Below are 42,901 nucleotides of genomic sequence, written 5' to 3'. Positions count from 1 at the left end.
CGTACGGCCCTCCACCGTGCCCCACCCGGTGATCACACCGTCGGTGTACGGCTTCTTCGCCTCCAGGCCGAACCCGGTCGCCCGGTGCCGGCGCAACTGCTCGACCTCACGGAAGGAGCCCGGGTCCAGGAGCAGTTCGATCCGCTCCCGGGCCGTCAGCTTGCCCTTGGCGTGCTGCGCCGCCGTCGCCTTCTCGCTCGGTCCGGCCAGCGCCTGGGCACGGATTCCGTGCAGCTCGGCCACTCGCCCGCGCATGCCGTTCCTCGTCGTCTCACCCGGCTCGTGGGCAGTCGTAGTAGCCATCCGTGGTCCCTTCCTGGGACAAGGCCGAAGAACCGCCCGGCCCATACAGCCTCATCCTAACAAACCGTCTTCGCGGTTTAGCTGCGGAAAGCGGGCCCGTACCACCCCGGTGCCGGACCCCCTCAGCGCCAGCTGCCGGGCGCCGCAAGGCTCCGCCGCGCCGTCCACCAGCTGGGGGGAGTCGTCGGCGGAATGACGCGTTCTCCCTGGCCAGACCGCTCCAACAGGACCAACAGTGCCGCCAGAAGAGCGGCGATCTCCTCTTCGCCGGCCTCTCCGCGCTCCACTCGCAGCAAGGCCCTTCCTTCGCGCTCCACAAGCCGCCCTCCTTTCGGCCGAGGACGCGGAACACGATGCCTCGGGGCACTGGAGGGCCACTCCAGGGCCGCTGGAGGGCGCCTCGGACGGTTTCGGGAGCACGCCCCCCCTGGCCGGAAACAAACCACGCGCGCCCGCACAACTCCACGGCGCGCGAGGGGGAATCGCGTAAAAGAGGCAGCTCAGAGCAGTTGTGCGAGCGACGGAGGGAGAGGCGGCAACGGGGGCGGAGCAGGCCGTTCCGCTCAGCCTTGCTGCCGGAATGACTCCTACCGCTAGAAAGTAAACCGGATGGTATGTATCTTCGCTGATGTTCAGCCGGGACTTCCACGTCTACGCGGTTCAGGGGGACCAACCATGTCTGCCAACACGTTTCGCATCGAGCGCCCGACGTCCGTCGCTCGGCCACACGGAGATCACTCCACAGAGCCGCTCTGCATCGTGGTGCCGCGCTTTCCGGCGTCGTTCACGACGACCGTCCCCAAGGAGTTCGTCCACCGCGCCAGCGTCGCCGAGGTGATGCTCACCGACTGGGAGCGCGTGGACGACACTCACTTCACCCTGTCCGCCCAACTTCCCCGCATGCACGGCTTCTTCACCGCCCTCGACGGCTGCCACGACCCGCTGCTCCTGGCCGAAACGATCCGTCAGGCGGGGATCCTGCTGGCACACGCGGAGTTCGGAGTCCCCCTGGACCAGCAGTTCGTGATGTGGGACCTGGCGATCGACCTGGAGCCCGGGCACCTGCTCGTCCAGAGCGCGCCCGCCTCGCTGGACATCACGGTCACCTGCACGGAGATCAAGCGCCGGGGGACGAACCTGGCGGGGATGCACTACACGACCGTGATCCGCCGCGACGGCGCGGTGGCCGCCACCGGAGGCGCCACCTTCACCTGCACCTCTCCGGCCGTGTACAGGCGCGTACGCGCCGCCCGGGTCGGCGACGACGCGCCCGCGCCGATTCCGCTGACGAGCCCCACGGCACCGCAGACCGTCGGCCGCCTGTCGCCCACCGACGTCGTCCTGTCCCCGGCCTCGCAGCCGGACCACTGGCAGCTGCGGGTGGACACCCACCACCCCGTGCTCTTCGACCACCCCGTGGACCACGTGCCGGGCATGGTGCTGCTGGAGGCCGCTCGCCAGGCCGCGGTCGCCTTCCTGGGCCGGTCCTGCCTGCCGACCGGCATCACCAGCGAGTTCGCCCGCTACGTGGAACTGGACGCTCCGTGCATGATCGAGGTGTGCCGGCTGCCTTCGGAGGCGCACGGCGAGGAGCGCCTGCTGGTGACCGCCCGCCAGGACGGCGCGGTCGTCTTCACCTCCGCGGTGACCGTCGCTTCGGACGGCTCCTGAGCCCAGCCGCTCACCAGCGCCGGCCGGCCGGCGCTGGCCCGGCGCGTGAACGGGCCCGCGCGGTCGGCCGCCGTCCGGCCGGCTGCCCTCATCAGTCCGGCGCGGGGATGCTCCGGCGCCGCCCGGGCGGACGGGGAGCCGCTGTCCGTTCTGTTCCCGGAGCGCTGCCTCTCGCGGTGTGTACGGGGCGGCGGGGGGAGCGCCGCCCGGGTGCGTCCTCGCTCCCGGCCGGCGTCGCCGTCACAGCCGAACCGCCTTCGGCGACTCGGGCGGCTGCGGGCGCGGGATGTCGGCGGGCCGCAGCAGCGTCCCGCCGATCGGACCGTGATGCGGTGACGGACCCCCGGGCGGGGGCGCGACGGGGTCGCCGTGCGTGCCGGCGGAGCCGGTCGAGGGCAGCCCGCGCCGACGCCGACCGGCGGCGGGACGGTACGGGCGTGAACCACCGGCACCGTCCCTTGGTGCACCGACGAACCGTCAGGCCGAGGCCGACGCCAGCCCTCTGACCTCTTGGACCACACGCGCCCCCCGGTCCGGGGCGACGTCCAGGCGCATCAGGACGGCGGGCGAGGCGACGGAGGGCATCAGATGCTGGAGCAGGACCGACACCCTGCGCTCGACGTCCTCCAGTTCGCTCTCCAGCTGTGAGTAGAGCTGGACCCCGTGGAACGCGCTGACCACCATCTCGGCGACCTCACGCGGCACCACGTGCGACAGGGTCTCTCCACGCTGGCGGGCCTGGTTCATGATGCCCGTCATCACGTCGACCCACAGCGGCCAGGCGCTTCCGTAGTGGTTGCGGCCGACGGGGTCCGACGAGAGCCGCGCGCCGGCCCGCAGGACGGGCTCGTGCAGCATCCGGTGCGCCACCGTCATGGCGACGTCCACCAGTTCCTGGAGCTTGATGTCCTGTTCGGGCAGCCGCAGGTCGGCCTGTATCTCCAGGACGCCCTGGGCAAGCGCTTCCTTGGAGTCGAAATGGAAGTAGAGCGCGCCCTTGGTGACGCCTGCGGTCTTCAGGATGTCCGCGACCGTCGCCGCGGTGTAACCGTGCTCCGCGAAGACCGTCGCGGCAGCCTCCAGCACGGTACGACGGGTCTGGACCGCTCGTTCTTGCTGGGCCACTGGATGTTCCCCTCCGCTCAACCGCACTTCGCTGCCGGGCTGGACCAGCGAAGAAAAAACCGTCTAGGAGGTACCTTACAGCGACAACCAAGCCCGATTGAAGGGCTGCGGGCGGTTCCTCCCCTATTCCCCCACAGACGGCCACGGTCCGCTCTCCTCGGCCGTGAAACCCGAACACCGCAGGTGACGCGGGGGCGGAGGGCCACCGGAGCGGCGACACCCCGCCCCGTCCGGCGGAAACGGCGTGGCACGCGAAGAAGTCCGGAACAGTGGTTTCCGCTTGAGTTTCCCGCCATTTCCTCGCGGTCAGGACACCTTCACGTGGCTCTTCGTGGTCAGGACACGCCCACGTGGCTCTTCGTGGTCAGGACGCCTTCTTCGGGTCAGGCCATCGCGGAGACACGCGCGCCGGTGCGCGGAACCGCCCGGGGCCGCGCCCGCCCGCCGGCCGCCTCGGCCTCGACGGTGCCGAGCAGCCGCTCGTCTATCCCGTCGAGGGAGGCGACGATGTGCCGCACCCCGGCCTCGCGCATGAACCTCCGCTGGAAGCTGTGCTCGAAAGCGCTCGGGTGCCCGATGAACGCGGCTCCGAGGCTCTGGGCGACCTCGGCCACGCGCGCCACGTCGTCGATGAAGAGCGCCCGGTCGCAGCCGAGCCCGAAGACGTCCTCGGCGATCTCCCGTACGCCGGGCCGGAACTTGTCGGTGCACACATAGCCGGGACCGTCGAAGTACCCGGCGAACGGCGCCAGATGCCGGTCGAAGTGGGCTCGCCCGAGACCCCCGTAGCAGACCAGTGAGGCGCCCGTGGAACGCAGCCGTTCCAGCAGCCGGCCCGCGCCCTCCTGGAGCCGCACCGGATGCGTCCGGAGGTACTCCTCACGCTCCTCGAAGTACTCCGCGACGACCTCGGCGGCCGTACCCGGCACGCCCAGCGCCGCCGCGGCCCGCAACTGGGTCTGGGACAGCACCGCCCGCTCGATCTCGGCGGTGTAGGCGCCTCCCCGGCGGACCACGAAGCGGTGGATGACCGGACTGAAGGTGTCGTTCAGCAGCACACCGTCGATGTTCACCGCGATCAGACGAACCTGCCGGAAGGGCATGCGAACCGCCTAGTGTGTCGAGTCGCACGGTGATCGCGTGCGGAGACTGAGGGATGACGTACGGCGACAATAAACCGGGCCGACGGTTTTTTCAACGGGCTATCCTGGGCCCACCGCCACCAGCCGTACGGCTGCTGACAGGAAACGGGGAAGCCGATGGGCGCGCTCAAGGACAGAACGGCTCCGGCCACCGGAGCGGATCGGGGCTCGGGCCGGATCACGGCGCGCCCGGAACGGGACTCCGGCCGGGCCGGTGAGCGCCCGCCAAGGGGCGGCTCCGACACCCCTTGCGAATAAAACCGGAGGGTACGTATCTTATTTGTCGCGGACCTGTCGTCCGACGGGTTCGTGATCGCTGCGGGGGGAGCAGTGCATGTCCTGGGTCATCTCGGCCTTGGCCTTCACCGGGGCGGGTCCGACGCTCGCGTGGTGGCGGGATCAGCGACCGAAGCGACCTGACTTCCGGCACGTGCCGGCGTGTGCGCCCCGCGCTCGGCGCCGCTTATGGGGAGCCGAGTCGCTTCGGTCGCTGCCCGCCGTGACCGGGGCACTCGCATGCGGGCACGCATGAGCGGCATACCGGTCACCGCTCCCGGGGCGGCCCCGGCGCAGGGACTGCTCCCCGAGAGCCTGACCGACCGCGGCTCCGCCGAGTTGTTCGTGAAGCTGTACGCCGGCAGCTACCGGCACGTCCCCGGCCTGGGCTGGTACCGCTGGGCGGGCACCCGTTGGCAGCCCGACGAGGACGACACGGTGCTGTGGGCGGCCGGCGACCTGGCGGAGTGCCTCGCCCTGTCGGATCCCCGTGGCCGGTACTCCGACGAGGCACTGCGCCGGCACCGTTGCCGGACCCTGTCGACCACCGGCATCAACGCCATGCTGGCCCAGGCCGGATCGGCCCCGGGCATGGTGCTCAACGCGGCGCGCCTGGACTGCGACCCCTACGCGCTGTGCACCCCGGACGGCATCGTCGACCTGCGCACCGGCGCCCTGCGCGCCCCCGACCCCGAGAAGGACCTCCACTCCCGCTGCACCTCTCTCGCACCGCTGCCGATGGCGACGCCGCGCTGGGACAGGTTCCTCACCGACACCTTCGGCGGCGACGACGCCGGCGCCGAGACGATCGGCTTCCTCCAGCTGCTGCTCGGTTACTCGGTCACCGGCGACGTGGGCGCTCAGGTGCTGCCGTTCCTGTTCGGTCCCGGCAAGAACGGCAAGTCGGTGCTCCTCGACGTCCTGCTCAAGCTCCTCGGGGACTACGCGGACGCCGCGCCCCCCGGGTTCTTGATGGCACGTCCCTACGCGGGGCATCCGACGGATCTCGCGGAGCTGCACGGGCGCCGGGTGATCGTGTGCAGCGAGGTCCGGCCCGGCGACCGGTTCGACGAGGCCCGTCTGAAGCTGCTGACCGGCGGTGACCGTGTCAAGGCCCGCCGGATGCGGCGGGACTTCTTCAGTTTCGCGCCCACGCACAAGCTCTGGCTGCTGGGCAACCACCGCCCGGAGGTCGACACCGGCGGCTTCGCCTTCTGGCGCCGGATGCGTCTGATCCCCTTCGAACGCGTCGTCCGCGACGACAGGAGGATCGACAACCTCGCCGACGTCCTGGTGGGCGAGGAGGGCCCGGGAATCCTCGACTGGCTGATCGTGGGTGCCCGGCGCTATCTGGGCGGTGAGAAGGACCTCACCGGACCGGAGCGGGTGCGGGTCGCCACCGCCGCGTACGCGGAGACCGAGGACCACACCGGGCGCTTCGTCTCGGAGGCGTGCGCCCTCGACCCGGCGCTGCGGGCCGAGCAGACCCGGCTCCACGCGGCGTACCGCGCCTGGTGCCGGGCGGAGGGCGTCCACCCGGTCTCGTCGCGTGCGCTGGCCGCGAGGATCCGCGAGACCGTGGGGCTGGCGTCACCCAAGGCGATGGTTCTCTCCCAACAGCGCAAGTACTACCCGGGCATCGGACTGCTCGCCGCGGGGGAGGCACGACTCAGCTCGTGCCTCCAGGACTGCGACGCCCTGCGGGGGCGCAGGACACCGCTCCCCGAAAGGCAGTCGGGAAACGAGTCCTGACGCTGGGGTGAGACGGTCGATCCGGCCGCCGAAGCACACGGAACACGACGTGGACCGCGTCCGTTTCATCCAGGGGCTGTACGCGGCCGACCTCTCCAGCGGCACCATCGCCGAACTCATGCCGTGCCGCGACACCCCGAGCAAGCACAACTCCGACGCCACCCTGGAGCGCATGGCCCCGCCGCGGACGAACCGGCGGTGACCCCGGACTCCACGCCGCTCTCGGCCGCGGCCACCTCCGGCCGAGCCGACACGACGGCGGTTCCCGGGCCTGTCCGCCTTCACCCCGGCCATCGATCGGTACCGGTGGGAACGTCTCAGCAGTCCTGGGTCGGAGGGCCCGGTGCCAGATGCGTCAGTGCCCGGGCGGCCAGACGGTAGCCGAAGGCTCCGAGGCCGACCACGACACCGCTGGCCAGCGGCGCGATCACCGACTCGTGCCGGAACTGTTCCCGGGCCCACACGTTGCTCAGGTGCACCTCGATCCACGGGGGCGCGTAACTGGCGAGGGCGTCACGGAGACTCCAGCCGGCGATCATCAGAGCGCCTGGGTTGACGATGGCGCCCACGGTGCTGTCGCTGTGCCGGTGAACGGCGCCGACCAGGTCGCCTTCCGAGTCGTGCTGGACGGACAGCACCTTCCAGCCCCGGTCGCTCAGCTCGTCGGCGACCGCCGCCTCGATGTCGGCGAGCGTGTCCGTGCCGTATATCTCCGGCTCCCGGCGCCCGAGAATTCCCAGATTCGGGCCGTTCAAGAGAAGCACGGTACTCAAGGAGGCCACCTCAGTATTCATATTCGCCCGCTGGTCGCGGCCGCAAAGCCCGCATTCCCTCCATGCTGTCGCCGCACCGCGCGGGCGCACCACTCCCAGAGCTGATAGTCCGGCGCCGGGCCGCTCGAGAACAACTCGTGCGCGCGTCGAGGCCGTCTACACGCCGCGTCGGCTCGCGCCGTCGCCGTCGCACCGCCGCCCTACCCTGGTCCGCGCACGGGCCCCCCACTCGGACGGCACGGATCCCACGACTGGAGATGTGATGCTCGATTCTCCGTTTCGCCTGCGGCTGCCCCCCGTTCTCTCCGTCCCACGTGTCTGCCGGAACGGCTCCTGCGGAGCTTCCGGCCTGCCCGAGTCCTCTTTTTCCGCCTGGTCCCGCGGAGACCTGGAGGAAGGTATTCGCTTGGCAAAGGCCGCTGGTCAAGAAGAACCCGATTGCACCGGGAATTGCAAGGCATTGGCAAAAACCTGGCACGCGGCACTGCTGGTCCGGGTGCGCCGTCTGGCGTCCGCGGCGCGGGTTCTGGCCGAAGTGGAGGAGCTGACCGCGGCACGGGAGGAGGCCGGCGGCCCTCTCGTCGTCGCCTCCCTGCTCTGTGCGGCGGACCTCGCGTTCGCCGGAGGGGACGTCGGCACCGCCGTCGATCTCGCCGGCAGGGGCGCCGACCGGGCGCAGCGGGCCGGGCTCCACGGGTTCCTGCCCGACGCGCACACCGTGACAGTGCTCGGCGCCCTCCGGCAGGGCGACATGAGCGTGAGCGCGGAGTTCGCCGACCAGCTGCGGGACTGCGCTCTGCTGGGCCGGACCGCGCACGGGCCGAGCCAGTGCGCCTGGGTCGCGGCCCAGCTCCTCGAAGTGCAGGGCGGCCCGGCGCGGGCGGCCCAGCTGGTCGTGGGCATCGTCACGGACGACCGGTTGCTCCTGGAACTGCTGACGTCGCAGCCCACCGCCGCCGCCTGGCTCGTCAGGGCCACCCGCAAGCTGGACGACGAGGTGCTCGCCCGGCGGGTGGTCTCCAAGTCCCGTGCCCTCGCGGTACGCAACCCCGGGCTGCGTTCCGTGGGCGCCGCCGCGACGCACGCCGCCGGACTGCTGGAAGGCGACGCGCACGAGGTGCTCGCGGCGGCCGCCTCGCATCTGGACCCGTGGGCCGCCGCCTCCGCCGGGGAGGACGCGGGGAAACTCCTCGCCGCGCGGCCCGCCGAACGCCGGTGTGCGGTCGAGGCCTTCGAATCGGCGGCGGACGGCTACGCGAACGCCGCGGCGCCGCGCGATGCCCGCAGGGTCGTGAGCCGGCTGCGCTCGCTCGGGGTGCGGCGGGGCCGCTATCCGCAGTACGCCGGCCAGTACGGCGTGAACACGAGCACACTCACCAACACCGAGGCCGCCGTGGCCGAGCTGGTGAGCCAGGGATTCACCAACTCCCAGGTCGGGGAACGCCTCTTCATCTCCGGTCACACCGTGGCCTTCCACCTGAAGAAGATCTTCCGGAAGATGGACGTGGCCTCGCGCGTGGAACTGACACGGGCGTGGAGCCGGGTACCGAGCGCGGCCGCCGAGGGCGCGAAGGCCTCCTGAGGACCAGGGTCCGCCGGTCACAGGATCCTGCGGGGCCTGCCCGGCGGGCTCTGCCGCCTGCGCCACTCGCGGGGATAGCCCACGGACACCTCCTCGAAGCGGACGCCCTCGTGGTGGGTGGTCCGCGGGATGTGGAGGTGGCCGTAGACCATCGCGGCCGTGCGGAACCTGCGGTGCCAGTCGGTGGTCAGCCGGGTGCCGCACCACATGGCGAACTCGGGGTACCACAGCACCTCCGTCGGGTGCCGGTGCAGCGGATAGTGGTTGACCAGGACGACCGGCGTCCCGTCGAGAAGCCCGGCCAGCCGGCGCTCGGTCTCGGCGACACGGGCCCGGCACCACGCCTCGCGGCTGGGGTAGGGGTCGGGGTGCAGCAGACTCTCGTCGTTGCACAGGACGCCGGTGCCGCGCGCGTAGGCGAGCCCTTCGTCCTTGGTGGCGCAACCGGCGGGCAGGAACGAGTAGTCGTAGAGCAGGAACAGCGGCGCCACGACCACCGGGCCGTCCGGCCCGTGCCAGACCGGGTAGGGGTCCTCGGGGGTGGTGACGCCCAGCTCGCGGCAGAGTTCGACCAGGTGCTCGTAGCGGGCGACGCCGCGCAGGGTGACGGTGTCGCTCGGATGGGTCCACAGCTCGTGGTTGCCGGGCGTCCAGACGACCTTGCGGAAGCGGCCCGCGAGGGTCTTCAGGCACCAGTGGATGTCGGCGACGGTCTCCGCCACGTCGCCGGCCACCAGCAGCCAGTCCTCGTCCGTCTCCGGTGCCATCCGCTCGACCAGGGCGCGGTTGCCGGCGTGGCCGACGTGCAGATCGCTGATGGCCAGCAGTCGTCCGCCGCGGTACGCCGTCGCCGTCACCTCTCGCTCCTCCCCGCCGCTCACACCGCGGCGGACGGCGGGGCCGTCAGGTCGCGTGGTGTGGTGCCGGCCAGGCCCATCTCCGCCTCGGCGTTCTCGTCGATGCGGGCCATGGCGACGCGGAGTACGGGCGGCGCCATCAGCGAGGTGACGATCGCGACGAGGATGATGATGGTGTACGCCTCGGCGCCCAGGACCCCGAGTTGCAGGCCCACCATGGCCACGACGACCTCGATCACCCCGCGGGAGTTCATGCCGGCGCCGAGCGCGATGCCCTCCCAGCGGCCGAGGCCGCTCATCTTCGCGCCGGCGTAGGCGCCGGCGAACTTGCCGAGGATCGCCACGGCGAGCACCGCGCAGGCCGCGGCCAGGACGGTGGGGTCGGCCAGCGCGGACAGGTCCATCCGGATTCCGGCCGTGGCGAAGAAGACCGGTGCCAGGAAGGCGAGGACGGTGGTCCGCAGGGGGGCCAGCTTCTCCCGGTCCAGCTCCCCGCTCGTGCCGACCAGCGCACCGCACACGAACGCGCCGAAGACCGCCTCCAGGTGCAGCGCCTGGGTCGCCGCCCCGCCCAGCAGCACGATCAGCGCCACCGTCGCGACGGTGGGCACCGGCGACGCGGAGCGGCCCGCCGCGCGCAGCGCCGCCTTCACCAGGGGGCGGCCCAGCAGCCAGGCGGCCAGTACGACGCCCATGGGGTGGAGCAGGGACGTGGCGACCGTGCCGGTGCTCAGCCCGGCGGTCGCCATCGCCGAGACGATGGAGAGCAGGAACCAGCCGACGACGTCGTCGATGACACCGGCGGCGAGGGTCAGCTGCCCGATGTCCCGGTGCAGCAGGTTCATGTCCATCAGGGTCTTCGCGATCACGGGGATGGCGGTGACGCACATGGCCACACCGAGGAAGAGCGCGAAGACCGTCGGGCTCTTGTCGTCCGACTGGATCGAGGCGGGCAGCAGGAAGCCGGCACCGACGCCGAGCCCCAGGGGCAGGAGCAGACCGGCGAGGCTCACCCGGACCGCGGTGAGCCGGCGTCGCCTGACGAGGTCGAACTTCAGCTCCATGCCGGTGATGCCGACGAGCAGCACGACGCCCACCTGCCCCACCGCGTCGAGCAGATGCATCTGGCCGGGGTCCTTGGGCAGCAGCCAGTCGGCGAGAGCGGGCCACGCGTGGCTGAGGACCGAGGGCCCGACGATCACTCCGGCGAGCAGCTCACCGACGATCGCGGGCATCTTGAAGCGTGCGGCCAACCGCCCCAGGGCCAGTGCCAGCAGGAGCAGGACGGACAGTTGGAGCAGGAACACCAGGAGCGTGTGGTGGGGGATGGTCGCTACGGGGGCGGAGCTCAAGTCGGTCACCTCAGACGCGGGCTTCGGGACGCGCGCCGACGGTCCGGCGGAGCAGGCGGTCCGCGATGAGACCGGCCAGGCGTGCGTTCTGGTCGAGAAGGAAGAAGTGGCCGCCGGGGAACACCTCGACCTCCGACGGGCCGGTGGTGTGCTCCTCCCAGGCCGTCGCCTCGTCGATCGAGACCCGGGGGTCGCTGTCCCCGGTGAGCACCGTCACGGGGCACCCCAACCGCTGTCCGGACACGCAGCGGTAGTTCTCGACGGCGCGGTAGTCACTGCGGATCGCGGGCATGATCATGTCCCGCACGTCCGGTTCGGCGAGCAGCGCCGCGTGGGGGCCGCCCAGCCGGCGCACCTCGGCCAGGAGCTCCGCGTCCGAGCCCAGATGGAGCCGTTCGTCGCGGTCACGGGACGGTGCCCGGCGGCCGGAGGCGAAGAGCCGCACGGGCGTGGGAAGGCCGGCGTCCCGCATGCGCAGCGCGACCTCGTAGGCGAGGACGGCGCCCATGCTGTGGCCGAACAGCGCCAGGGGCCGGTCGTCGAGGTGGCGTGTCACCTCGAAGATCTGGTCGGCCAGTTCGGGAAGGCTGTCGATGTTCGGTTCGTGGCGCCGGTCCTGCCGTCCCGGGTACTGCACCGCCAGTACGTCCACCGAGGGTGTGAGCGCCTTGGACAGGGCGTAGTAGAAACTCGCGGACCCGCCGGCGTGCGGCAGACACACGAGACGGACGCCGTTCTCCGTCGCCGGGCGGAACCGGCGGACCCATGTTCCGAATTGCTCCGGGGTTCGAGGCACGGCCTTCATTCCCTTCAGGAAATGTGCATATCCAGCCAGAGGATAGGAAGAGATTCACGAGACCGGCATCCCTCGGTCTGATAGGCCGTACCAGGCCGCACTCTTGAATTTTTCCGCGGGCTCGTATTTCCGGGCCGTCCTTGTTTCCGCGCGCTTGAATTCCGCTGGAGCGGTACCGGCGATCGCGCCGTGCGCGAGGGCTGTTTCGCATTCCCTCGGGCATCATGGCCGACGGCCTGCTGTGTTCCACCCCGTAGAAGGCGGTCGCTGTGAAGGTAGTCGCGGACACCGACAGGTGCGTCGGCGCGGGTCAGTGTGTGCGCGTCGCGCCGGAGCTCTTCGACCAGGGCGAGGACGACGGCGTGGTGGTCGTGCTGAACGCCGAGCCCGGGGAGGCCCTCGCACCGGCGGCCTACGAGGCCGTCGACCTGTGTCCGGCCCGGGCGCTCACCGCGGACGGCTGATCCGGCACTCCGGGAGACGCTCGAGCGCGGCTCCGGGGGGAGTCCACGGGCGCGTTGGGAGAATCGGGACAGGCGCGAGTGGCCCGGTGTCCCGCGTTCCCGCAGGCGGCCCGGGACGGGGACGCGCGTGGTGTTCCCCCGACGCCTCTTTCCGCGCCCTCCATGCCCTCGCGCTCACCGACCCCTGCGAGTAGGGACGACGATGCCCACCATGCGCCCGCACGACCAGTACGAGCCCCCCACGGACACGGACGTGGCCGTCGTCGGCAACGGGCCGATCGGTGCGGCCCTGTCGGTGCTGCTCGCCCAGCGCGGCCTGCGCGTGACCGTCCTCGAACGGCGTCCCCGGCCGTACACGCTGCCGCGGGCGACCAGCTTCGACGGGGAGACCGCCCGACTGCTCGCGGCCACCGGGATCGGTGACCGGATCGGCGGGATCACGGAGCCGGCCACCGGCTACCAGTGGCACACCGCGGCGGGGCGGACGCTGCTGGACATCGCCTTCTCCCCCGAAGGCCGTTACGGCTGGCCGGACGCCAACACCATGCACCAGCCCGCGCTGGAGGAACTGCTCGCGGCCCGGGCGGCGTCGCTGCCCGGCATCACGGTGCTGCGCGGTCACCGGGTCGTGGACATCACCGAGCGGGACGAGCGGGTGACGCTGACCGTCGAGACCGACGACGGGGCGGACCGCACGGTCGTCGCGCGCTGGGTCGTGGGCTGTGACGGTGCCAACAGCTTCGTGCGCGAGCACCTCGACGTCCCCATGACCGACCTCGGGTTCTCCTACGAGTGGCTGCTGTGCGACGTCGAACTGCGCGAGCCGCGCGAGTTCACGCCCACCAACGTCCAGATCTGCGACCCGGCGCGGCCCACGACGCTCGTCGGCAGCGGGCCGGGGCACCGCCGCTGGGAGTTCATGCGGCTGCCGGGCGAGAGCAGCGCCGAGCTGAACCGGGAGGAGACGGCCTGGCGCCTGCTCAAGCCGTTCGGCGTCACCCCGGAAACCGCCAGGCTGCTGCGCAGCACCACCTACATCTTCCGGGCCACCTGGGCCGAGGCGTGGCGGTCGGGCCGGGTGCTGCTCGCGGGGGACGCGGCCCATCTGATGCCGCCCTTCGCCGGGCAGGGCATGTGCTCCGGTATCCGGGACGCGGCCAACCTGGCGTGGAAGCTGGATCTGACGCTGCGCGGCCTGGCCGACGCGTCCGTCCTGGACACCTACGCCCAGGAGCGCGGGCAGCACGTGAAGGAGTCGATCCTGTCGTCGGTGCAGCTGGGCAGGGTGATCTGTGTGACGGACCCGGCCGCCGCCGCGGAACGGGACGCCACTGTCCTGGCCGGCCGGCGCGGTCGTACGGGGCCGGGAGCGCCGGATGCGGCGCGCCCCCTGTCGACCGGGCTGCTGCGGACGCCGGGGGGCGGGGCGGGGTCGCCGGCCGGTGCGGTGGTGCCGCAGGCGCGGGTGAGCGCGGGGGGCGGTACGGGACTGTTCGACGAGGTCGTGGGCCGCGGATTCGTTCTGCTCACCACCGCCGATCCGCGCCCCGCGCTCGGGGAGGACCGGTGGTCCTTCCTCGCGGCCCTCGACACCCACGTGGTCCGCCTGTCGCCGCCCGGGGCCACCGGGCCGGCAGCGGACACCGGGGACACCGGGCCGGCAGCGGACACCGGGGACACCGGGACAGGTCTGACGGACGTGATCGACACGGACGGCCGCTACCTGGCCTACCTGGCCGAGTACGACGCGACCGCGTTGCTCGTCCGCCCGGACTACCACGTCTTCGGCGCCGCGAGCGGCCCCGAGGACACCGCCGCCCTCGTCGACGAGCTGCGCGACCGGCTGGCGGCGGCCGTGCCGGCCGGGGCGACGCACCACACGGCCTGAGCACGACGCCCGCGTACGTGGGAGCGGGACCACTGAGGCGGTCCCGCTCCCACGGCACCGCTTCCGCCGGCGCCGCTTCCGCCCGTACCGCACCCCGCGTTCCGGGACGCGTCAGCGCTCAGGCACTCAGGCGGGCCAGTTCCACCGCGCCGCGCAGGGACGACAGCGCGCCCAGCGAGGCGGGGCGGACCGTGAGCGGTGGGTGGCCGGGACGGGTGAGGTCCGCCAGCTGTGCGGCAAGGAGGGTGTCCAGGCCCGGCAGACCGCTCGCGAAACCGCCGCCGAGCAGCAGGAGCCGCGGGTGGAGCAGTTCCTGGACGCTGACCGCGGCGGCGGCCAGGGCCCGGCAGGTGCGGCGCAGGGCGGTGGTCGCCCAGGGGCGTTCGTCGTGCCAGGCCCGCCGCAACGCGTCGTAGGTGACGTCGCCGCCCCGCAGCCGGGCCGCGTGGCGCAGCGTGGCCGGGCCCGACGCCGTCGCCTGGAGGCATCCCCGGCGCCCGCACACGCACGGCGGGCCGTCCAGCTCGACGACCGTGTGCCCGATCTCGAAGGATCCGCGTCCCAGCCCCGGGCAGAGGCCGCCCCGCAGGACGAGGCCACCGCCGACACCCGTACCGACCCCCAGGTAGAGGAGGTCGGCGCAGTCGGCTGCCCGTGCCTCGGCGAGGGCGCCGAGGTCGCCGTCGTCCGCCCAGGCGACGGAGGTGCCCGGCACCAGCGCGCGCAGGGCCGCGCCCAGGTCGGTTCCGGTCCATTCGGGCCGGCTCGGCCAGGCGGTGACCCGCTCGTCGGTTCCGACGGTCGCCGGCATGGCGACGCCCACCGCTCTCAGGGGCGCGGCCAGCCGCCCGCGCATCTCTTCGACGTGTCCGGCCAGTTGCGCGAGGTCGCGGTCGGCACTGTGCCGCGGCTGCCAGGCGAAGACCGTCTCGGCCACGCACCGCGCGCCGGCCTCCACCCGCAACGCGACCTTGGTGCCCCCGATGTCGACACCGAGGTACGGGGCGTCCCCGGTCGCACCGAGGTCCGGCGCGTCCTCAGGCACGGGGCACGAACGGGCACAGGTCCAGCAGGTCGGCGGGGCGGGCCAGGACGACGTCCGGCTGGGCGGCGAGCAGTTCGTCGGTGTCGGACAGCGCCCACAGCGCGCCGGCCGAGGTCACCCCGGCACCGTGCGCACTGGCGATGTCGGTCGGCGCGTCGCCGACCATGACGGCCTGCTCGGGCGAGAAGCCCATCAGGTCCAGGGCGTGCTCCACGATGTCCGGGGCGGGCTTCGGCCTGGCGACCTCGTCCGAGCCGATCACATGGTCGAAGAAGGGCAGCAGGCCCAGCTGGCCGAGCAGGGAACGCGCCCGCTCCCCGCTCTTGCCGGTGGCCACGGCGAGCCTGAGACCGCGTACCCGCAAGGTGGTGATCAGCTCGACTATGCCGTCGAAGACCGGTACCTGGGAGGCCAGCCGGTAGCTCTCCCGGACGAAGGGCCCCTCCATCTCCAGCGGCAGGCCCATGATCCGCATGATGTCCGGGAAGAAGCGCCCCAGGTGCCGCCGGTACTCGTCGAACGGCGCGGGGCCGTCGCCGACGACCTCCTTGTACGCGACGGCGAACGCCTCGTACATCACCGCGAAGCTGTCGACGAGGACACCGTCCAGGTCGAAGACCACGGCACGTCTGACCGGCCTGAGCGTCCCGGTGGCCGTCGCCGGCCGGGCCGTACCCGGAGCGGTGGTCCGTTCCGCGAGCCCGGCGGGTCCTGTCGAAACTGGTGATCTCACGGGCTTCCTCACCTCCTAGTGATGGGCGGGCACGGCGATCTGCTCGTGCGCGCGGCGGGCCGAGGCGTAGAAGTCCTCGATGACGCGGACCGTCGTACGGGCCTCGTGGACGGCCCTGCCGCGCCGGCCCGGGTCGGTCAGGACGTCGGCGAGGACGTCCAGTTGCCGCCGGTACTCGGTGCCGATGGGCTCCCGCGGCACCGGCAGGGATGTCGTGGTGCCCTCACGCGTCAGCGTCAGCTCGGCGTGGGGGTGGCGGTTGGGGCTGAAGCCGAAGGTGCAGCGCAGTTCGGCGGTGGCGGCGCTGCCCGTCACCCGGATCCGGGTGACGTCCCGCGCCTGGTGCGACGCCCAGCCGGCGCGGAGGCCGACGGAGACGCCGTCGTCGCGGACGAGGAAGCCCCACGCGGTGTCCTCCACGTCCCCGGCGGTCCCGGCGGGCGCATCGTCCTGCCGCCAGGCCGCGCTCCAGGCGCCGGTGCCCAGGAAGTCGTTGGAGGTGACGCCGAGGACCTGGGTGAAACGGACCGGGCCGAGCAGCGAGGCGAGCGTGTCGAGCAGGTGCCAGCCGAGGTCGAAGAGGACACCGCCGCCGGCCTTGCTGCGCTGTGTGAACCAGCCGCCGGCCTGGGGGATGCCGCGCGCCCGCACCCACGACAGGTCGACGTGGCGGACGCGGCCCAGCTCCGGCAGGAGGCGCGCCAGGGCATCCACGTCGGCGCGATACGGGGCGGCGCTGCCGGCCAGCAGCGTGGCGCCGCCGTCCCGTTCGGCGGCGGCCAGGGTGTCGGCCTCGCCGGAGGTCAGGCACACGGGCTTCTCCAGGAAGACCGGGACACCCCTGCGGAGCAGCCCGGCCGCGACGTCGGCGTGCAGGTGGTTGGGCACGGCGACGACGGCAAGGTCGACCTCCCTGGCGGTCAGCGCGTCCGGCGTCCGGTGCACGGGGACGCCCGGTGCACCGTCGAGCGCGGTCCGCGCCGTGGCCGCGGGGTCGGCGGCGTGGACCACCTCGAAGCCGGGGTGCTCGGTCAGCCGGGGCAGCCACAGTTCCCGCCCCGCCCAGCCGAGCCCGACGACGGCCGTCCTGACGCTCATACGGCGGCCACGGCGTCCGCGATGACCTCCGCCGTGCGGTGCATGTCCTGCTCGCCGGCGAGCAGGACGCGGTGGTGCAGCCAGACGCAGTCCCGGCTGATGGCCTCCGTGTGCGGGCAGCGCTCGGCGACCTGCTCCGGGGTCTCGTCCGGGGCGCCGATCTCCCAGAAGGCGTCGGTGCGGTAGATCGCGCGGAAGGCGGCGAACGCCGGCACGCCGGCCGCCACGAGCCGGTCGACCAGGGCGTTGCGGTCGTCCTCACTGATGCCGGGCAGGCGGAACATCGCCATGTAGTGCGAGGGGGAGTCGGTGCGGTCGTCACCGCGCTGCGGGACGACGCCGTCGATGGCGTCGAGGAGCGGGGAGAGCACGGCCCAGCGCTGCTGGCGGGTGGCGATCTGCTGTTCCAGGCGGCCGAGCTGGGCGCGCAGCACCGCCGCGGAGAACTCGTTGAGCCGCAGGTTGGTGCCGGCGACCTGGTGCAGGTAGCGGCGGTCGGTGCGGGGACGTCCGCAGCTGTGCCGCAGGAACGCCGCCTCGTAGGTCTCCGTGTCGGGGAAGAGCAGGGCGCCGCCCTCGCCGGCGGTCATCAGCTTGCCGTTCTGGAAGCTGAACGCGGCGACCGTGCCGAGCTCGCCGACGCGCTTTCCCCGCCAGCGGGCGGCGTGGGCGTGCGCGGCGTCCTGGAGGAGCGGGACGCCGGTGTCGGCGGAGAGCTTGGCCAGCGCGTCCATGTCGGCCAGGAAGCCCGCCATGTGGACGGGCATGATGGCCCGGGTGCGGGGCGTGACGGCCGCCGCGGCCGCCGTCACGTCGATGTTGTAGGTGTGCGGGTCCACGTCCACGGGGACCGCGACCGCGCCGAGGCGCTGCGCCGCCTGCGAGGAGGATATGAAGGTGAAGGCCGGGACGACGACCTCGGTGCCCGGGCCCACTCCCATGACCTGGAGGGCCAGTTCCAGGGCGTGGGTTCCGTTGGTGACGGCCAGGGCGTGGGGAGCACCGTGGAGTTCCGCGAACTCCCGCTCGAAGGAGTCGACTTCACTCCCGCCCATACGCCACCACTGGCCCTGCTCGAGTGCGCGGACGAGACCTTCGCGCTCCTTTTCGTCGTACTGCGGCCACTGGGGATATTCCGGCGCCTGTCGCACGTTCATGATTCTCCAAGAAACTGGATGTGGCTCGATGCAAGGCACAGAACAGCTGACGACATTCCCAAAGTAGGTTCATGCCGGGGCCGTTGCATCCCTTGGTCCGGTAGTGATCGGCGGAATTCAGCGAAGGTCGAAGAAGTCCCGGTAGGAATTCAGTTGTCCCTCGAGCATGTGAATTCCGTGATGGACACGGTGTCCGCGTGTGGCGGCCTCGCGCAGCAGCCGGGTCTCGCGGGGCTTCATGATGATGTCGGCCACGACGCAGCCCGGTGGCAGGTGCTCCAGCGGGAAGGGCAGCGGATCGTGGGCGCGCAGCCCGAGCGGGGTGGCGTTGACCGCGATGTCGACGTCCCCCGCCCGCGGCCCGCTCAGCGCGTGCACCCGCCCCGGCCAGTGGGCGTCGAGCCGGGCGACCAGCGCGTCGAGTTTCGCGGCGTCCGTGTCGTACACGTGGAGCCGGTCGGCGCCGGCCGCGAGGAGTGCCGCGGCGATGGCGCTGCCCGCGCCGCCCGTGCCGACGAGCGCCACCCGGCTGCCCTTCGGGTCGTGGCCCGCTCCGACGAGGCCCGCCACGAAACCCGAGCCGTCGAAGTTCTCCGCGAGCCAGCCTCCGTCGGCCTCGCGGCGCAGCACGTTCGCGCTGCCGACGATGTCCACGGTCGTGCCGCACCGGTCCGCGAGGTGCCGGACGGCCGCCTTGTGCGGCACGGTGACGAACATGCCGTCGAGGTTCCGCACGTGTCGCAGGCCGCGCACGACGGTCTCCAGGTGCGGGGGCCGTGCGTGCACCGGGACGACGACCGCGTCGCGGTGCAGTGCGGCGAGGAGGGGGTTGATCAGCGCGGGCGCCTGGACCTGGGCGACGGGGTCTCCCAGGACGGCGTACAGACGGGTGGTGCCCTGGATGGGCACGGCGGGGGGCTGTGCGGTCATCGCGGCCTGTCCTTCCGGTCTGCGGCGCCGTCGGCCACCAGCGCGGCCACGACGTGGGCGAGTTCCCGTGCCTGGTCCCCGTTGAGGCGGGGGTCGCAGGCCGTGCGGTAGCGCTCGGGCAGGTCGGTCTCCGTCGGGCCCCCGGTGCCTCCGACGCATTCGGTGACGTGGTCGCCGGTGAGTTCGAGATGGATGCCGCCGGGGTGGGTGCCGAGCGCGCGGTGCACGTCGAAGAAGCCGGTGATCTCGTCGGCGATCGCGTTCCACTGCCGGGTCTTGTGTCCGCCCGCGGACGTGTAGGTGTTGCCGTGCATCGGGTCGCACTGCCAGATCACCTGGTGGCCACCGGCGGTGACCTTCTCCACGATCGGCGGCAGCACGTCCCGGACCCGGGTGTGCCCCATGCGGCTGATCAGTGTGAGCCGTCCGGGTTCGGCGTGCGGGTCGAGGCGGCGCACGTAGGCGGCGGCCTCTTCGGGGGTGGTGCCCGGGCCGATCTTCAGGCCGAGGGGATTGGACAGGAGTTCCGCGAACGCGATGTGCGCGCCGTCGGGGCGGCGGGTGCGTTCGCCGATCCACAGGAAGTGCCCGAGCCCGCTGGCCAGGCGGGGTTCCGGTCCGCTGGTGTCGGCCCGCAGCGAGGAGCGTTCGTAGTCGAGCAGCAGAGCCTCGTGGCTGACGTAGACGTCGCCGCCCGGCGCGCCGTCACGGCCGAGTCCGCGGACCAGCGCCATCGCGCCGGTGGCCTCGGCGTGGGCGCGCAGCATCCGGCCGGGGTCGGGGGTGCGGGCCGCCCTCGTGGGCTCGGCGGAGTTGACCATGTCCCCGCGGTACGCGGGCAGCCCCTGGTCGTCGACGGCCCGGGAGCGGGGCTTGGCGTACTGGCCGGCCATCCGGGCGACCTTGACGACGGGCAGTCCGGTGCGGTGGGTGAGCACGTAGGCCATCTCCGCCAGCGTGCGCAGGTTGGCCCGCTGGTGGGCCGGCGTGTTCTCGGCGAAGGACTCGGCGCAGTCGCCGCCCTGGAGGAGGAACGCCTCACCCCGTGCGACCGCGGCCAGTTCGTCGCGCAGTCGGGCGGTCTCGGCCGGCGTCACGATCGGCTCGGCGCGGCTCAGCAGCGTCCTGACCTGTCCGGCCTGAACGGGGTCGGGCCAGTGCGGCTGTTGCTCGGCGGGCCGGCCGAGGGCGTCCGCGAGCCTGCCGGCGAGCGTCCGGCCGACCTGACCGGCGACGCCGGCCCGGCCGTCGAGGGGGGTGGGGCCGTCGATGGAGGTGGGGCCGTCGATGGAGGTGGGATCCTCGATCGAGGTGGCGTCGTCGATGGCGGCGTGATCGTCGTTGAGGGAGAGGCCGCGGGTGAGGGTCGGACTGTCAGGGAGTGCCGGGCCGCCGGTGCCGGTCGGCCACTGGGTCGGCTGCCTCATGAGCGTGCCGTGTCCGACGTGGCGGCGACGGGCGCGGCGGCACCGACGAGATCCGCCAGGGGCGCCCGGGGCATCTCGTCGAGGACGCGTGTGACCACCTCGGGCGGTACGTCCTCCACCAGTTCCGCGCCCTTCGGCCCGTCGAGGACGAAGGTGAGTCCGCTGACCGCCTTCTTGTCGTGCCGCATCAGCCGCACGAGGGCCCCGGTCCCGGTCCCGGTCTCGTTCCCGGTCCCGGTCTCGTTCCCGGTCTCGGCGGGCAGCGCGGCGGGCAGCCCGTAGGAGCGGACGACGTCCCGGTGCTCGGCCACCCGTGCCTCGTCGATCCGGCCGAGGGCGCCGGCGAGGCGGCCCGCGAAGACCGTTCCGACGGCCACCGCCTCGCCGTGGCGCAGGGCGAACCCGGTCGCCTTCTCCAGCGCGTGGCCCAGTGTGTGGCCGTAGTTGAGGATGTGCCGCAGGCCGGTGTCCCGCTCGTCGGCCTCCACGATGCGGGCCTTGAGGGCCACGCTCGCCGCGATCTGCTCCGCCGGCGGCAGCGCGCGCAGGTCCGGCGCGCCGATGAAGTGGCAGCGGGCTATCTCGCCGTAGCCGTTGAGCATCTCGCGCGGCGGCAGGGTGGACAGGTAGTCCGTGTCGCACAGGACCGCGCTCGGCTGCCAGTAGGCGCCGACGAGATTCTTCCCCTCGGGCAGGTTCACCGCCGTCTTCCCGCCGACGCTCGCGTCCACCTGGGCCAGCAGTGAGGTGGGCAGGTGCACGACCGCGACACCCCGGTGGTAGAGGGCGGCGGCGAGTCCGACCACGTCGGTGGTCGTTCCGCCGCCGCAGGAGACGACGACGTCGGACCGGGTGAGCCCGAAGCGTACGAACTCGCCGCACAGCCTCTCCACCGTGCCGAGGGTCTTGGCCCGCTCCCCGTCGCGGGCCGGCAGCAGCAGGGTCTCCACGCCGGTGTCGGGCACCCATTCCGGCGGGCGGGCCGACACGACGACCGCCCGTCCGGCGCCCAGCCGCCCGACGACCTCGGCGAGCGATCTACGTACCCCGGGACCGATGTGGATGTCGTACGCGTGGTCTCTCAGGCGCAGCGGAATGGATGCCATGACGTTCCTACCGGCCCGCCGTCACCCGGCGGACGCGGGCCTCGGACCGCTCCTTGCGGTCGAGCTCGTCCAGGTGCGGATAGGACGGGCAGCCGTAGACCCGCTGGAACGGCTCGAACGTGTCCCACTCCTTGCGGCGCCGCATCTCCTGCGCCACCGAGTTGTGCTCGCTCCAGAAGTCGCCCCCGATCAGGCGCATGAGGTACTTCTCCAGGGTGTCGCGGTCGGTGGAGCGGGCGGCGTCGGCGGCCATGGCGACCAGTTCGCCGTCGTAGTAGGCGTGGATGAGCCGGATGTAGGTGTCGTAGCCGGTCTTGAAGTAGTTGGAGTACCGCTCCATCTGACGGTCCTCGGCCGAGGGGTCGGCCAGTACCTCGCCGAGTGTCTCGGCGGCTCGGACGGCGGTGGCCGTCGCCACCAGGACGCCGCCGGAGAACATGGGGTCGCCGAAGCAGCCGGCGTCGCCGACCATGAGCCAGCCGGGGCCGGTGACCGTGTCGGCGTGGTAGCAGTAGTCGGTCTCGACCTTGAGGTCCATGGAGGGGCTGGTGCCGGTCAGGCGCTCGACGATCCTCGGCACCCGGGCCAGGTGCTCCTCGAACCTCTCCTCCGTCGTCGACCCGCGCAGCACGTCGCGCGGCATGACCGTGCCCACGCTGATGGTGTCCTTGGTCAGCGGGATCGCCCAGACCCAGCCGTCGTCGTGGGCGGCGACCTGGATGTCGCCCTCGACACCGGGGTTGTGACGCTCGTCGAGACCGCTGTAGTGGCGGAACACGGCGACCATGCGGAGCTTCTCCAGGGTCTTGCGCAGCCCGAAGCGGTGCGCGATGCGCCCCGAGCGGCCGCTGGCGTCGACGACGTAGGCGGCGCGCACCTCGTGCGTCTCACCGTCGCGCTCGTAACGGGCGCCGACCATCCGGTCACCGTCCATGAGCAGCTCGTTCACGTTCGCGCCGAGCAGGACCCGCGCGCCGGCGGCCTCGGCCTGCTCGGTGAGCATCCGGTCGAACTTGGCGCGCTCCACCTGGAACGCGTTGTCGTGCCGGCCCACACCCTGCTTGGTGAAGTCCGCGCGGAAGACGCCCTCGAAGAACTTCTTCTCGGTCGGGTCGATGAACTCGCCGCCGAACTTGGGCACATACCCCTGGGCCGCGACCGTCTCCCGCAGTCCGATCCGCTCGAACAGGCCCATCATGTACGGCAGCAGGGACTCGCCGATGTGGAACCGGGAGTCGCGCTCCTTCTCCAGGAGCACCACGGAGTGCCCCTGCTTGGCCAGCACGTAGGCGCAGACCGAACCGGCCGGCCCTCCGCCGATCACGACCACATCGGCTGATTCCTTCGCCATCTTCTTCCCTTTCTGGTGCCAACTCGTTTGACCGGAGCGCTGCTGGGTGACAGGAGTGCGGTTCAGCTGAATTCGTCGGACAGCAGGTGGGAGACCAGCCGCTGGTGCTCGTCGTCGTCCGTGATCGTGCGCGTCTCCTCGCGGCCGTCACGGACCGTCAGGTACCGGCGTCCCTTCAGGACGGCCTGACCGTTTCCGAAGGCCCGGCCGCACAGGATCTTCCGGCCGTCCTGAGGTGCGGTGTCCGCGGCGATCTCCCGGGCGAGGAACTCCTCCATTTCCTTCCAGTCGCTCCACTGCCGGGCCTGTAGCGTGAAGGTGTAGACGACGCTCCACCGCGTGATCCTTCCCCTGCGCTGTAGAGCGGTCCTGGAACCACGGTCGACAAGGCGGTACTGGCATCCGTACTGGCTCTGCACCTCGTCGGAGACCAGCAGGGGTTCCACGTAGGAGGGGCCGGGGTAGCCGACGTCCACGAGCCGGTCGGCGCCGTCCAGGGCGACGCGGTTGAACATGTGCTCCACGTCGAGCCCGGACGCCTCCCGTCCCTCGGCGGTGCTGGCCGCCAGCAGCGTGACGTCGTAGCCCAGTTCCGTCAGGAGCCGGGCGAACAGCCGGTTCAGCTGGAAGCAGGTGCCGCCCCGCCCCTGGACGACGCACGTCTCGAACGTGGCGTCCTCGTCGAGTTCGACGAGCCGCACGCCGTCGGCGAAGTCCTGGGTGGCGCCGTTGTACGGGATCGCCATGAGGTGGTTCCTGTGCAGCTTCCGCAGCGTCGCGATGTCCACACCGGTGTCACCGGCACAGCCGATGCGCGCCAGGTACCTGTCCACGTCGAACACTCTCGTCACCTTCTCTCGTGGGGGATCGCCGCTTCACACGGAGACCGCTACGGGGAGCGCCGCCTGTTCGCCGCACATGAGCCCGTGCAGGTGAGCGGCGAGCATTCCTGCCGTCGGGTAGTCGAAGACCAGGTTGGGCGGGAGCTTGCGCTCGGTGAGGTCGCGGAGCCGGTTGCGCAGTTCGATGGAGGTGAGGGAGTCGAAGCCGACCTCGAACAATCCCTGGTCCGCGTCGATCCGGTACGTGGCGCTGTGGCCCAGCACCGCGGCCACCTGGTCCCGGACGAGGTCGAGCAGCACCTGCGCCTGCTCGGCGGCGGGCAGGCCGGCCAGCCGTTCGGACAAGGCCTTCCCCTGCTCACCGGTGCTCGCCGTGTGGGCCGACTGGCGGCCGGCGCGGACCAGGCCGCGCAGCATGTGCGGGACTCCCCCGCCGTCCCCGGCCCGGGTGCGCAGCGACGTCAGGTCCAGCTTCGCGGGCACCAGTTGCGCGTGTCCGGAGCCCAGCGCGGCGTCGAACAGTTCCATGCCCTCGGCCGGTGTGATCGCCTGGAGGCCGCCGCGCCGGTTCATCCGCGCCTTGGTGAGGTCGTCGGTGCCCGCCGCCATGCCGCTGGTCTGCTCCCACAGACCCCAGGCCAGCGACAGCCCCGGCAGGCCCGCCGCCCGGCGGTTGGCCATCAGCCCGTCCAGGTAGGCGTTGGCCGCCGCGTAACTGCCGCTGCCCGCGCCCATGAAGACCGCCGAGACGGACGAGTAGACGACGAAAAGGTCCAGAGCCAGAGGGCGGGTGAGCTCGTCCAGGTGGCGTACGGCGTCCACCTTGGGTGCGAACACCCTCGCCAGCCGCTCCGGGGTCAACGCTGCGATGACCCCGTCGTCGGTCACGCCCGCGGTGTGGACGACCCCGCGCAGCGGATGCTCGTCGGACACCTCGGCCAGGAGGGCCTCGACCTGGGCACGGTCGGACACGTCACAGGCCACGACCTCCACGGTCGCACCCTGCTCGGCCAGCTCGGTGACCAGCTCCGTCGCCCCCTCGGCCTCCGGGCCCCGGCGACTGGCCAGGACCAGACGCCGTACACCGTGCCGCGTGACCAGATGCCGGGCGACCAGGCCGCCCAGCGACCCGGCACCCGAGACCAGAACCGTCCCCTGCCGCCCGAACGCCGTGGACGGGCCCGTGTCCTGGGCACCGGCACGGACGAGCCGGGGCACGGAGAGTGTGGTACCACGCACCGCGACCTGCGGCTCGCCGCCGGCCAGCGCCACACCCAGCGCGGTCACCACCGCTTCGACCGGGTCGGTGCCGGCCGGATCGGTGCCGGCCGGATCGGTGCCGGCCGGATCGGTGCCGGCCGGATCGGTGTCGGCCGGATCGGTGTCGATCAGGACGACGCGGTCGGGGTTCTCGGCCTGCGCGGCGCGCACCAGACCCCACACCGCCGACGCGGCCGGATCGGTCACCGTCTCCACCTCGCCGGCGGGCACCGCGCCCCGGGTCACCACGGCCAGCCGTGTCTCCTCCAGGCCGGGGCCGTCCAGCCAGCACTGCACAACCTCCAGCACTCGGGTGGCCAGCTCCAGCGCCGCGTCGTCGCCCTCACCGCCGTTGGCCTCCAGGACCGCCAGGGCCGGCGCCGGGGCGCCCGATTCCACGTCGTCGGCCAGGGTGGCCACGTCCTCGGCGGTGGTGACCGGCACCCAGGACGGCGCGATCTCCGTTCCCTGGAGTGGCAGCAGTTCGGTCCACTCCACCCGGAACAACGAGTCGGCCCGCGTGATGTCCGCCGCCGAATCCAGCTGCTCGGCGGAGACCACCCGGGACACCAGCGAGTCCATCGTCACGACCAGGGCGCCGGCCTCGTCCGCCGCCGCCAGCGACAACGCGTCCTGCTCGCAGCGCGCGATGCGCACCCGCAGGACCGAGGCGCCGACGGCATGCAGCACCAGGCCGTTCCACGCGAACGGCAGCCGCAACTCCTGCCCGTCCGGCCCGGCCTCGGCTCCGTCGCCGGCCCCGACCGCCCCCGCGATCTGCAGCAGGGGCGAGTGCAGGGCCGCGTCGAGCAGGGCGGGGTGGATGCCGAACCTTCGTGCATCCTCGCGGTGTTCCTCGGGCAGTGCGACCTCGGCGAAGATCTCCTCGCCGCGCCGCCACAGGGCGCGCACACCCTGGAACGCCGGGCCGTAGCCGTATCCCACCTCGGTGAGAAGGCCGTAACCGCCCTCGACGTCCATCGGCTGAGCACCCGGGGGCGGCCAGGTGGCGAAGTCGAACCCTCCCGTACCGGCGGCGCCCGGTTGCGGCACCTCGGCCAGCAAGCCGGTGGCGTGCCGCGTCCACGCGTCCGCGCCGGTCCGCAGGGAGGCGTCCTCGCGCCGCGAGTACACGTCCACGGTGCGCGTCCCGTTCTCGCCCGGTGCGCCGACGGCGACCTGGACCCGCACCCCGCCCTGCTCCGGCACCACCAACGGCGCCTCGATGACCAGCTCCTCCAGCACACCGCAACCGGCCTCGTCACCGGCCCGCACGGCCAGCTCCACCAACCCGGTACCGGGGACGAGCACCACTGTGCCGACCCTGTGGTCGGCCAGCCAGGGCTGCGCCTTCAACGACAGACGGGAGGTGAACACCAGCCCGTCGGAGTGCGGCAGCTCCACCATCGCGCCCAGCAGCGGGTGATCCGTCCCGGCCAGCCCGAGGGACGCAGCGTCGGTGGGGGCGTCGGTCGCCTGGAGCCAGTAGTGCTGGTGGTCGAAGGCGTACGTGGGCAGGTCGAGCTGGGCCGAGGTCGCCCCGGCCGGGAGTATCCCGGCCCAGTCGACGGTGACACCCCGCACGAACAACTCCGCCATCGACGCCAGCAGACGACGCAGCCCCCCGTCCTGACGGCGCAGCGAGCCGGTGACCACGGCGTCCGTGTCCCCGTCGGCGGCGTAGACGGTCTCGGTGATCGGCTGGACCAGCACCGGGTGGGCGCTGACCTCGACGAAGACACCATGACCCTGATCCAGAAGGCCGGCGACAGCCGGGCCGAAACCGACCTGGCTGCGGAGATTGCGGTACCAGTAGCCGCCGTCCAGAACACCCGCCGCATCCACCCACCCGCCGGTGACGGTCGAGTAGAACGGAATCGACGGCTGTGCAGCTTCGACGCCGGCGAGCGTGCCGGCGAGGATCTCTCGGATGTCCTCCACATGCCGGGTGTGCGAGGCGTAGTCCACCGCCACCCGCCGCACCCGGACACCCTCAGCAGCCAGAACCTCCAGCACCTCGTCCAGCGCCCCGGCATCACCAGCCACCACGACCGACGACGGCCCGTTCACCGCGGCCACCTCGACCCGGTCCGCCCAACGCCCCAGACGCTCAACCGCCTCGCTCTCGCTCAACGCGACCGAGGCCATACCGCCACGCCCCGCGAGCTGCCCGGCGATGGCCTGACTGCGCAACGCCACCACCCGCGCCGCATCCTCCAGCGACAACGCCCCCGACACACACGCGGCAGCGATCTCACCCTGCGAATGCCCCACCACCGCGTCGGGCTCCACACCCACCGACGCCCACACCGCCGCCAACCCCACCATCACAGCGAAACTCGCCGGCTGAAGGACATCGACCCGATCCAGCAGACCCGGATCGGCATCACCGCGCAGCACATCGACGAGTGACCAGTCGATGAACGGCTCCAGGGCCGCCGCACACTCCCCCACCCGCGCCGCGAACACCGGCGAGGAATCGAGCAGCTCCCGGCCCATACCCGCCCACTGCGAGCCCTGCCCCGGGAACACCCACACCACCTTCCCCGGCGCACCCGAACCGCTCACCCTCCCGGTGACCAGGCAGGCCGGGTTCTCACCGCGCTCCAGGGCACGCAGCCCCGCCAGCGCCTCCGCGTCCGAGTCGGCGACCACCACCGCGCGCTCGGTCTGCAGCGCCCTCCTGGTGATCAATGCGCCGGCGAGGTCCGTCAGGGAGTTCCCGTCGGCTTCGGCTTCCTCGACGAAGGCCGCGAGCCGCCTCGCCTGCCCGGCCAGAGACCCCGCGCTACGGGCCGACACCACCAACGGCACCACACCAGCAGGCGCAACCGATCGCTCCGCCGCCGCCTCCTCGGGCGCCTCCTCCAGGATCAGGTGCGCGTTCGTCCCGCTGATGCCGAAGGACGAGACACCGGCCCGGCGCGGACGGCCCTCACGCGGCCACTCCCGCGCCTCGGTCAGCAACTCCACGCCGCCCGCCGACCAGTCCACCTGCGACGACGGCGCGTCCACATGCAGCGTGGGCGGCAGGGTCGCGTGCCGCAGCGCCTGCACCATCTTGATGACGCTTCCCACGCCCGCGGCCGCCTGGGTGTGCCCGATGTTCGACTTCAACGAACCGAGCCACAACGGCCGCTCCGCGTCACGGTCCTTGCCGTACGTGGCGAGCAGCGCCTGCGCCTCGATCGGATCGCCGAGGGCCGTACCGGTGCCGTGTCCCTCCACCACGTCCACGTCCGCAGCCGAGAGACCGGCACTGGCCAGCGCCTTGCGGATCACCCGCTGCTGTGACGGGCCGTTCGGAGCCGTCAGACCGTTGGACGCGCCGTCCTGGTTCACCGCACTGCCCCGCAGCACCGACAGGACCTTGTGCCCGCGCTCCCGCGCCACCGACAGACGCTCCAGGACGACCAGTCCGACGCCCTCGGCCCAGCCGGTGCCGTCCGCACCGTCCGCGTAGGCCTTGCAGCGGCCGTCGCCGGCCAGGCCCCGCTGACGCGAGAACTCCACGAAGCTGACCGGTGTCGCCATCACCGTCACGCCGCCGGCGAGGGCCATGGTGCACTCGCCCTGGCGCAGCGCCTGCGCGGCCAGATGCATCGCCACCAGCGACGAGGAGCAGGCGGTGTCCACGGTGACCGCCGGGCCCTCAAAGCCGAAGACGTACGACACCCGGCCCGACGCCACACTCGACGCCGTGCCCGTGCTCGCGAAGCCCTCCAGTTCCGGTGCGGTCACGCCGGCCCCGTAACCCTGGCTGGACACTCCGGAGAACACGCCGACGTCCGTGCCCTTGAGAGAGGTCGGGTCGATGCCCGCCCGCTCCAGGGCTTCCCAGGAGGTCTCCAGGAGCAGCCGCTGCTGCGGATCCATCGCCAGCGCCTCACGCGGTGAGATCCCGAAGAACCCCGCGTCGAAGAGACCCGCTTCCCGTACGAAACCGCCCTGGCTGGTGTACGACGTGCCCGCGCTCTCCGGGTCCGGGTCGAACAGGCCTTCCAGGTCCCAGCCCCGGTCCTCGGGGAAGGCGGACATGCCCTCACGGCCTTCGGACACCAGCCGCCACAGGTCGTCGGGGCCCGTCACACCGCCGGGCAGCCGGCAGGCCATGCCCACGATCGCGATCGGCTCGTCGGGGTCCGCGACGGCGGCGGGAGGCGTGGCCGGTGCGCCGGCCGCCGCCGTGTCCCCGAACTCCTCACGCAGATAGCCGGCGAGGGCCTGCGGCGTCGGGTAGTCGAAGATCAGCGTGGCGGGGAGCTTCAGGCCGGTCGCCTCGCGCAGCCGGTTGCGCAGTTCCACCGAGGTGAGCGAGTCGAACCCGGCTTCGTTGAACGCGGTGTCCGCGCGGACGCTGTCCGGTCCGCTGTGACCGAGGACGACCGCCGCCTGGGTACGCACGAGGTCGAGGAGCAGGGTCTCCCCTTCCGCCTCGGTGAGCCCGGACAGCAGGCGGGGCAGGTCGTTCTCCTTGCCGGCCGCGGCTCGTGCCTGTCGGCGTCCCGCCGGTACGAGGCCGCGCAGCAGGTGCGGGACCGCCGCCCCGGCCGCCGCGCCGGCCCGTGCACCGCTCAGGTCCATCTTGATCGGCACGAGCAGCGCCTGCCCGGACACGAGCGCGGCGTCGAACAGTTCCGTGCCCTCGGTGGCGGTGATCGCCAGGACACCCCCGCGGTCGGCCCGTGCCTGGTCGGCGTCGCCGAGGTGGGCGGTCATCCCGGCGTTCTGTTCCCACAGGCCCCAGGCCAGCGAGAGTCCGGGCAGACCCGCGGCCCGGCGGTCGGCCATCAGCCCGTCAAGGTAGGCGTTGGCCGCCGCGTAGTTGCCCTGGCCCGCCGATCCGAACACGCCGGAGGCGGACGAGAACACGACGAACGCGTCGAGGTCGAGGCCCAGCTCACGGGTCAGTTCGTCGAGGTGTCGTACGGCGTCGGCCTTCGGTGCGAACACCTTCGCCAGACGGTCGGGGGTCAGTGCCCCGATGACTCCGTCGTCGAGGACGCCCGCGGTGTGGACCACGCCGCGCAGGGGGTGCTCGTCCGGTATCCGGGCGAGGAGGGCTTCGGTCTGGTCGCGGTCGGACACGTCACAGGCCACGACCGTCACGGCCGCGCCCTGCTCGGTGAGCTCGGCGACCAGCTCCCGCGCGCCCTCGGCATCCGGGCCGCGCCGGCTGACCAGGAGCAGCCGCCGTACGCCGTGCCGGGTGACCAGGTGCCGGGCGACCAGGCCGCCCAGCGATCCGGTGCCGCCCGTGATCAGCACCGTCCCCTGCGGGGCGAAGACGCGGGGTGTGTCCGGAGCGGACCCGCCGGCGCGGGCGAGCCGGGGCACCTTCAGTGCCGTGCCGCGCACGGCGGCCTGAGGTTCTCCCCCGGCCAGTACCGCGCCCAGCACGGGCACGGCTCCGTCCTCGGCGGCGGGGTCGGTGTCGATCAGGGTGATCCGGTCGGGGTTCTCCGCCTGCGCCGCGCGCACCAGGCCCCACACGGCCGCCCCGGCCGGGTCGGTCACCACACCGTCAGCGGCGGGCACCGCGCCCCGGGTCGCCACCACGAGCCGGGACTCGTCGAGGCCGTCGGCGGCCAGCCACGCCTGCACCACGCTCAACACCCGCGAGGTGAGCGCCAGTACGGCGTCCTCACCGTCGCCGTCGTCGGCGGTGACGGCCCCCAGCACCGCGATCGCCGGAACCTCGGCGCCGCCGGCGAGGTCCGCCACGTCGTCGGCCGTGAGCACCGGCGCCCAGGTGGGGGCGTCGGGGGCCGCCTGGGCGGGCGGCGGTTCGATCCAGTCCACCTGGAACAGCGAGTCGGCGACCGTCGAGTCCGTCACCGGCTCCAGCTGGTCGGCGGAGACGGGCCGGGACACCAGGGAGTCCAGTGTCACGACGGGGCCGCCGGTCTCGTCGGCCGCCTCGAGTGTCACGGCGCCGGGTCCGGCGGTGCTCAGGCGGATACGCAGCGCGGAAGCGCCGGCGGCGTGCAGTTCCAGGCCGTTCCACGCGAACGGCAGGACCGGCTGCCCGGGGTTCTGGCCCGCCGTGTCCGCCGCGTCCGCCGCCTCGGCGCCGAACATTCCGGCGTGCAGGGCGGCGTCGAGGAGCGCCGGGTGGATGCCGAACCGGTCCGCGCTCTCGCGTTGCTCTTCGGGCAGGGCGGCCTCGGCGAAGATCTCGTCGCCGCGCCGCCACACGGCGCGCAGGCCCTGGAACGCGGGGCCGTAGCCGTAGCCGCGTCCGCTCAGGTCGCCGTAGAAGTCACCGATCTCGACGCTCTCCGCGCCGGCCGGCGGCCACGCGGTGAAGCCGAACCCGTCGCGCCGGGCAGGGGGTTCGGTGGTGAGGGTGGCGGTGGCGTGCCGTGTCCAGGCGTCCTTGTCGCCGGGGGCGTCCTCGCGCTGGGAGAAGATCTCCACGGTGCGCGACCCGTTCTCGCCCGGTGCGCCGACGGCGACCTGGACCCGAACCCCGCCCTGCTCCGGCACCACCAACGGCGCCTCGATGACCAGCTCCTCCAGCACACCGCAACCAGCCTCGTCACCGGCCCGCACGGCCAGCTCCACCAACCCGGTACCGGGGACGAGCACCACTGTGCCGACCCTGTGGTCGGCCAGCCAGGGCTGCGCCTTCAACGACAGACGGGAGGTGAACACCAGCCCGTCGGTCTGCGGCAGACGCACCACCGCACCAAGCAGCGGATGATCCGCCGCCACCTGCCCCAACGACACCGCGTCGGTCACCGACCCCGCCGTCTGAAGCCAGTAGTGCTGGTGGTCGAAGGCATACGTCGGCAGGTCCACGACCTCCGGACCCGACCCGGCCCGCGGCAGCACGCTCGTCCAGTCCACGGGGACACCGCGTACGAACAGTTCCGCCATCGAGGCCAGCAGGGTCCGCACCTCCGGGCGGCCGTCACGCAGTGCCGCCACACACGTCGGGTCGACGCCGGCGGCGGTGGCCGTCTCCTCTACCAGTCCCGTCAGGGCCGCGCCCGGGCCCAGTTCGACGAAGAGCGTGGCGCCGTACTCGACCGCGGCCGCGATCCCCTCGGCGAACCGCACCGGCCGGCGCACGTGCCCGGCCCAGTACTCCGGGCCGGCGAGTTCGTCGGGCGCGGCGAGGCGCCCGGTCACGTTCGAGATCACCGGGATCGCCGGTGCCTGCCACTCCACCTCGGTCAGTTCCGCGGCGAAGTCGGCCAGCATCGGCTCCATGCGCAGGGAGTGGAACGCGTGGGAGACCGCCAGGCGCTTCGTCTTGCGGCCCCGTTCCCGCAGCCGGCCGGCCGCGGCGAGGACGGCTTCCTCGTCACCGGAGAGCACCACGGAGGCGGGGCCGTTGACCGCCGCGACCTCCACACCGTCACCGAGCAGGCCGGCGACTTCCGTCTCGTCGGCGGCGACCGCGACCATCGCCCCGCCCGGGGGCAGGGCCTGCATCAGCCGGCCCCGGGCCGCGACGAGACGCGCCGCGTCCCGCAGCGACAGCACCCCGGCCGCGTGCGCGGCGGCGACCTCGCCGATGGAGTGTCCGATGACCGCGTCCGGCCGTACGCCCCAGGACTCCAGAAGCCGGAACAGGGCGGTCTCGACCGCGAACAGGCCCGCCTGGGTGAACACCGTCTGCTTCAGCAGTTCGGAGCTGCCCGGCACCCTGCCCAGGACCACTTCCCGTACGGGATGGTCGATCCACCCGGCGAGGAAGGCGTCGAGCTGCTCGCACGCCTCGTCCAGGGCCCGGGCGAACACCGGGTGGCGGTCGTACAGCTCACGTCCCGCTCCCGCGCGCTGCGATCCCTGGCCCGGGAACACCCATACGACCTTGCCCGGCCCGCCCGTACCGGACGCCCTGCCGGTGACGACCCCGGCGGCGTGCTCGCCGCGGGCCAGCGCCCCGAGCCCGGCCGAGGCCTCCTGGGCCGAGTCGGCCAGGACCACCGCGCGTTCCCGGAGCAGCGCCCGCTCCGACAGCAACGCACCGGCCACGTGCGGCAACGGCGCCGCGTCCGGGCCGGAGCCCGCCCCGGCGTCCGATTCGGAGTCCGGGTCGGCGTCCGAGCCGGTGCGCGGCCCGGCGTCCAGGTACGCGGCCAGTCGCCCGGCCTGGCCCGCCAGGGAGGCTTCGCTGTGTGCCGACACCACCAGGGGCACCACACCCGCGATGGCCGCTTCCGCCGTTTCCCGCCCGGCCCGCTCCGTCCCCTCCTCGGTGGCCGTCTCCTCGCCGGTGCCCCGGGCATCGGCTTCCTCCCCGGGCGTCTCGTCCTCCGCGACGCGGGCGGCCTCCTCCGCGGGGGCCTCTTCGAGGATCAGATGGGCGTTCGTGCCGCTGATACCGAACGAGGAGACTCCGGCGCGCCGAGGGTGGCCGTCGCGCGGCCATTCCCTGGCCTCGTTGAGCAGCTCGACCGCGCCCGCCGACCAGTCGACCTCGGTCGTCGGCTCCTGGGTGTGCAGCGTCGGGGGCATGATGCCGTGCCGCAGCGCCTCGACCATCTTGATGACACTGGACACGCCCGCGGCGGCCTGGGTGTGCCCGATGTTCGACTTCAACGAGCCGAGCCACAGCGGGTGCTGGGGATCGCGTCCTTGCCCGTACGTGGCCAGGAGCGCCTGCGCCTCGATCGGGTCGCCCAGTGCCGTGCCGGTCCCGTGCCCCTCCACCACGTCCACGTCCGCGGCGACCAGCCCGGCCCCGGCCAGCGCCTTGCGGATCACCCGCTGTTGTGACGGGCCGTTCGGAGCCGTCAGACCGTTGGACGCGCCGTCCTGGTTCACCGCGCTGCCCCTGATGACCGCGAGGACCCGGTGCCCGCGCTCACGGGCCTCCGAGAGCCGCTCCAGGACCACCACACCCGCGCCCTCGGCCAGGCCCATCCCGTCCGCGCCGTCGGAGTACGCCTTGCACCGCCCGTCGGCGGCCATGCCCTGCTGCCGGGAGAAGACCACGAAGGTCCCCGGCGTCGACATCACCATCGCGCCGCCGGCCAGCGCCAGCGAGCACTCGCCCTGCCGCAGTGCCTGCGCGGCGAGGTGGATGGCGACGAGGGACGACGAGCACGCCGTGTCCACCGACACCGCGGGGCCCTCGAAGCCGAAGACGTACGACACCCGGCCCGACGCCACACTCGACGCCACGCCGGTGCCGGTGAAGCTCTCCAGCTCGGGCGCGACGCCGCCGGCGCCGGAACCGTAGCCCTGGCTGGAGACACCCGAGAACACACCGACGTCCGTACCCTTGAGCGAGACGGGATCGATGCCCGCCCGCTCCAGGGCTTCCCAGGAGGTCTCCAGGAGCAGCCGCTGCTGCGGATCCATCGCCAGCGCCTCACGCGGCGAGATCCCGAAGAACCCCGCGTCGAAAAGGCCCGCGCCCTGAAGGAAGCCGCCCTGGTCGGTGTAAGACGTGCCGGGATTGTCCGGGTCCGGGTCGAACAGGCCCTCGAGCTCCCAGCCCCGGTCATCGGGGAACCCCGACACGGCGTCCCGGCCGTCCCGCACCAACCGCCACAGATCCTCGGGACCCGCCACACCGCCGGGCAGCCGGCACGCCGTGCCCACGATCGCTATCGGCTCACCCGCGTGCGAGGAGCCCTGCTTGCGCAGGGTGTGCAGTTCCGTGGTGACACGCTTGAGGTACTTGAGGAGCTTTTCGTCCGTGGCCATTCGTCAGTCCTCACGAGAGATGTGGCGGTGCCGGTGCCCTGAACCGGCGTCACACGAGCCCGAGTTCTCCGTCGATGAAGTCGAGGACTTCGTCGGCCGATGCGGATTCCAGCTTCTCCGCGACCGTGGAACCGTCCGTCTGCTCGACCACTCCATTGCACCTGGCCACCAGGCCCTGAAGACGCAACGCGATACTGGTCCTCATGGATTCGTCGAGGCTCACTGCACCGAGGAGCGACTCGACGTCTTCTATCTTCGTGTTCACCCTCGACAACACGTCGTCGCCGATGCCGAGTTCGTCGCGCAGGAAGCGGGCGAGCATGAGCGGGGTCGGGTGGTCGAAGACCAGCGTGGCGGGCAGTTTCCTGCCGGTCACCTCGCGCATCCGGTTGCGCAGCTCCACCGACGTGAGGGAGTCGAATCCGACGTCCTTGAACGCGGTCTCCGCCTTGACGCTCTCCGGTCCGCTGTGGCCGAGCACGACCGCGGCCTGAGTGCGCACCAGGTCGAGGATCATGGCCTCCTGCTCCGGCCCGGGGAGCCCGGACAGCCGGCGCAGCAGGTCGCCGTCCTGTGCCGCCGCCGCCCGCGCCTGCTGCCGGCCGGCGGGCACGAGGCCGCGCAGCAGATGCGGCACCGCTCCGCCGCCCGCCGCACCGGCCCGCACGCCTCGCAGGTCCAGTTTGACCGGCACCAGCAGTGAGTCCACGGTGCCGACCGCGGCGTCGAACAGCTCCATGCCTTCGGCGGGCTGGAGCGCGACGACTCCGTCGCGGTTCGCGCGCCGGCTCATCCGGGCCTGGTCGTCGGTGCTGAGGTGGGTGGTCATGTTGGTGGCGTGTGCCCACGTGCCCCAGGACAGGGAGAGGCCGGGCACTCCCGCCGCGCGGCGGTGGGCCATCAGCCCGTCCAGGAAGGCGTTCGCGGCCGCGTAACCGCTGCTGCCGGCGCCCATGAAGACGGACGAGGCGGAGGAGTAGACGACGAAGGCGTCCAGGGCCAGGGGGCGGGTCAGCTCGTCGAGGTGGCGTACGGCGTCCACCTTCGGCGCGAACACCCTCGCCAGCCGTTCCGAGGTCAGGGTCTCGACGAGCCCGGCCTCGAACACGCCGGCCGTGTGCACCACACCTCGCAGGGGGTGCTCCTCCGGAACCCCGGCGAGCAGGGACTCGACCTGCGCACGGTCGGACATGTCGCAGGCCACGACGGAGACCGTCGCCCCGTGCTCGGTGAGTTCGGCGGCCAGTTCCCGCACACCCTCGGCATCCGGTCCCCGGCGACTGGCCAGGATCAGGTGCCGCACGCCGTGCCGGACGACGAGGTGCCGTGTGACGAGTTCGCCCAGGGACCCCCCGCCCGACACCAGGACGGTCCCCCGCGGCCCGAACACCGGGTGCGTGTCGGGGGCGCCGGCGCGGGCGAGGCGGGGCACGGAGAGGGTGGTGCCGCGCACCGCGATCTGCGGCTCACCACTGGCCAGCACCGCCGCGAGGACGGCCCGCGGCACGGTGTCCGCCGGGTCCGCGGAGAGCTGGTCGGTGTCCAGGAGGACGATACGGTCGGGATTCTCCGCCTGCACGGCCCGTACCAGGCCCCACACCGCCGACCCGGCCGGGTCGGTCACCGTGGCATCGCCACCGGCGGCAACCGCGCCCCGGGTGACGACGACGAGCCGCGAATCGTCGAGCCCGCCCGCGGCCAGCCACGTCTGTACCACGGTGAGGACACGGGAGGTCAGCGCCAGTACGGCATCGTGGCCCGCACCGCCCACGGCCTCCAGGACCGCCGCTTGTGGGGCCACGGTGCCTTCGGCCAGCGCGCCGACCTCGTCCGCAGTCCCCACCGCCGCCCACGTGGGTACCGACTCCGGCGCCGGCGCCGGCGCCGGGGACAGTTCACGCCAGTCCACGCGGAACAGCGAGTCGGCGGCGACCGTGCCCGCCGCCGTGTCCAACTGCTCGGCGGACACCGCCCGGGACACCAGCGAGTCCATCGTCACGACCAGGGCGCCGGTCTCGTCCGCCGCCTCGACCGACAGGGCGTCCGGGCCGCTCGGCGCGACCCGTACCCGCAGCGCCGAGGCACCCGCCGCGTGCAGCACCAGGCCGTTCCACGCGAACGCCAGCACCGGCCGGCCGGCTTCCTCCTCCGGCGTGTCCCCGGCGAGCGCACCACCGAACGTGCCCGTCTGCAGGGCCGCGTCCAGCAGGGCGGGATGGATGCCGAACCTTCCTGCCTCCTTGCGGTGTTCCTCGGGCAGGGCGACCTCGGCGAAGACCTCCTCGTCGCGGCGCCACACGGCACGCACTCCCTGGAACGCCGGGCCGTAGCCGACACCGCGCTCACGCAGTTCGTCGTAGAAGTCGGCGGCATCGACCTCGACCCGCCGGGCGCCCGGGGGCGGCCAGGCCGCGAAGTCGAACCCGGTTGCGCGCGCCGGGGCCGTCGCCGCGAGGATTCCGGTGGCGTGCCGCGTCCACGCGTCCCCGTCTTCAGAGACCTCATCACGCTGCGAGTGCACCTCGACGGAACGCGTCCCGTTCTCGCCCGGTGCGCCGACGGCGACCTGGACCCGCACCCCGCCCTGCTCCGGCACCACCAACGGCGCCTCGATGACCAGCTCCTCCAGCACACCGCAGCCGATCTCGTCACCGGCCCGGACCGCCAGTTCGACGAGTCCCGTGCCCGGCAGCAGCGCCATGTCGCCGATCACGTGGTCGGCCAGCCAGGGCTGCGCCTTCAACGACAGACGGGAAGTGAACACCAGCCCGTCGGAGTGCGGCAGCTCCACCATCGCGCCCAGCAGCGGGTGATCCGTCCCGGCCAGCCCGAGGGACGCAGCGTCGGTGGGGGCGTCGGTCGCCTGGAGCCAGTAGTGCTGGTGGTCGAAGGCGTACGTGGGCAGGTCGAGCCGGGCCGAGGTCGCCCCGGCCGGGAGTATCCCGGCCCAGTCGACGGTGACACCCCGCACGAACAACTCCGCCATCGACGCCAGCAGACGACGCAGCCCCCCGTCCTCACGGCGCAGCGAGCCGGTGACTATGGTGCCGGTGCCCGAGGCATCGCTCTCGTCGAGGATCTCGGTGATCGGCTGGACCAGCACCGGGTGGGCGCTGACCTCGACGAAGACACCATGACCCTGACCGACCAACTCCCCCACCGCCGGGCCGAATCCGACCTGGCCGCGGAGATTGCGGTACCAGTAGCCGCCGTCCAGAACACCCGCCGCTTCCACCCACCCGCCGGTGACGGTCGAGTAGAACGGAATCGACGGTGCCTGAGCCTCGACACCCGACAGCGTCTTGGCAAGAGCGTCACGGATGTCCTCCACATGCCGGGTGTGCGAGGCGTAGTCCACCGCCACCCGCCGCACCCGGACACCCTCAGCGGCCAGAGCCTCCAGCACCTCGTCCAGCGCCCCGGCATCACCAGCCACCACGACCGACGACGGGCCGTTCACCGCGGCCACCTCGACCCGGTCCGCCCAACGCCCCAGCCGCGCGACCACCTCTTCTTCACTCAGGGCAACGGAGGCCATACCGCCACGCCCGGCGAGCTGCCCGGCGATGGCCTGACTGCGCAACGCCACCACCCGCGCCGCATCCTCCAGCGACAACGCCCCCGACACACACGCGGCAGCGATCTCACCCTGCGAATGCCCCACCACCGCGTCGGGCTCCACACCCACCGACGCCCACACCGCCGCCAACCCCACCATCACAGCGAAACTCGCCGGCTGAAGGACATCGACCCGATCCAGCAGACCCGGGTCAGCATCACCGCGCAGCACATCGACGAGTGACCAGTCGATGAACGGCTCCAAGGCCGCCGCACACTCCCCCACCCGCGCCGCGAACACCGGCGAGGAATCGAGCAGCTCCCGGCCCATACCCGCCCACTGCGAGCCCTGACCGGGGAAGACCCATACGACCTTGCCGGGCGCCCCCGAACCGGAAAGGACTCCGGCCGTGCTCTCGCCACGGGCGAGGGCACGCAGACCAGCGACAGCCTCATCGTCCGAGCCGGCCACCACCACCGCACGCTCACCCAGCACCGCACGGCCGGTCACCAGCGCGCCGGCGACGCCCGTCAGAGAACCCCCACCGGCCTCCTCGACGAAGGACGCGAGCCGCCCCGCCTGCCCGGCCAGAGACCCCGCACTACGCGCCGACACCACCAACGGCACCACACCAGCAGGCGTAACCGATCGCTCCGCCGCCGCCTCCTCGGGCGCCTCCTCCAGAATCAGGTGCGCGTTCGTCCCGCTCACCCCGAAGGACGAGACACCGGCCCGGCGCGGACGGCCCTCACGCGGCCACTCCCGCGCCTCGGTCAACAACTCCACCGCACCCGCCGACCAGTCGACCTCAGTCGTAGGCGCGTCCACGTGGAGGGTGGGCGGCAGGGTCGCGTGCCGCAGCGCCTGCACCATCTTGATGACGCTTCCCACACCCGCGGCCGCCTGGGTGTGCCCGATGTTCGACTTCAACGAACCCAGCCACAACGGCCGCTCCGCGTCACGGTCCTTGCCGTACGTGGCCAGCAGCGCCTGCGCCTCGATCGGGTCACCCAGCGCCGTCCCCGTCCCGTGGGCCTCGACGACGTCCACGTCCGCAGCCGCCATTCCCGCGCTGGCCAGGGCCCGCCGGATCACCCGTTGCTGCGAGGGGCCGTTCGGAGCCGTCAGACCGTTGGACGCGCCGTCCTGGTTCACCGCACTGCCCCGCAGCACAGCGAGCACCCGGTGCCCGCGCTTTCGGGCGACCGACAGACGCTCCAGGAGCACGACCCCGACGCCCTCGGCCAGGCCCATGCCGTCCGCACCGTCCGCGAACGCCTTGCAGCGGCCGTCGGCGGCCAGGCCCCGCTGACGCGAGAACGCCACGAAGTTGCCGGGAGTGGCCATCACCATCGCACCGCCGGCCAGCGCCATCGAGCACTCGCCCTGGCGCAGGGCCTGAGCCGCCAGATGAATGGCCACCAGCGACGAGGAACAGGCGGTGTCGAGGGACACCGCCGGGCCCTCGAAACCGAAGACGTACGACACCCGGCCCGACGCCACACTCGACGACGCGCCGGTGCCCGCGAAACCCTCGGTTTCCGGGGTCACCACACCGGCGCCGGCACCGTAGCCCTGACCGGACAGTCCGGAGAACACGCCGACATCGGCGCCCTTGAGCGAGAGCGGGTCGATACCCGCCCGCTCAACCGCCTCCCAGGAGGTTTCCAGGAGCAGCCTCTGGTGCGGGTCCATCGCCAGCGCCTCGCGCGGCGAGATCCCGAAGAAGCCCGCGTCGAAGAGACCGGCGCCTTGCAGAAAGCCGCCCTGGGTGACGTACGACGTGCCCGGATGGTCGGGGTCCGCGTCGAAGAGTCCCTCCAGGTCCCAGCCCCGGTCCTCCGGGAAGTCCGAGACCGCGTCGACGCCTTCGGCGACCAGCGTCCACAGTTCCTCGGGCGAGGAGACACCCCCCGGGTACCGGCACGCCATGGAGACGATGGCGATCGGCTCGCGCGCCTCCTCCTGGACCTCGCGCAGCCGCTTGCGGGCAGTACGGGCGTCGGCGATGGCCCTCTTGAGATAGTCGCGGAGTTCTGCCTCGTCAGCCACTGGATTCAACCCCCAGGAAATGAATGTGTGCGATGGCCATGGGTGGGATGCCGCACCGTCCGTATGGAACCGTGCGGGACCGTATGGAGCCGTGCGGGACCGTGCGGGCCGGGCTCACGGGGGCACGGCCCGCACGGGTGCGTCTGGTGCGTCTGGTGCGTCTCGGCCGCGTCAGTCGAGCTGGTCGACGAGCGCGAACAGCTCCTCGTCACTGGCGGTGTCGAGATCCTCGTCGGACGAGTCGGCACCGCCCGGGCCCTCGCCGGGGCCGTCCGTCGCCTCGGCCACCCGCAGCAGTTCCAGCAGACGCGCGGTGATCCGCTCGCGGGCCTCTTCGTCGGCTCCCGCTGTCTCGATGGCCGCTTCCAGACCGGCGAGACCGGCCAGCACCGTGTCGGCGGGAGCCGCCTCGTCGACCGCGAGTTCGGTCCGCAGATAGCGGGCGAGGGCCTGCGGGGTCGGGTGGTCGAAGACCAGCGTGGCGGGCAGCTTGAGGCCGGTCGCCTCGCGCAACCGGTTGCGCAGCTCCACGGACGTGAGCGAGTCGAATCCGGCTTCGTTGAACGCCATTTCCACCCGGACGCTCTCCGGTCCGCTGTGACCGAGCACGACGGCGGCCTGCGCGCAGACGACCCCGAGGAGCAGAGCTTCCTGCTTCGCCGCGGAAAGTCCCGCCAGCCGGTCGGACAGCTGTCGCCGGTCGCCACCGCTGCCGGCGGCCGACCGTGCCGACTGCCGGCCCGCGCGGACCAGGCCGCGCAGCAGGTGCGGCACTCCGCCGCCCGCCGCCGCGTCGGCACGTACGGCCCGCAGGTCCAGGTCGGCCGGCACGAGCAGTGAGTGCTCGGACCGCAGCGCGGCGTCGAACAGCTCCATGCCCTCGGCCGACCGGAGCGCCATGACTCCGCCACGTCCTTCGCGCCGGCTCATGCGGGTCCTGGTGAGGTCGTCGATGTTGCCGGCCATGCCGGTGACCTGCTCCCAGGGACCCCAGGCCAGCGAGAGCCCGGGCACCCCGGCCGCGCGGCGGTGGGCCATCAGCCCGTCCAGGAAGGCGTTGGCCGCCGCGTAGCCGCCGCTGCCGGCGCCCATGAAGACGGACGAGGCGGAGGAGTAGGCGACGAAGGCGTCCAGAGCCAGGGGGCGGGTGAGCTCGTCGAGGTGGCGTACGGCGTCCACCTTCGGCGCGAACACCTTCGCCAGCCGCTCCGAGGTGAGTGCTCCGATCACCCCCGGGTCGAACACACCGGCCGTGTGCACCACACCTCGCAGGGGGTGCTCCTCCGGAATCCGGGCGAGCAGGTTCTCGACCTGCGCGCGGTCGGACACGTCGCAGGCCACGACGGAGGCCGTCGCCCCGTGCTCGGCCAACTCGGCGACCAGTTCCTTGGCACCCTCGGCATCCGGGCCCCGGCGACTGGCCAGGACCAGGTGTCGCACGCCGTGCCGCGTGACCAGATGCCGGGCCGCCAAGGCCCCCAGCGAGCCGCCGCCCGAGACCAGCACGGTCCCCTGGGGCCGGAACACCGGAGCCCCGACCGCCTCGGGGACGCCGGCGCGGGCGAGGCGGGGCACGGAGAGGGTGGTGCCGCGCACCGCGATCTGCGGCTCACCACTGGCCAGCACCGCCGCGAGGACGGAGTCCAGCACCGACTCCACACCGCTTTCGGCGTCGGGGTCGGTGTCGATCAGAACGACACGGTCGGGGTTCTCGGACTGGGCGGCACGCACCAGACCCCACACCGCCGCTCCGGCGGGGTCGGTCACCGCACCCGCTTCGCCGGCGGGCACCGCGCCCCGGGTCGCCACCACGAGGCGGGACTCCTCGCCGCCGGATGCGCCCAGCCACACCTGCACCATCTCCAGGACCTTGGAGGTTAGCGCGAGTACGGCGTCGTCGCCCTCACTGCCGACGGCCTCCAGGACCGCCACCGCCGGGGCTCCACCGTCGGCGGTCAGGGCGGCCAGCTCGTCGGCCGTCGTCACCGGCAGCCACGGTGGCGCGGGCTCCGCCTCCCGGGCCAAGGGCAGTTCGGTCCACTGCACCGCGAAGAGCGAGTCGCGGCTCTCCTCCGCTGCCTTGGCACCCAACTGCTCGATGGACACCGCCCGCATCACCAGCGAGTCCATCGTCAGCACCGGGGCGCCCGCTTCGTCCGCCGCCGCGACGGACAGTGCGTCCGGACCGTTCGGCGCGACCCGCACCCGCAGCGCCGAGGCACCGGCCGCGTGCAGCACCAGGCCGTTCCACGCGAACGGCATCACCGGCTGCCCGGCCTCCTCCTCCGGCGTGTCCGCCGCGACGGCGAAGGTCCCGGCCTGGAGGGCGGCATCGAGCAGCGCGGGGTGGATGCCGAAGGCTCCGGATTCCTCACGCTCCTCGTCGGGCAGTGCGACCTCGGCGAAGAGTTCCTCGCCGCGCCGCCACACCGCACGCACTCCCTGGAACGCCGGGCCGTACGCGTAACCGCGCTCGAGCAGACCGTCGTACAGGTCACCGGTGTCCAGCTCCACCTGCTGGGCGTCGGCCGGCGGCCAGGCGGCGAAGTCGAACCCGGAGGCGCTGTCACCCGTTTGCGGCACGACCGCCAGCATGCCGGTGGCGTGCCGTGTCCAGGCGTCCTTGTCGCCGGGGGCGTCCTCGCGCTGGGAGAAGATCTCCACGGTGCGCGTCCCGTTCTCGCCCGGTGC

Annotated in this window: 26 protein-coding genes; 6 read left to right on the top strand and 20 right to left on the bottom strand. The window is 72.5% G+C overall.

All coding sequences use genetic code 11. The features are described 5' to 3' along the window. Together ACH4NX_RS37815 and ACH4NX_RS37810 are read right to left on the bottom strand one after the other, a co-directional pair. On the bottom strand, positions 1–303 hold a 303-nt coding region (locus tag ACH4NX_RS37815; RefSeq protein ID WP_398130346.1), incomplete at its 3' end, for a carboxyl transferase domain-containing protein. A gap of 122 nt (positions 304–425) precedes the next feature. Beyond that, positions 426–590, bottom strand: coding sequence for an acyl-CoA carboxylase epsilon subunit (locus ACH4NX_RS37810; RefSeq protein ID WP_398130347.1), 165 nt, complete (start codon positions 588–590; stop codon positions 426–428). A gap of 472 nt (positions 591–1,062) precedes the next feature. Between ACH4NX_RS37810 and ACH4NX_RS37805 the strand changes: the two genes are divergently transcribed. Continuing rightward, entirely contained in the window at positions 1,063–1,974 is a 912-nt protein-coding gene (locus ACH4NX_RS37805; RefSeq protein ID WP_398130345.1) for a ScbA/BarX family gamma-butyrolactone biosynthesis protein, read from the top strand. 477 nt (positions 1,975–2,451) lie between these two features. Here the strand turns inward: ACH4NX_RS37805 and ACH4NX_RS37800 are convergent, their stop codons facing one another. Both ACH4NX_RS37800 and ACH4NX_RS37795 read right to left on the bottom strand, forming a co-directional pair. Continuing rightward, positions 2,452–3,099, bottom strand: coding sequence for a ScbR family autoregulator-binding transcription factor (locus ACH4NX_RS37800; RefSeq protein WP_351400851.1), 648 nt, complete (start codon positions 3,097–3,099; stop codon positions 2,452–2,454). A 383-nt stretch (positions 3,100–3,482) separates the two neighbouring features. Beyond that, entirely contained in the window at positions 3,483–4,202 is a 720-nt protein-coding gene (locus ACH4NX_RS37795) for an HAD family phosphatase (RefSeq protein ID WP_351400852.1), read from the bottom strand. 567 nt (positions 4,203–4,769) lie between these two features. Here ACH4NX_RS37795 and ACH4NX_RS37790 point away from each other — a divergent pair. Together ACH4NX_RS37790 and ACH4NX_RS37785 are read left to right on the top strand one after the other, a co-directional pair. After that, the gene (locus tag ACH4NX_RS37790) at positions 4,770–6,269 is read left to right on the top strand and encodes a phage/plasmid primase, P4 family (protein WP_351400853.1); all 1,500 of its coding nucleotides are present in this window, start codon (positions 4,770–4,772) and stop codon (positions 6,267–6,269) included. 49 nt (positions 6,270–6,318) lie between these two features. Beyond that, positions 6,319–6,471: a hypothetical protein gene (locus tag ACH4NX_RS37785; RefSeq protein ID WP_398130344.1), complete on the top strand. Its 153-nt coding sequence runs from the start codon at positions 6,319–6,321 to the stop codon at positions 6,469–6,471. A 115-nt stretch (positions 6,472–6,586) separates the two neighbouring features. Here ACH4NX_RS37785 and ACH4NX_RS37780 read toward each other — a convergent pair whose 3' ends face one another. Next, on the bottom strand, positions 6,587–7,042 hold the full coding sequence (locus ACH4NX_RS37780) for a type II 3-dehydroquinate dehydratase (RefSeq protein WP_351400854.1): 456 nt from the start codon (positions 7,040–7,042) through the stop codon (positions 6,587–6,589). A gap of 460 nt (positions 7,043–7,502) precedes the next feature. Between ACH4NX_RS37780 and ACH4NX_RS37775 the strand changes: the two genes are divergently transcribed. Further along, positions 7,503–8,624, top strand: a complete 1,122-nt coding sequence (locus ACH4NX_RS37775; protein WP_351400855.1) for a helix-turn-helix transcriptional regulator — start codon at positions 7,503–7,505, stop codon at positions 8,622–8,624. Positions 8,625–8,641: 17 nt separating this feature from the next. Here ACH4NX_RS37775 and ACH4NX_RS37770 read toward each other — a convergent pair whose 3' ends face one another. The 3 genes from ACH4NX_RS37770 to ACH4NX_RS37760 are packed head-to-tail and all read right to left on the bottom strand — an operon-like array spanning position 8,642 to position 11,629. Further along, positions 8,642–9,481 carry a metallophosphoesterase family protein gene (locus tag ACH4NX_RS37770; protein ID WP_398130343.1) on the bottom strand — a complete coding sequence of 280 codons (840 nt, stop codon included), beginning with the start codon at positions 9,479–9,481 and terminating at the stop codon, positions 8,642–8,644. 20 nt (positions 9,482–9,501) lie between these two features. Continuing rightward, on the bottom strand, positions 9,502–10,833 hold the full coding sequence (locus ACH4NX_RS37765; RefSeq protein ID WP_351400857.1) for a cation:proton antiporter: 1,332 nt from the start codon (positions 10,831–10,833) through the stop codon (positions 9,502–9,504). A 10-nt stretch (positions 10,834–10,843) separates the two neighbouring features. Next, on the bottom strand, positions 10,844–11,629 hold the full coding sequence (locus ACH4NX_RS37760; RefSeq protein ID WP_398130342.1) for a thioesterase II family protein: 786 nt from the start codon (positions 11,627–11,629) through the stop codon (positions 10,844–10,846). A gap of 269 nt (positions 11,630–11,898) precedes the next feature. Here ACH4NX_RS37760 and ACH4NX_RS37755 point away from each other — a divergent pair, with 269 nt between their 5' ends. Then, the gene (locus ACH4NX_RS37755; protein WP_351400859.1) at positions 11,899–12,093 is read left to right on the top strand and encodes a ferredoxin; all 195 of its coding nucleotides are present in this window, start codon (positions 11,899–11,901) and stop codon (positions 12,091–12,093) included. A 202-nt stretch (positions 12,094–12,295) separates the two neighbouring features. Next, positions 12,296–13,981 carry a bifunctional 3-(3-hydroxy-phenyl)propionate/3-hydroxycinnamic acid hydroxylase gene (locus tag ACH4NX_RS37750; protein WP_398153391.1) on the top strand — a complete coding sequence of 562 codons (1,686 nt, stop codon included), beginning with the start codon at positions 12,296–12,298 and terminating at the stop codon, positions 13,979–13,981. Between the two features lie 118 nt (positions 13,982–14,099). Here ACH4NX_RS37750 and ACH4NX_RS37745 read toward each other — a convergent pair whose 3' ends face one another. From ACH4NX_RS37745 to ACH4NX_RS37690, 12 genes are all read right to left on the bottom strand, one after another. Further along, a complete protein-coding gene (locus tag ACH4NX_RS37745) occupies positions 14,100–15,026 on the bottom strand; it encodes an ROK family protein (protein ID WP_351400862.1) in 927 nt (308 codons plus the stop codon). Then, the gene (locus ACH4NX_RS37740; RefSeq protein WP_351400873.1) at positions 15,019–15,648 is read right to left on the bottom strand and encodes an HAD-IA family hydrolase; all 630 of its coding nucleotides are present in this window, start codon (positions 15,646–15,648) and stop codon (positions 15,019–15,021) included. The genes ACH4NX_RS37745 and ACH4NX_RS37740 overlap by 8 nt, the downstream gene beginning before the upstream one ends. Positions 15,649–15,774: 126 nt before the next feature. Continuing rightward, the gene (locus ACH4NX_RS37735; protein WP_398130340.1) at positions 15,775–16,857 is read right to left on the bottom strand and encodes a Gfo/Idh/MocA family protein; all 1,083 of its coding nucleotides are present in this window, start codon (positions 16,855–16,857) and stop codon (positions 15,775–15,777) included. Continuing rightward, positions 16,854–18,014 (bottom strand): aminotransferase class I/II-fold pyridoxal phosphate-dependent enzyme, encoded by a 1,161-nt coding sequence (locus ACH4NX_RS37730; protein WP_351400864.1) that lies wholly within the window; start codon positions 18,012–18,014, stop codon positions 16,854–16,856. Before ACH4NX_RS37730 ends, ACH4NX_RS37735 begins: the two co-directional genes overlap by 4 nt. A 117-nt stretch (positions 18,015–18,131) precedes the next feature. Next, positions 18,132–18,944 carry a shikimate dehydrogenase family protein gene (locus ACH4NX_RS37725; protein ID WP_398130339.1) on the bottom strand — a complete coding sequence of 271 codons (813 nt, stop codon included), beginning with the start codon at positions 18,942–18,944 and terminating at the stop codon, positions 18,132–18,134. Beyond that, positions 18,941–20,371, bottom strand: coding sequence for a 3-deoxy-7-phosphoheptulonate synthase (locus tag ACH4NX_RS37720; RefSeq protein WP_398130338.1), 1,431 nt, complete (start codon positions 20,369–20,371; stop codon positions 18,941–18,943). Before ACH4NX_RS37720 ends, ACH4NX_RS37725 begins: the two co-directional genes overlap by 4 nt. Continuing rightward, a complete protein-coding gene (locus tag ACH4NX_RS37715; protein WP_398130337.1) occupies positions 20,368–21,477 on the bottom strand; it encodes a 3-dehydroquinate synthase family protein in 1,110 nt (369 codons plus the stop codon). Before ACH4NX_RS37715 ends, ACH4NX_RS37720 begins: the two co-directional genes overlap by 4 nt. Before the next feature lie 7 nt (positions 21,478–21,484). Beyond that, positions 21,485–22,828: an NAD(P)/FAD-dependent oxidoreductase gene (locus ACH4NX_RS37710; RefSeq protein WP_351400869.1), complete on the bottom strand. Its 1,344-nt coding sequence runs from the start codon at positions 22,826–22,828 to the stop codon at positions 21,485–21,487. A 62-nt stretch (positions 22,829–22,890) separates the two neighbouring features. Continuing rightward, positions 22,891–23,670, bottom strand: a complete 780-nt coding sequence (locus ACH4NX_RS37705) for an arylamine N-acetyltransferase (RefSeq protein WP_398130336.1) — start codon at positions 23,668–23,670, stop codon at positions 22,891–22,893. A gap of 33 nt (positions 23,671–23,703) precedes the next feature. Continuing rightward, the gene (locus tag ACH4NX_RS37700; protein ID WP_398130335.1) at positions 23,704–34,599 is read right to left on the bottom strand and encodes a type I polyketide synthase; all 10,896 of its coding nucleotides are present in this window, start codon (positions 34,597–34,599) and stop codon (positions 23,704–23,706) included. A 49-nt stretch (positions 34,600–34,648) separates the two neighbouring features. Beyond that, on the bottom strand, positions 34,649–40,210 hold the full coding sequence (locus ACH4NX_RS37695) for an SDR family NAD(P)-dependent oxidoreductase (RefSeq protein ID WP_398130334.1): 5,562 nt from the start codon (positions 40,208–40,210) through the stop codon (positions 34,649–34,651). Positions 40,211–40,381: 171 nt separating this feature from the next. Further along, a partial coding sequence (locus ACH4NX_RS37690) for an SDR family NAD(P)-dependent oxidoreductase (protein ID WP_398130333.1) occupies positions 40,382–42,901 on the bottom strand: 2,520 nt, incomplete at its 5' end.

Source organism: Streptomyces sp. NPDC017225 (genome assembly GCF_044331465.1).
Taxonomy (GTDB): domain Bacteria; phylum Actinomycetota; class Actinomycetes; order Streptomycetales; family Streptomycetaceae; genus Streptomyces.
This window is presented reverse-complemented; position numbering and strand designations above follow the sequence as displayed.

Bases quoted from the DNA above. Each gene is read 5' to 3' on its own strand.
- ACH4NX_RS37735 (WP_398130340.1), bottom strand. From the start codon at position 16,857: ATGAGCGTCAGGACGGCCGTCGTCGGGCTCGGCTGGGCGGGGCGGGAA.
- ACH4NX_RS37750 (WP_398153391.1), top strand. From the start codon at position 12,296: ATGCCCACCATGCGCCCGCACGACCAGTACGAGCCCCCCACGGACACG.
- ACH4NX_RS37715 (WP_398130337.1), bottom strand. From the start codon at position 21,477: ATGGCATCCATTCCGCTGCGCCTGAGAGACCACGCGTACGACATCCAC.
- ACH4NX_RS37720 (WP_398130338.1), bottom strand. From the start codon at position 20,371: ATGAGGCAGCCGACCCAGTGGCCGACCGGCACCGGCGGCCCGGCACTC.
- ACH4NX_RS37725 (WP_398130339.1), bottom strand. From the start codon at position 18,944: ATGACCGCACAGCCCCCCGCCGTGCCCATCCAGGGCACCACCCGTCTG.
- ACH4NX_RS37795 (WP_351400852.1), bottom strand. From the start codon at position 4,202: ATGCCCTTCCGGCAGGTTCGTCTGATCGCGGTGAACATCGACGGTGTG.
- ACH4NX_RS37730 (WP_351400864.1), bottom strand. From the start codon at position 18,014: ATGAACGTGCGACAGGCGCCGGAATATCCCCAGTGGCCGCAGTACGAC.
- ACH4NX_RS37790 (WP_351400853.1), top strand. From the start codon at position 4,770: ATGAGCGGCATACCGGTCACCGCTCCCGGGGCGGCCCCGGCGCAGGGA.
- ACH4NX_RS37700 (WP_398130335.1), bottom strand. From the start codon at position 34,599: ATGGCCACGGACGAAAAGCTCCTCAAGTACCTCAAGCGTGTCACCACG.
- ACH4NX_RS37710 (WP_351400869.1), bottom strand. From the start codon at position 22,828: ATGGCGAAGGAATCAGCCGATGTGGTCGTGATCGGCGGAGGGCCGGCC.